51 protein-coding genes (2 of these 51 running past the window's edge) are annotated in these 57671 nt (G+C 69.2%); 24 read left to right on the top strand and 27 right to left on the bottom strand.

Annotated elements, in window-relative coordinates; translation table 11 throughout:
• Positions 1–117, top strand: partial view of a methylmalonyl Co-A mutase-associated GTPase MeaB gene (gene meaB / locus ABD798_RS31010; RefSeq protein ID WP_344882723.1) — the 3' end only. Its footprint begins 843 nt before the window's first position; only the last 117 of its 960 coding nucleotides appear in the window; the start codon falls outside the window, past its left edge; it ends in the stop codon at positions 115–117.
• Positions 118–202: 85 nt separating this feature from the next.
• The gene (locus tag ABD798_RS31005; protein ID WP_344882720.1) at positions 203–1459 is read left to right on the top strand and encodes a DNRLRE domain-containing protein; all 1257 of its coding nucleotides are present in this window, start codon (positions 203–205) and stop codon (positions 1457–1459) included.
• Here the strand turns inward: ABD798_RS31005 and ABD798_RS31000 are convergent.
• From ABD798_RS31000 to ABD798_RS30975, 6 genes are all read right to left on the bottom strand, one after another.
• The gene (locus tag ABD798_RS31000; RefSeq protein ID WP_344883685.1) at positions 1456–2241 is read right to left on the bottom strand and encodes a TRADD-N-associated membrane domain-containing protein; all 786 of its coding nucleotides are present in this window, start codon (positions 2239–2241) and stop codon (positions 1456–1458) included. The genes ABD798_RS31005 and ABD798_RS31000 overlap by 4 nt on opposite strands.
• 980 nt (positions 2242–3221) lie before the next feature.
• On the bottom strand, positions 3222–4217 hold the full coding sequence (locus ABD798_RS30995) for an ABC transporter substrate-binding protein (RefSeq protein ID WP_344882717.1): 996 nt from the start codon (positions 4215–4217) through the stop codon (positions 3222–3224).
• 35 nt (positions 4218–4252) lie between these two features.
• Complete coding sequence (locus ABD798_RS30990) at positions 4253–5290, bottom strand: ABC transporter permease (RefSeq protein WP_344882714.1); 1038 nt, start codon at positions 5288–5290, stop codon at positions 4253–4255.
• Positions 5290–6048: an ATP-binding cassette domain-containing protein gene (locus ABD798_RS30985; RefSeq protein ID WP_344882711.1), complete on the bottom strand. Its 759-nt coding sequence runs from the start codon at positions 6046–6048 to the stop codon at positions 5290–5292. The genes ABD798_RS30990 and ABD798_RS30985 overlap by 1 nt, the downstream gene beginning before the upstream one ends.
• A gap of 2 nt (positions 6049–6050) precedes the next feature.
• Positions 6051–7070, bottom strand: a complete 1020-nt coding sequence (locus ABD798_RS30980; RefSeq protein ID WP_344882708.1) for a class I mannose-6-phosphate isomerase — start codon at positions 7068–7070, stop codon at positions 6051–6053.
• 38 nt (positions 7071–7108) lie between these two features.
• Positions 7109–8092 (bottom strand): LacI family DNA-binding transcriptional regulator, encoded by a 984-nt coding sequence (locus ABD798_RS30975; protein ID WP_344883683.1) that lies wholly within the window; start codon positions 8090–8092, stop codon positions 7109–7111.
• A 353-nt stretch (positions 8093–8445) separates the two neighbouring features.
• Between ABD798_RS30975 and ABD798_RS30970 the strand changes: the two genes are divergently transcribed.
• The 4 genes from ABD798_RS30970 (at position 8446) to ABD798_RS30955 (ending at position 16244) form a co-directional block, all read left to right on the top strand.
• Positions 8446–11751, top strand: a complete 3306-nt coding sequence (locus ABD798_RS30970; protein ID WP_344882705.1) for a GH92 family glycosyl hydrolase — start codon at positions 8446–8448, stop codon at positions 11749–11751.
• Positions 11752–12241: 490 nt separating this feature from the next.
• Positions 12242–12967: an AraC family transcriptional regulator gene (locus ABD798_RS30965; protein WP_344882702.1), complete on the top strand. Its 726-nt coding sequence runs from the start codon at positions 12242–12244 to the stop codon at positions 12965–12967.
• 319 nt (positions 12968–13286) lie between these two features.
• Positions 13287–15731 carry a GH92 family glycosyl hydrolase gene (locus tag ABD798_RS30960; RefSeq protein WP_344882699.1) on the top strand — a complete coding sequence of 815 codons (2445 nt, stop codon included), beginning with the start codon at positions 13287–13289 and terminating at the stop codon, positions 15729–15731.
• A 201-nt stretch (positions 15732–15932) separates the two neighbouring features.
• Positions 15933–16244: a DUF3817 domain-containing protein gene (locus ABD798_RS30955; RefSeq protein WP_344882696.1), complete on the top strand. Its 312-nt coding sequence runs from the start codon at positions 15933–15935 to the stop codon at positions 16242–16244.
• On the opposite strand, the gene ABD798_RS30950 is transcribed toward ABD798_RS30955, so the two are convergent.
• On the bottom strand, positions 16241–16744 hold the full coding sequence (locus ABD798_RS30950) for a MarR family winged helix-turn-helix transcriptional regulator (protein ID WP_344882693.1): 504 nt from the start codon (positions 16742–16744) through the stop codon (positions 16241–16243). The two genes, ABD798_RS30955 and ABD798_RS30950, sit on opposite strands and share 4 nt — an antisense overlap.
• Positions 16745–16810: 66 nt before the next feature.
• Here ABD798_RS30950 and ABD798_RS30945 point away from each other — a divergent pair, with 66 nt between their 5' ends.
• The 4 genes from ABD798_RS30945 to ABD798_RS30930 all read left to right on the top strand — a co-directional run bounded on the left by ABD798_RS30945 (position 16811) and on the right by ABD798_RS30930 (position 19902).
• Positions 16811–17113, top strand: a complete 303-nt coding sequence (locus ABD798_RS30945; protein WP_344882690.1) for an MTH1187 family thiamine-binding protein — start codon at positions 16811–16813, stop codon at positions 17111–17113.
• Between the two features lie 46 nt (positions 17114–17159).
• On the top strand, positions 17160–18044 hold the full coding sequence (locus tag ABD798_RS30940; RefSeq protein WP_344882687.1) for an SCO6745 family protein: 885 nt from the start codon (positions 17160–17162) through the stop codon (positions 18042–18044).
• A 227-nt stretch (positions 18045–18271) separates the two neighbouring features.
• On the top strand, positions 18272–18922 hold the full coding sequence (locus ABD798_RS30935) for an Abi family protein (RefSeq protein WP_344882684.1): 651 nt from the start codon (positions 18272–18274) through the stop codon (positions 18920–18922).
• Complete coding sequence (locus tag ABD798_RS30930; protein ID WP_425549300.1) at positions 18919–19902, top strand: tetratricopeptide repeat protein; 984 nt, start codon at positions 18919–18921, stop codon at positions 19900–19902. The genes ABD798_RS30935 and ABD798_RS30930 overlap by 4 nt, the downstream gene beginning before the upstream one ends.
• A 37-nt stretch (positions 19903–19939) precedes the next feature.
• Here ABD798_RS30930 and ABD798_RS30925 read toward each other — a convergent pair whose 3' ends face one another.
• The 5 genes from ABD798_RS30925 to glgB all read right to left on the bottom strand — a co-directional run bounded on the left by ABD798_RS30925 (position 19940) and on the right by glgB (position 27131).
• A complete protein-coding gene (locus tag ABD798_RS30925) occupies positions 19940–21355 on the bottom strand; it encodes a neutral zinc metallopeptidase (RefSeq protein WP_344882678.1) in 1416 nt (471 codons plus the stop codon).
• A 244-nt stretch (positions 21356–21599) separates the two neighbouring features.
• Entirely contained in the window at positions 21600–21920 is a 321-nt protein-coding gene (locus tag ABD798_RS30920; RefSeq protein ID WP_344882675.1) for a hypothetical protein, read from the bottom strand.
• Between the two features lie 177 nt (positions 21921–22097).
• The gene (locus ABD798_RS30915; RefSeq protein WP_344882672.1) at positions 22098–23450 is read right to left on the bottom strand and encodes a neutral zinc metallopeptidase; all 1353 of its coding nucleotides are present in this window, start codon (positions 23448–23450) and stop codon (positions 22098–22100) included.
• Between the two features lie 55 nt (positions 23451–23505).
• The gene (locus ABD798_RS30910; protein WP_344882669.1) at positions 23506–24801 is read right to left on the bottom strand and encodes a Fic family protein; all 1296 of its coding nucleotides are present in this window, start codon (positions 24799–24801) and stop codon (positions 23506–23508) included.
• Positions 24802–24899: 98 nt separating this feature from the next.
• Positions 24900–27131, bottom strand: a complete 2232-nt coding sequence (glgB, locus tag ABD798_RS30905; RefSeq protein WP_344882666.1) for a 1,4-alpha-glucan branching protein GlgB — start codon at positions 27129–27131, stop codon at positions 24900–24902.
• Positions 27132–27305: 174 nt separating this feature from the next.
• Between glgB and ABD798_RS30900 the strand changes: the two genes are divergently transcribed.
• A complete protein-coding gene (locus ABD798_RS30900) occupies positions 27306–27614 on the top strand; it encodes a hypothetical protein (protein WP_344882663.1) in 309 nt (102 codons plus the stop codon).
• Positions 27615–27667: 53 nt separating this feature from the next.
• On the opposite strand, the gene ABD798_RS30895 is transcribed toward ABD798_RS30900, so the two are convergent.
• From ABD798_RS30895 to ABD798_RS30885, 3 genes are read right to left on the bottom strand one after another with little or no spacing between them, the layout of a single operon-like run.
• Positions 27668–29041 (bottom strand): maltokinase N-terminal cap-like domain-containing protein, encoded by a 1374-nt coding sequence (locus tag ABD798_RS30895; protein ID WP_344882660.1) that lies wholly within the window; start codon positions 29039–29041, stop codon positions 27668–27670.
• Positions 29038–30864, bottom strand: coding sequence for a maltose alpha-D-glucosyltransferase (gene treS, locus ABD798_RS30890; protein WP_344882657.1), 1827 nt, complete (start codon positions 30862–30864; stop codon positions 29038–29040). The genes ABD798_RS30895 and treS overlap by 4 nt, the downstream gene beginning before the upstream one ends.
• Before the next feature lie 14 nt (positions 30865–30878).
• The gene (locus tag ABD798_RS30885; RefSeq protein WP_344882654.1) at positions 30879–32849 is read right to left on the bottom strand and encodes an alpha-1,4-glucan--maltose-1-phosphate maltosyltransferase; all 1971 of its coding nucleotides are present in this window, start codon (positions 32847–32849) and stop codon (positions 30879–30881) included.
• A gap of 655 nt (positions 32850–33504) precedes the next feature.
• Between ABD798_RS30885 and glgP the strand changes: the two genes are divergently transcribed.
• On the top strand, positions 33505–36066 hold the full coding sequence (gene glgP, locus ABD798_RS30880) for an alpha-glucan family phosphorylase (protein WP_344882650.1): 2562 nt from the start codon (positions 33505–33507) through the stop codon (positions 36064–36066).
• A gap of 49 nt (positions 36067–36115) precedes the next feature.
• Here the strand turns inward: glgP and ABD798_RS30875 are convergent, their stop codons facing one another.
• The 6 genes from ABD798_RS30875 to glgX form a co-directional block, all read right to left on the bottom strand.
• Complete coding sequence (locus tag ABD798_RS30875) at positions 36116–38239, bottom strand: alpha-amylase family glycosyl hydrolase (RefSeq protein ID WP_344882647.1); 2124 nt, start codon at positions 38237–38239, stop codon at positions 36116–36118.
• A 49-nt stretch (positions 38240–38288) separates the two neighbouring features.
• Positions 38289–38681 carry a rhodanese-like domain-containing protein gene (locus ABD798_RS30870; RefSeq protein ID WP_344882644.1) on the bottom strand — a complete coding sequence of 131 codons (393 nt, stop codon included), beginning with the start codon at positions 38679–38681 and terminating at the stop codon, positions 38289–38291.
• Positions 38678–39196 (bottom strand): cysteine dioxygenase, encoded by a 519-nt coding sequence (locus ABD798_RS30865; protein ID WP_344882641.1) that lies wholly within the window; start codon positions 39194–39196, stop codon positions 38678–38680. Before ABD798_RS30865 ends, ABD798_RS30870 begins: the two co-directional genes overlap by 4 nt.
• 443 nt (positions 39197–39639) lie before the next feature.
• Positions 39640–39852 (bottom strand): hypothetical protein, encoded by a 213-nt coding sequence (locus ABD798_RS30860; protein ID WP_344882638.1) that lies wholly within the window; start codon positions 39850–39852, stop codon positions 39640–39642.
• A gap of 67 nt (positions 39853–39919) precedes the next feature.
• Positions 39920–40150 (bottom strand): hypothetical protein, encoded by a 231-nt coding sequence (locus ABD798_RS30855; RefSeq protein ID WP_344882635.1) that lies wholly within the window; start codon positions 40148–40150, stop codon positions 39920–39922.
• Positions 40151–40221: 71 nt separating this feature from the next.
• Positions 40222–42336, bottom strand: a complete 2115-nt coding sequence (gene glgX / locus ABD798_RS30850; protein ID WP_344882632.1) for a glycogen debranching protein GlgX — start codon at positions 42334–42336, stop codon at positions 40222–40224.
• A 69-nt stretch (positions 42337–42405) separates the two neighbouring features.
• Here glgX and ABD798_RS30845 point away from each other — a divergent pair, with 69 nt between their 5' ends.
• From ABD798_RS30845 to ABD798_RS30825, 5 genes are all read left to right on the top strand, one after another.
• Positions 42406–43251 (top strand): ABC transporter ATP-binding protein, encoded by an 846-nt coding sequence (locus ABD798_RS30845; RefSeq protein WP_210407862.1) that lies wholly within the window; start codon positions 42406–42408, stop codon positions 43249–43251.
• A gap of 72 nt (positions 43252–43323) precedes the next feature.
• Positions 43324–44103, top strand: coding sequence for an enoyl-CoA hydratase/isomerase family protein (locus tag ABD798_RS30840; RefSeq protein WP_344882627.1), 780 nt, complete (start codon positions 43324–43326; stop codon positions 44101–44103).
• Positions 44093–45052: a class I SAM-dependent methyltransferase gene (locus ABD798_RS30835; protein WP_344882623.1), complete on the top strand. Its 960-nt coding sequence runs from the start codon at positions 44093–44095 to the stop codon at positions 45050–45052. Before ABD798_RS30840 ends, ABD798_RS30835 begins: the two co-directional genes overlap by 11 nt.
• Entirely contained in the window at positions 45052–46230 is a 1179-nt protein-coding gene (locus ABD798_RS30830; protein ID WP_344882620.1) for a THUMP-like domain-containing protein, read from the top strand. Before ABD798_RS30835 ends, ABD798_RS30830 begins: the two co-directional genes overlap by 1 nt.
• 88 nt (positions 46231–46318) lie before the next feature.
• Positions 46319–47068 carry an HAD family acid phosphatase gene (locus ABD798_RS30825; protein WP_344882617.1) on the top strand — a complete coding sequence of 250 codons (750 nt, stop codon included), beginning with the start codon at positions 46319–46321 and terminating at the stop codon, positions 47066–47068.
• Between the two features lie 28 nt (positions 47069–47096).
• Here the strand turns inward: ABD798_RS30825 and ABD798_RS30820 are convergent, their stop codons facing one another.
• On the bottom strand, positions 47097–48053 hold the full coding sequence (locus ABD798_RS30820) for a nucleoside hydrolase (protein ID WP_425549299.1): 957 nt from the start codon (positions 48051–48053) through the stop codon (positions 47097–47099).
• Positions 48054–48111: 58 nt separating this feature from the next.
• Here ABD798_RS30820 and ABD798_RS30815 point away from each other — a divergent pair, with 58 nt between their 5' ends.
• Together ABD798_RS30815 and ABD798_RS30810 are read left to right on the top strand one after the other, a co-directional pair.
• Entirely contained in the window at positions 48112–48861 is a 750-nt protein-coding gene (locus ABD798_RS30815) for an acyltransferase (protein ID WP_344882614.1), read from the top strand.
• Positions 48862–49001: 140 nt separating this feature from the next.
• Positions 49002–49457 carry an excalibur calcium-binding domain-containing protein gene (locus tag ABD798_RS30810; RefSeq protein WP_344882611.1) on the top strand — a complete coding sequence of 152 codons (456 nt, stop codon included), beginning with the start codon at positions 49002–49004 and terminating at the stop codon, positions 49455–49457.
• A 234-nt stretch (positions 49458–49691) separates the two neighbouring features.
• Here the strand turns inward: ABD798_RS30810 and ABD798_RS30805 are convergent, their stop codons facing one another.
• A complete protein-coding gene (locus tag ABD798_RS30805; protein ID WP_344882608.1) occupies positions 49692–50195 on the bottom strand; it encodes a hypothetical protein in 504 nt (167 codons plus the stop codon).
• A 59-nt stretch (positions 50196–50254) separates the two neighbouring features.
• Positions 50255–51511 carry a glycosyltransferase family 4 protein gene (locus ABD798_RS30800; protein ID WP_344882605.1) on the bottom strand — a complete coding sequence of 419 codons (1257 nt, stop codon included), beginning with the start codon at positions 51509–51511 and terminating at the stop codon, positions 50255–50257.
• Positions 51512–51635: 124 nt separating this feature from the next.
• On the opposite strand from ABD798_RS30800, the gene ABD798_RS30795 reads away from it, so the two are divergent.
• On the top strand, positions 51636–51827 hold the full coding sequence (locus ABD798_RS30795) for a hypothetical protein (RefSeq protein ID WP_344882602.1): 192 nt from the start codon (positions 51636–51638) through the stop codon (positions 51825–51827).
• Here the strand turns inward: ABD798_RS30795 and ABD798_RS30790 are convergent.
• The 3 genes from ABD798_RS30790 to ABD798_RS30780 are packed head-to-tail and all read right to left on the bottom strand — an operon-like array spanning position 51824 to position 54934.
• The gene (locus ABD798_RS30790; protein ID WP_344882599.1) at positions 51824–53317 is read right to left on the bottom strand and encodes a 1,4-alpha-glucan branching protein domain-containing protein; all 1494 of its coding nucleotides are present in this window, start codon (positions 53315–53317) and stop codon (positions 51824–51826) included. The two genes, ABD798_RS30795 and ABD798_RS30790, sit on opposite strands and share 4 nt — an antisense overlap.
• The gene (locus ABD798_RS30785; RefSeq protein WP_344882596.1) at positions 53314–54066 is read right to left on the bottom strand and encodes a class I SAM-dependent methyltransferase; all 753 of its coding nucleotides are present in this window, start codon (positions 54064–54066) and stop codon (positions 53314–53316) included. Before ABD798_RS30785 ends, ABD798_RS30790 begins: the two co-directional genes overlap by 4 nt.
• A gap of 25 nt (positions 54067–54091) precedes the next feature.
• Positions 54092–54934 (bottom strand): DegV family protein, encoded by an 843-nt coding sequence (locus ABD798_RS30780; protein WP_344882593.1) that lies wholly within the window; start codon positions 54932–54934, stop codon positions 54092–54094.
• A gap of 72 nt (positions 54935–55006) precedes the next feature.
• Between ABD798_RS30780 and ABD798_RS30775 the strand changes: the two genes are divergently transcribed.
• The 4 genes from ABD798_RS30775 to ABD798_RS30760 form a co-directional block, all read left to right on the top strand.
• A complete protein-coding gene (locus ABD798_RS30775; protein ID WP_344882589.1) occupies positions 55007–55396 on the top strand; it encodes a VOC family protein in 390 nt (129 codons plus the stop codon).
• A gap of 160 nt (positions 55397–55556) precedes the next feature.
• Positions 55557–56339 (top strand): electron transfer flavoprotein subunit beta/FixA family protein, encoded by a 783-nt coding sequence (locus tag ABD798_RS30770; RefSeq protein ID WP_344882586.1) that lies wholly within the window; start codon positions 55557–55559, stop codon positions 56337–56339.
• Positions 56340–56356: 17 nt separating this feature from the next.
• Complete coding sequence (locus ABD798_RS30765) at positions 56357–57310, top strand: electron transfer flavoprotein subunit alpha/FixB family protein (RefSeq protein WP_344882583.1); 954 nt, start codon at positions 56357–56359, stop codon at positions 57308–57310.
• A 138-nt stretch (positions 57311–57448) separates the two neighbouring features.
• Positions 57449–57671 carry the 5' end (the start) of a GNAT family N-acetyltransferase gene (locus ABD798_RS30760; protein WP_344882581.1) on the top strand. The gene runs 548 nt beyond the window's last position, so 223 of the gene's 771 nt are visible here — the first part of the coding sequence; it begins with the start codon at positions 57449–57451; its stop codon lies beyond the right edge, outside the window.

Genomic DNA, 57671 nt, shown 5'->3' with positions numbered 1-57671 from the left:
CGCTCGCGCTTCGGCGACGTGCGCGGCGGGACCGCGTTGGCCCAGCTGGCCAAGCGCGTGGTCGCCGCGGAGATCGACCCGTTCGCCGCCGCCGAGGAACTCCTGGCCTCACTCTGAGTTATGCCACATCGGGTACTAGCCCTTGACGCGCGTCCGTCGTTAGGTTTTGGGAGCTCAGGTTTCCCATTGGGACGGATTCTGCATGATTGTGTTGCGGGGCAAGGGTTTTCTGGCGATCGCGACCCTTGTGGCGGTGTGCGCGACGGCGCCCGCCGCGGTCGCCGACACCAGCGCCGCGGAGCGGACGGCGCTGCTGGAGGCACAGCGGTCGGGGCACCCGGTCGAGCTGACCGAGTCGCTGGAAGCCCACTCCCGCACCGTCGCCGAACCCGGCGGCACCCTCACCACCTCCCGGTCCGTGCACCCCGAGCGCGTGCGCACGCCCGGCGGCTGGGTCCCGGTCGACACCGCGCTGCGCGTGGTGGAGAACCGAGTCGTTCCCGGCGCGACCACGACAGAGGTCCAGCTCTCCGGCGGCGGCGGCCAACCACTGCTGCGGCTGGCCGACTCGGGGCGCAGCGCTGCCGTCCGCTGGCCCGGCCCGCTGCCGAAGCCGGAGCTCGACGGCAACACCGCCCGCTACCGGCAGGCCTCGCCCGGCGTCGACGTGATCGCTCGCGTCAACGCCGACGGCGTCCGGCTGACGGTCGAGGCGGCGTCGGCCGGACCGCTGCGCTTCGCGCTGGACACCGCGGGCGTGACGGTTCGGGACCGGGACGGCGCGTTGGAGTTCGTGGACGGCGCGGGGCAAGCGCTGTTCGCGGCCGCGACGCCGTGGGTGGGGGTGCCCCGGGGCGGCGATGCCGCGCAACGGCCGGGGCGCTTCGCGGTGGTCGCGCCCGGCGCCGTGGAGGTCCGACTCCCGGAGGGCATGTCCGGCCCGGTCGCGGCGGAGCTGTCCTTCACGGGGGCGAAGCCGAACTGGACGATGGTCGACTCTGGCTTCGCGAAGGTCTCGTACTGGAACTCCACCGGCTCGGCCAAGGCGGGCACCTACGACGCGGGCGAGCACCGGCTGAGGTCGTTCTTCGTCTTCGACACCAGGGGCCTCAGCGGGCGGGAGATCACCTCCGCCTCCGTCACCGGCATGGAGAACTGGGCGTGGTCGTGCGCGCCCAGGCCCGTCGAGCTGTGGCGCACCGGCCCGATCAGCAAGGCCACGACCTGGGAGAAGCAGCCGGAGTGGCTGGCCAAGCTGTCGACGTTGTCGGTGGCGAAGGGCTACGGCTCCACGTGCCCGTCGGGCCCCGTGACCTTCGACGTGACGCCGCTGGTCAAGGACGCCGCCGTGCAGGGGCTGGCTTCGGTCACCGTCGGCCTGCGCGCGAGCGATGAGACGGACAACCACCACTGGAAGCGCTTCGAGAACAACCCCGTGCTGAGCGTGGTGCTGCGCTAACCAGCCGGTTCGCGGTCCGACAGCTCCAGCGAGGTTTCCGCCTCCGGCTCGGCAGGGCGCGGCGGCGGGGGAGTCGGCAGCTCGTCGTGGTGCTCGCCGAGGAGACGGATCACCTCGGCGGGCGAGGCGTCCGGGAACACCGTCTGCAAGGCCACCACCGCGTGCACCCGCTCGCGCCGCCACGGATCGGCCAGCTGCGTGCTCAGCCGGAGGGTTTCGCGGATCAGCTCCGTGCGGCGGACGTTCACGCACAGCTTCTCGAACTGGTCGGCCGCTTCGCGCGCGGCGAGCGCGGAGATCACGTACAGCAGCCCCGCGAGGACCGAGGGGACGGCTCCGGCCAACGCCGTCACCATCCCGGAGTTCGGGTCGTCGTCGATCGCCAGGAACAACCCCAGGAACACCAGCACCAGGCCGACCGCGCCCGCCGCGGTCGAGGCCCAGAAGCTGGTGCGAGCCCTGGTCAGCGCGGCGTGCTGGCGCTGGAGGTGCTCGTCCACCTGCTTGGCGGTGACCTCGGCCTTGTCCGCGAGCAGCCCCAGCCAGCCCTGGTCGGTGTTCGGGTCCTCGGCCAGCTCCCGCTGCTTGCGGTTGGCCTTCTGCTTCAGGTCCTGCGCCTGCGCCGTCATCCGCATGCCGTCGAGCAGCGAGCGCTCCCCGTCGTCGAGCGCGGAGCGGCGCACCCGCCACACCGCGTAACCGATGATCGCCACGGCCACGGCTGCCGTCGCCGTACCCAGAATGGCGACTAAGTCACCCGTTGCGTCATCGGCCGCCGCCATCGCGCGCACGTAGGCGAGCGTAGTAAGCCGTTCGGTGCTCGTGATCGCCTTTTCGGTGGAAAGACCATCACTCGTTAGCGACTCGACGCCTGCCGCCCCGTAACCCCCGCCTCCGCGCCCCCGCCCCAGCGGTTGCGTACCCAATGTGGCATTTGTTTCGCGAGACGTACCCGATGCCACATTGGGTTCATCAGTCTGCGCTGAAGAGGTTGAGGGTGATCTCGGGGTGCGGCGCGTGGCGCCGGTGGTGACGTCGGGGTGTGGTGCTGCGGAGAGCGGCGTGTGGGCGCGCGCGGCGTGGGCCTGCGCCTGCGGAGTGCGGAGCGGACAGACGCTTCGAGGCAGTGGCCAAGCGGCGCGGCGAGGTGGACTCGGCAGGCGGCACTCGGTGAGCGAGGCGGCGGGCGGGCCGGGACGGTGGCGGTCGCGGTCGCGGTGGCGCAACGTGCGCGGTGAGCCAGGCGGACGCGGTGGCGCAACGGTGGCGGTGGGCGGGACGGTGGCGCAGCGGGAGCGGTGAGCCGGGCGGAGGCGGTGGCGCAACGGACGCGGTGGCGCAACGTGCGCGGTGGGCGGTGGCGGTGGCGGTGGCGCAGCGGTGGCGGTGAGCGAGGCGGTGGCGGTGGCGCAACGGACGCGGTGGCGCAACGGGAGAGGTGAGCGCAGCGGGGGCGGTGAGCGAGGCGGTGGCGGTGGCGCAACGGGACGCGGTGGGCGGGGCGGGACGGACGCCGTGGGCGGACTCGGCGGGCCCGGGCCGAGTCCGGCAAGCCGTCGGGTTCGCCGGTCTTCAAGACCCCCGAACCCCCGCCCCAGAGGTCTTCAACGACGGCAAACCCTCGGCCGCGCCGACGTAGTACGCGCTTAGCGATGATCAACAGGGGGGTTTGCTGGTCTTGAAGACGCCCCAACCCCCGACGGCGGAAATGCCCCGGCCCCGGGCGGTGGAGACCGTCCGGGGCCGGGAAGAACCCGAGGGCTCAGCAGGACTGCTTGTAGAAGTACTGGGACTTCGACTGCATGTCGTCCTTGGTGAGCGCGACGAGGTCGGTGGCGATGTCGCGGGTGACCGGCTTGCCCTCGATCGCGGCGATGGCCTGCTGGACGCCCTTGGAGCCGATGGACGCCGGGTCCTGCGCGATGAGCGCCTGCACGCCGCCGTTGCGCAGGTCGTCGACCTGCTTGGGGCTGGCGTCGAAGCCGACGAGCTTCACCGCACCCTGCTTGTTCGCGTTGCGCAGCGAGGTCGCCGCGCCCTCACCGGTGTTGAGGTTGGTGGCGAACACGCCGACCAGGTCGGGGTGGGCCGACAGGGTCGCGGAGACCCGCTGCGCCGCGACGGACGGCTCGTTGTCGGTGTACTGCTGACCCACGTACTTCAGGTTCGGGTACTTCTTGATCTCCGCCTCGAAGCCCTTCGCCCTGGCGTCGGTGGTGGAAGTACCGGCCTTGGTGTTGAGCACCAGGACCGAACCCGTGCCGGAGCCGACGAGCTTGGCCAGCGTCTGCGCGGCCAGCTGGCCGCCCTGCTCGTTGTTGGAGGAGATGGAGGACTGCGCGACGGACTTGTCCTCCAGCGCGGTGTCCACCTCGACGACCTTGATGCCCGCGCCGGTGAGCTGCTTCATCGGGGCGGCGAGCGCCTTGGTGTCGGTCGGAGCGATGAGCACGCCCGCGGGCTTGGTGGAGAGCACGCCGGTGACGATCGGCGACTGGAGGCTCGCCTCGAACTTGTCCGGCTCCTGCGTGTTCAGCTCGTAGCCGGACTTCTTGGCCTCGGCCTCGGCGCCGCAGCGCATCGAGATGTAGAAGGGCTCGGCCTTCACGCCGGTGATCAGCGTGAGCTTCTTGTTGTTCGGCGCGGGCTGCGAACCGCCCCCACCGGACTCACCGATCTTGCCCCCGCCGCACGCGGCGAGCACCAGGGTCGCGGCGACGGCGGCGCCGATACGGACCACGTTCTTGTTCAGCGGCATTGAAAGTCCCACCTTCTCGCACTTCGTTGTGCTAGCTACCTGCTGTTGCGCGCTCTTCTGCGCACTTGGTCGAGCCAGACCGCCGCGACGAGCACGATGCTGACCGCGATCGGCTGCCAGTACGGCTGCACGCCGATCACCACGAAGCCCTTCGTCAACACGGCGGGGATGAACACGCCGATCACCGAGCCCAGCACGGTGCCGACCCCGCCGAAGAGGCTGGTCCCGCCGATCACCACGGCGGCGATGGCGTTGAGGTTGTCGGTGGAGTGACCGGAGATCGTGGTCGTGCCGAAGTAGGCCAGCGACATGAACCCGGCGAGCCCGGCGAGCGCTCCGACGTAGGCGTAGGTCGCGACCAGGTGACCGGTCACGTTGATGCCGACGCGCCGCGCGGCCTCCTCGTTGGAGCCGATCGCGTAGTTGTTGCGGCCGAACCTGGTCGTCCGCAGCAGCCACGCGCCGTGCAGCGCGACGATGGCCGCCAGGATCACCATGTGCGGCACCCCGGCGGTCTGGCCGAAGCCCAGCCAGTCGCGCAGCTGCGCGGGCACGGTCCGCACGTCCGAGCCGCCGGTGAGCAGCTGGGCCGCGCCGAGCGCCGCGCCGAAGGAGCCGAGCGTGACGATCAGCGGCGGGATCTTCGCCTTGGCGATGAGCGCCCCGTTGAGCAGCCCCCACAGCGCGCCGGCGACCACGGTGGCCAGCAGCCCGACCGCGATCACGCCACCGCCCGCGTTGGTGGCGTCGCCGTCCGGGCTCATCGCCTCCATGACCTGTGCGCCGACGACTCCCGCGAAGACCAGCACCGAACCGACCGACAGGTCGATCCCGGAGGTGATGATCACGAACGTCATGCCGACGGTGAGCACCAGCAGCACGGCGGCTTCGATGAGCAGCGTCTGGAAGGTGAACACGGTCAGGAAAGCGTCCGGGCGCATGATGCTGAACACCGCGTAGAGCACCAGCAGGACCAGGCCGGTCCACAGGGTGTTCGCGGAGAACAGCCGCTTGCCCAGGCTCTGCTGCTCGGTGTTGACGGTGGACTCGTAGTCCAAAGTGGAGTGTGACATCAGGCCGCCTCCTCCTGCGTCAGGGCGCCGGTCATCGCGCCGACCAGGTTCTCCAGGCTCATGTCGGCACCCGTCAGCCGCGCGACGCGCTTGCCGAGGCGCATCACCTCGACGCGGTCGGCAACGGCCTGCACCTCGGGCATGTTGTGTGTGATCAGCACGACCGCGATCCCGTTGTCCCGCACGCGCTTGATGACTTCGAGCACCCGCTCGCGCTGCACGACGCCCAGCGCCGCGGTCGGCTCGTCCATGAACACGACCTTGCTCGCCCACGCGACCGCGCGGGCCACCGCGACGCTCTGCCGCTGCCCGCCGGAGAGCGAGCCGATGGGCACGTCCAGGCTCTGCAACGTCACGCCGAAGGTGGTGAAGCGCTCGGCGGCCTGCTTGCGCATCTCCGCCTTGTCCAGCATGCCCAGCGCGCCGAGCAGGCCCTTGCGCTTGAGTTCCCTGCCCAGGAACAGGTTCGCCGCCGGGTCGAGGTCCGGGGCGACCGCGAGGTCCTGGAACACGGTCTCGATGCCCATCCGGCGCGCCGTGGTCGGCGTGTCGAAGCTGACCCGCTTGCCGTCGAGCACGATCTCGCCCGAGGTCGGCTGTTCCGCCCCGACGAGGCACTTGACCAGCGTGGACTTCCCGGCGCCGTTGTCGCCGATCAGCGCGACGACCTCGCCGGCGTCGATGGAGAACGACGCGCCGCGCAGCGCCTCCACCGACCCGTAGCTCTTGGTGATGTTGCGTGCTTCCAGCAGTGGCATGGCTAGTTCGCCTCCACGTGTTCCGGGGCGGGCGGGCGGCAGCGCACCACGACGAGCCCACCGTCCACTTGGGACGATCCGGCCGAGTGTGGCACGACGAGGGTGTCCCCGCGCCTCACCGGCACCGTGCCACCGTGCTCGGTGCGCAGGGTTCCGTTGCCCTCCAAGGCAACCAGCACGGAGAAGCCGGGGTCGAGGTCCACGGCGGAGTCAGCGTGGATGCGATCGGCCCTGAAGAACGCCGAGGCCTGCTCGGTGAACAGCGGCACGACGGGGGAGCGCTGGTCGGCCGTGCGCAGCACCAGGTCCTCGACCCTGGTGCCCCAGCCGTCGCGGTCGACGCACGTCAGCGCGGTCTCCCAGCCGATGGCCAGGTGCGCGCTCGGGTCGCCGGGCTCGGCGAAACCCGTCCACTCCAACAGGACCGAGAAGTCGGTGGGCTGCTGGAGCTCGACGATGAACACGCCCTCGCCGATCGCGTGCGGCAGCCCGGCGGGCACGAACACCGTGTCGCCGGGCTTCACCGGGATCGGGTTCAGCGCGGCGAGCATGGCGTCGGAGTCCTGTGTGGACACCCAGTTCTCGACCGTCGCCGCGTCCACGTCGTCGCGGAAACCGGCGTACACGGTGGGATTGGGGCCGCTGGTCCCGACGATCACCCACGCCTCGGTCTTGCCGTGGCGGCAACCGAGGTGGCTGCGGGCGAAGGAGTTCGAGGGGTGCACGTGCACCGGCAGCCGCTGACCCGCGTCGAGCAGCTTCACCAGCAGCGCGGTGTCGCCGCCGAGCACCTTCGCGTGCTCGTCGCCGACCCAGGAGGCGGGATCGGCGCTCACCGCGTCGCGCAGCAGGGTGCCGTCAGGCAGGGAGCTGAGCCCGGCGCGGGGCTGGGCGAAGAGCGTGGTGATCGAGGCGACCCAGTCCTCCGGGCCCCACTCGGCCGCGTCCTCGGCGCCCCGCAGCTCGGCGATCGCGGCGCCGCCCCGGTAGAACCGGTCCGGCTGGTTGGCCGCGAGCGTCACAGGCTTCAGCGCAGACGGTTCAGCCCTGCGAGCAGGCTTCACGGACGTACCTCCCCTGATCCTCTAGCCACCAAGCGCGTCGGCAGGACTACCCGGCGCGGTGGCGAACTGTCCCCTTCGAGCCTGGCGAACAGCAGTTCGGCCGCCGCTCGCCCGAGCATCGACGCGTCGTGCTGCACCACCGAGATCGGCGGGTTCAGCAGGTCGGCCAGCTCGAAGTCGTCGAAGCCGACCAGCGCGGGACGCGCGGGACGGCCGTAGAGCGCGCGCAGCATGTGCACGGTGATGCGGTTGTTGCCGCTGACGACCGCGGTCGCGGGCTCGGGGCCGCCGAGGGCGCGCTCCAGCAGCGCCGCGACCCCGGCCTCGGTGTGCGGGCCCATGAACACCAGTTCCTCGCTGTAGCGCACCCCGGAGCGCGCGCAGCCCTCGCGGAACCCGCGCAGGCGTTCGCTCGCGGTGAAGATGTCCGGGGCGTCACCGAAGAACGCGATCCGCTGATGTCCTTGCGCAGCGAGGTGTTTGACCGCATCAGCCGTGCCGCCGATGTTGTCGACGAGCACTGTGTCCGCGACGACGTCGCCGGCGGGGCGGTCCACGAAGACCACCGGCATCCCGGCCTGCATCTCCGGGACGAGGTAGCCGTGCTGCATGCCCGCGGGGACGACGATCAGCCCGTCCACCCTGCGCGCGCAGAACTCCAGCGCCAACTCGCGCTCGCGGCCGGGGTCCTCGTCGGAGGAACCCGTCAGCACCTGACGGCCCTGCGTGCGCGCCACCTCTTCGACGGCACGCGTGAGCACCGAGTAGAAGGGGTTGCCGACGTCTTCGAGGATCACGCCGAGGGTGCCCGTCGACGAGCCTCGGCGCAGGTTGCGCGCGGACAGGTTGCGCCGGAAACCGAGCCGCTCGATGGCGGCCAGGACGCGCTCGGCGGTCGCCGGGTGCACGCCCGCCTCGTCGTTGACCACGCGCGAGACCGTCTTGATGCTCACGCCCGCCAGCCGCGCGACGTCGCTCATCGTGGCGCGTCGCACGCGGCGGGACCCGGAACCAGACAACGTTGTCATCGGGGCGAATGGAACATGTCGTCTCAGCGGCTTGTCAACACCCTTCGCGGAACTCGTCACGACCGGACAAACGTCCTGACGGCGTCTTGATCGGTGCGGTCGACAACTCGAATGACCTTGCACTGTTACGACATTCGGCCCATTTCCGTGACCGCGCCGAGACAGACCGCCCGGACGGCTCTTGACGCGAACCACACACCGTCCGAAGGGTGTTGACGGCGGAGCCTGCCGGTCGGTGAACAACCGACAAGGTTGTCAGGCCCGCAGCTTCTGGCAACGATGCCGAACCCAGGAGGCGAACGGCCTTGAAGAGGAGTTCCCCCGTCGCTCGGCGCCGCTGGCGCGTCGCGGCGGCCCTGACGACCGCGTTAGCCGTGGTGCTCGCTCCGCTCACGACGACGACAGCGACAGCAGCACCCGTCCAAGATCCGGCTCACGAAGACCTGGCCCGCTGGGTCAACCCCTTCGTCGGCACCAAGCCCGGCGGCCCCGACCACGGCACGGGTGGCGGTGCCGGCAACACCTTCCCCGGCGCCGACGTGCCCTTCGGCATGGTCCAGTGGAGCCCGGACACCGTGAAGCACCAGCACGGCGGCTACTTCTACGAGGACAACCGGCTCAAGGGCTTCAGCCTCACCCACCTCTCCGGCGCGGGCTGCTCGACCTACCAGGACATCCCCTTCATGCCGTTCGTCGGCGAGGTCACCTCCTCGCCCGCAGTGGACCCGGATCGCTACACGGCCGGGTTCTCGCACGCCAACGAGAAGGCCACCCCCGGCTACTACGGCGTCCAGCTGGACTCCGGCGCCAAGGTGGACCTGACGGTGACCCAGCGCAGCGGCGCCGGCCGGTTCACCTTCCCGGCCAACCGCCCGGCGACCCTGCTGGTCAACACGTCCGGCTCGATCATGGGCGCCGACGACGCCGAGATCTCCCTCGGCGCGGACGAGATGAGCGGCTGGGCGACCAGCGGCCGGTTCTGCGGCGCCAAGTCGAACAAGTACCGGGTGTACTTCCACGCCAAGTTCGACCGCCCGTTCGCCTCCGTCGGCACCTGGAAGGACGGGGCGGTCACGCCCGGCCGCACCGTCGAGCGCGGCGGCTCCAAGCCGAAGATCGCCGCCAAGCTCACCGATTCGCCTGTGGCGCAAGAACAACACCGGGGTGAGGACACCACCGTGTCCGGGCCGGGCTCCGGCGGCTTCGTCACCTTCGCCGACGACGGCAAGCCGGTGAACGTCAAGCTCGGCCTGTCGTTCGTGTCGGTGGACGGCGCCAAGGGCAACGTCGCGGCGGAGAACGGCAACCGCTCGCTCGAGCAGGTCTCCGACGCCGCGCGCGCCGCGTGGAACGAGCGGCTGAACACGATCAAGGTGAAGGGAGGGACCGACGCGGAGCGCACGACCTTCTACTCCTCCCTGTACCACGTTTTCGTGCAGCCCAACGTCTTCTCCGACGCGGACGGTCGCTACCCGGGCTTCGACGGGCGCGTTCACCGGGCCGAGCCGGGGCACGCGATCTACACCAACCTCTCCGGCTGGGACATCTACCGCTCGGAGATCCAGCTGCTGGCGATGCTCGCGCCCAAGGAGGCCTCCGACATCACCAGGTCGATGATCGCCTTCGCCGAGCAGGGCGGTTCCTGGGACCGCTGGACGGTCGCCAACAGCTACACCGGCGTGATGAACGGCGACCCGTACCACATCATGGTCGCGAGCGCTTATGCCTTCGGCGCCAAGGACTTCGACGCCCGCAAGGCACTGCTGCTGATGCTGCGCGGAGCCACTCAGCCGACGCAGGGCTACGTGGAGCGGCCGGGGCTTGAGGACTACCAACGGCTCGGTTACATCGCCAACGGGGCCAAGGGCGTGTGGGGGCCGCCCGCGACCACGTTGGAGTACACGAGCGCGGACTTCGCGATCGCCGATCTCGCGCGCAGGCTGGGCGACAGCACGGTCTACACGCAGTTCATGCGACGCGCGCAGTACTGGCAGAACGTCTTCAACCCGGCGTCGAGCTACATCCAGAACCGCAACGCCGACGGGTCCTTCGTGGAGCCGTTCAACCCCGCGAGCCCTGATGGCTGGGTCGAGGGCAACGCCGCGCAGTACACGTGGATGGTGCCGTACAACGCACGCGGCCTCTTCGACGCCATGGGCGGCAACGGCGAGGTGGAGAAGCGGTTGGACTTCTTCTTCAAGAAGCTCAACGCGGGGCCGAAGGAGCCGCACGCGTTCCTCGGCAACGAGCCGATCATGCACTCGCTGTGGTTCTACAACTTCGCTGGCGCGCCTCATAAGACGCAGGAAGTCACCCGGCGCGCGGTCAACGACCTGTTCGGCCCCAAGGAGAACGGGCTGATGGGCAACGACGACCTCGGGCAGATGTCGTCGTGGTACGTGTTCGCCGCGATGGGCATGTACCCGGTCATCCCCGGGCGCGCGGAGCTGGTGCTTAATAGCCCACTGTTCGAGGAGGTCGTGGTTTCGCGGCCCACGGGCCAGAAGCTCGTCATCAAGGCGCCCGGTGCAGGTGCGAAGGTCCCGTACGTCACCGGCGTGAAGTACAACGGCGTCGCGACCGACCAGACGTGGCTCCCTGAGTCCTTTGTGGAGCGTGGCGGCACTGTGGAGTTCGGGCTGTCCGCGACTCCGCAGGGCACGTGGGGCACCGCGGCGGCTTCGGCCCCACCGTCGTTCCGTGACGGTGAGACCGGCCAGCGCGGCTATCTCGACCCCGCGCGCGTTGTTGTCGCTGCGGGCGCCAAGGGGGAGACGCGCATCGGTGCGCAGGACTTCTCCGGCAAGGGCGCGAAGGTGCGCTTCAGCACCGGTTCGCCTCCGGTCGGGCTGAGCGTCAGTCCAGCGTCGAGCGAGCTGACCGTGCCCGCGAGCGGGAAGAGCGATCTGCTCACCACTGTCACGGTCGCCCCTGGCACGGCTGAGGGCACCTACCGCATCCCTGTGACCTTTACGGCGCCGGACGGCACAGTGCTGTCGAACTCGGCGCTCACGGTGCTTGTGGCTCAGCCGGGCAGTCTGCGCGCTGCGTTCAACAACGTGGGCACCTCGCTGGACAGCGCACAGGCCGTGGGCAACCTGGACGGCTTCGGCTACAGCCTCTCCAGGGACGCGCTCGCGGCCGGTGGGATCGAGGGCGGCCGTCCGGTGACAGTCGACGGCGTCACGCACTACTGGCCCGCGACGGCTCCAGGAGAGCTGGACAACGTCTTCGCCACCGGGCAGACGGTGAACCTCGATGCTCCTGCTGGGGCTTCGAAGCTCTCGTTCCTCGGCACTGCCTCCAACGGCAAGGTTGTCGGTGCGGTAACTGTGAACTACACAGATGGCACGTCGGTCACCGGTGAACTCGGTTTCACCGACTGGGCGCGCGGAGGCTCCGGATCGGACCCGCTGGAGTACGGCAACCGCATCGTGCTTCGCATGCCCTACCGCAACAGCACGAGCGGGACCTCGCACCAGATCGGTGTGCACCTGTACGGCACGGCGCCGATCGCACTCGACCCGGCCAAGCGCGTTCGCAGCGTGACGCTGCCGTCAGCGCTGACAGGCAAGGGTGCGCTGCACGTGTTCAGCATCGCGACGGGCTGATCCGGGCTGCCCGAGCGCGGCGGGCCACCACCGCCGCGCTTGGGCCGTTCGGCCTATTGGCTTGCAAATGGTCTAAACCTATACGCTTTTGTCCGGCGTAAGCTCGAAATCGGCGGCGGAATCGATTACAGGCGGCCGCGTCATCTGTGTGATGCTGAGCGACCGGCTTACAACTCGCGATGGGGACTACCGCCGAAGCGGGTTCGTGTACTAGGTTCGCTTTCATGAACAAGCACTTCGTAAATCTGTAAGTGCGAGTTCCCCTCAGGCTCCCGTTGCACGCTGTGCACTGCGGGAACAGGCTGCGGGTCGGGCCGGTCAAGAATGGCGGCGGGATCGGCCCGACCCGCACCTCATTGCCTCCGGCGCCCCGCGTGGGCGCCTTTTTTGTGCGCGTGCAACTTTCACTGTCAATTGGGGAATCCCACTCGCGCGTCCGCGATCTGGTGAATCATTAACGGATGTCGGTCAGGCGCGTTACCGTGGTCACGTGTCGTCGGACTATCGCGAGTGGGCGCCGTCGCCGGAGCTCGCCGAGCACGTCCGGTGCCTGTGGGGCAGCCGGGTCGCCGGCGCGCGCCACAGCCAGCGCGTGATCCCCGACGGGTGCGTCGATCTGCTCTGGGCGGACGGTGGGCTGCGCGTGGTCGGCCCGGACACGCGGTGGCGCGACGTGGACGCCTCCCCCGGCAGTCGGATGGTGGCCGTGCGGCTGCGTCCCGGGGCGGCCCGACTGCTGCTCGGCGACATCGCGCCGCACGAACTCCAGGACACCACGACGGACCTGGCGCAGTTGTGGGGATCGAGCGCTGATCGCCTGCTCGACGAAGCTTCGACCGGTCCCGTCGGTCCGGCCCTGGAGCGGGCGCTGTGCGAGCGGCTGCCGCGCTTCGGCGAGGTCGATCCGCTGGTCCACGCGCTCGTGGCGGAGTTCGACGCGGGGGCGGCCTCGCTGGCGGAGCTTGACCTCGGTATCACCGATCGACAACTGCGGCGGCGCGTGGTCGCGGCGGTGGGCTACGGCCCGAAGGCGCTGCACCGCGTCCTTCGGCTGCAACGGACGCTGCGCATGGAAACTCGGGGTGGGCTGGCCGAACTGGCCGTCGCGGCGGGATTCGCCGACCAGGCCCACCTCTCGCGCGAGGTGCGCAGCCTCACCGGCCGCACACCGAGCGCTTACTTGCCTCTGGAGAACAGGAACGCGAGCGTGGCGTAGAACAGCACGATCACCAGCCCCGTGCCCACCACGCGGTTGCGCCGGTTCGTCCGGCGCCGCTCCTTCACAACCGACATCGGATCTCCCTGTTGAAGCGCGTTGCGAGCACTACCAACAGTAGGGATCGCGTGACCGCGCCGGGCGTGTGGGGCCTCGTGACGCCACGATCGGACCAGCCGGGCGCGTGCGGTAATGCCGAAGTGAAATTGTCCTGTGATCTGTCTTCTTGGCGCTGTTGACCGCTTTGTGGGGCCGACTTAGCGTGAGCGTGAATGTGACAACGTTGTCAGCTCGGTTGTCAGCTCGGGGAGGCTGCCGCATGTCCGCGCTCCGATTCTCTCGTCCAGGGCGAGCACTGGCCGCGTTCGCCGCGGCAGCCGTGCTGACCTCGTCCGTTGTCCCTGTCGCGAGCGCCGCTCCAGCGCCTGCTCTCGTGTCGGATCCGGTCGGTCTGGTGAACACGTTCATCGGTTCCAAGGACGATGGCAACACTTTCCCCGGCGCCTCCATGCCATTCGGCAAGACGCAGATCAGCCCGATCGGTTCGCATTACTCCGGTTGGCGCTACGACGACCCGAAAATCCACGGCTTCGGCCACCTCTTCCTGTCGGGCGCGGGCTGCTGGGAGCAGGGCGGCGTCCTGTCCGTGCTGCCGACCACAGGCTCCGTCGGACCTGGCCCGCAGAACTCCTTCGACACGACCGTGCCCGCGACGTTCGACCATCACCGCTACGGCGCGCAGTACACGCACGCAGGCGAGGTCGGCACCGCTGGCTACTACAAGACCAGGCTCACCAGTTATGGCGGCATCGACGCGGAGACGACCGCGTCCACGCGCACCGGCGCGGAGCGCTACACCTTCACCGATGCCAGCAACGCCAACGTGTTCGTGAACCTGGGCCAGGCCAACGACAAGCACAACGTCACGTCCAGCTCCGTGAAGGTCGTCGGCGACCGCACTCTCGAAGGCTCCATCGAGACGCTGAGCTTCTGCGGCGGCCGGAGGTACACGACGTGGTTCACCACCACCTTCGACCAGCCGTTCTCCGGGTTCGGCACGTGGAGCCCGCAGGGCGGCCAGCCCGGGAGCCGTGAGTCCTCCGGTGGCGCCGGACTCCGTGGTGCGTGGCTCAACTTCGGTGCCCTTAAAGGAAAGTCCGTCACCGCGACCACCGCTGTGTCTCATGTGGACATTGAGGGCGCGCGGAAGAACCTCGCCGCCGAAGGACTTCGTCGCGACGGCAGGCCATTGGGCTTCGATGAGCTTCGTGCGCGCGCGGAGCAGGCGTGGCGGGCCGAGCTGTCTCGCGTGCGCATCGGTGGCGGGAGCCGTGACGACCTCGTGGTCTTCTACACCGCGCTCTACCACGTGCTGTTGCAGCCGTTGACCGGCAACGACCACGACGGTCGCTACCGCGGCTTCGACGACAAGATTCACATGGCGCGTGGTTGGACCTACTACGAGTACTACTCGCTGTGGGACACCTATAGGACGCAGAACCAGCTCGTGGCCATGTTCTGGCCGTCGCGCGCGAAGGACATCGCGCAGTCACTGCTCGCCGTGCACCAACAGGGCGGCTGGCTGCCACGGTGGGCCTACGCGAGCTTCGAGACGAACACCATGACCGGTGACCCCGTGACGCCCTACATGGTCGACCTGTGGCGGTTCGGCGCTTATAAGGGCAAGGAACGCGAGGCGCTGGCCGCGTTGCTGCAGAACGCCAACGGTGTCCCTCCCGCCGCTTCGCAGTTCCAGGGGCGCGCGGGCAATCCGAACTACCTCGCGAACGGCTTCGTCGAGTACGACAAGCAGAAGCCCAAGAAGGGCATGGACATCGACCAGCACCACGGCGGCTCCGCGACCATGGAGTACGCACTGGCCGACTGTTCGCTGTCCATCATGGCCGGTGCGCTCGGAGCGTCCACCGAAGCCACAGCGCTGCGGCAGCGTGGTCAGTCCTGGCGGAACGTTTGGGACGCCACGGTCGCTGATCGCGGCTTCACCGGCTTCCCGCGTCCCAAGGTGCTCGGCGGCGCGTGGCACAGCGATCCTGGCAAGCCCTACACGCCCACTTCCGACCATGGCTTCCACGAGGGCACCGCGTGGCAATACCAATGGCTCGTGCAACAGGACGTCAGCGGCGCGCTTAAAGCCATGGGCGGCAAGGAGGAGACCGGCAAGCGGCTCGACACCTTCTTCGCCTACGACAAGCTCCTAGCCAACCACACCGAGGCCGTGCGCAAGGAGTGGGTCGTCGGGCCCTACGCGTACTACAACCAGTTCCGCTACAACCCCAACAACGAGCCCGACCTGCACGCACCGTGGATGTACACGCTCATCGGCCAGCCGTGGAAGACCTCGACCGTCACGCGCGCCGCGCAGACGCTGTTCACCAACGCGCCCAACGGGGTCACCGGCAACGACGACCTCGGCACCATGTCCGCGTGGTACGTGTTCAGCGCGCTCGGCATGTACCCGGCCGTCAACGGCACCGGTCAGCTCGTGCTGAGCAAGCCCCGGTTCCCCCTCGCCAGCATCCAGCTGGAGAACGGCAGACCGCTGGTGATCGCCGCGCCCGGAGTGGACCCGGCGAAGAACCAGTTCATCGGCTCCGCACGGCTCGGCGCCCGCCCGCACGACAAGGTGTGGGTCGACTGGGACCAGCTCTCGCGCGGCCAGGTCCTGACCTACGCGCTCACCGAGCAGGTGCCGGCATGGGGGACCGGCGCCACCGCCCTCCCCACCTCGCCCTGCGGTTCCTGACCGCGCACCCAATGCCGCGTTCGGTGCGTTGAGCGTCCTGAATGACTCATTCAGGACGCTCAAGTACCTCAATGAGTCATTCAGCGCGTTGGCGTGGCCGGGGGCGGGGTGGTGGGTCCTAGGACCGTCCCGGGCCGTCGGTGATCCGGGGCACGCTCCACACTGGTCTGGTCGATTCGTCCAGATCCCAAGGGAGCGCCCGTGCTGTCCACTCCGGCAGGCAGGTTCCGGCTCATCGCGATCGCGGAGGCGTGCTCGTGGGTGGGGCTGCTCATCGGCATGCTCTTCGAGCACGTGCTCGACGTGACCGACCTCGGCGTGAAGATCTTCGGGCCGGTGCACGGCGGGCTCTTCGTGATCTACGTGCTCGTGGCGTTCCTCGTGCGCAAGCCGCTCGGCTGGGACAACCGCACCCTGGTGTGGGCGCTGATCGCCTCGATCCCGCCCGCCGCGACGGTGTGGTTCGAGCGCTGGGCCGCGCGCACGGGCCGCATGGAGCCGGTCACGGTCTAGGACTCGAAGTCGCCGGTGGCCTTGCGCACCTTGGACAGCAGCTCGGTCAGCTGCTCGGTCTGCCGCGAGGTGAGCCCCGCGAGGCCGAAGTTCGCGTCCGTGACCGCCTCGGTCGCCGCCTTCATCCGGGTCCGGCCGTCGTCGGTGATCGCCACCAGCGTGGTGCGCCGGTCGGTCGGGTGCGGCGCGCGCACCACCAGCCCGTCGGCCTCCAGCCGGTCCACGATGTTGGTCACGCTGGTCGGGTGCAGCTGCAACCGCTCGCCCATGACCCGCATCGGCAGGCTGCCCTGGCGGGAGAAGGTCAGCAGCACCAGCGCCTCGTAGCGGGCGAAGGTCAGCTTGTGCGGGCGCAGCGCTCCGTCCACAGCGGACTGAACGATCTGCTGGACGCGCATCACACTGGTGACCGCGGCCATCGTCTCGGCCGGTCCTACGCGCTCGGCCCAGAGTTCGGCGGCGCGCTCGATGGGATCGAACGGCAAAGATCGGCCTGTCATGGAAAGCCACGCTAGCAGCGCCGTACTGGTCAGTAGCGGATTGTTCGGTCAAAGGAGGAGGTCGACGTGCTCGTGTCCTTCAGCGTGAGCCCGCTCGGTGGGGAGTCCGACGGCGTCAGCGCGGCGGTCGCCGACGCGGTGCGGGTGGTGCGCGAATCGGGTCTGCCCAACGAGACCAGCTCGATGTTCACCACCGTCGAGGGAGAGAACTGGGACGAGGTAATGGATGTCGTGCGCCGCGCCGTCGAGGCGGTGCAGCGGCACGCGCCCAGGGTGAGCCTGGTGCTCAAGGCCGACATCCGACCGGGCTACACCGGGCAGCTCTCCGCGAAGGTGGAGCGCGTTGAGGAGCACCTCCGCGAGATGTGACCGGAGCCACTGCCCGCGTCGTCCCGGTGGGTGGGATGGTCGGGGTGTGCTGAGCATCGGAACCGTTGAGGAGCGCCGTGCGGCGGCGCGCAGGCTGTGGCCGCTGTTCGAGAACTACCACGTGGTCACGTACTTCACCCCGGAGTCGCGCGCGGCGGCGGACGGCCTCGGTTGCAGGGGCGGCTGGATGGGCTACTTCGCCCAGCGCGCGGCGCCCTTCGGCGAGGCGAGCCCGGAGCTGGTGACCGCCACGTTCTACAGCTTCCCGCCGACGATGGTGCACAGGGCGCTTCCCGACGCGTGGGCGCTCGCCGACGCGGAGACCTTCCTGGCCACGCGGCTCGCCGGGGTCGACGGCGCGCTGCGACGCCTGCTCGGCGAAGACGTGCTGTCCGGCTCGGTGATGGCGGAGCTGGCCGAGCTGGGCCGCGCCGCCGCGACCGCCGCCCCGATCACCGGTCGTCCGCTCGCCGCCGCGAACGCGTCACTGCCGTGGCCGGAGCAGCCGCACCTGGCGCTGTGGCACGCGACCACGATCCTGCGCGAGTCCAGGGGAGACGGGCACATCGCCACCCTGGTCGCCGCGGGGCTCGACCCGTGCGAGGCGCTGGTGATCTACGCGGCCGACCACGAGATGACCGGCGAGGCCATGCGTGGTTTCCGGCGCTGGACCGAGCAGCAGTGGCAGGAGGCGGTCGACCGGCTCACCGAGCGCGGCCTTGTCGACGGCGGTGAGCTCACCGCGGCTGGGCGCCAGGTGCGCGCGTGGTGCGAGGAGCGGACCGACGACGGCGCGATCCTGCCGTGGCTGGCGATCGGTGAGGACGCGACGCTGCGCTTCGCCGAGCTGATCACGCCGATCGCCCGCACCCTGTCCGCGGGCAACGAGGCCTTCCGCGACAACCCGATGGCGCTGCACTTGGTGACGTGATTTTCCTTTGCCACCATGGCAAAACGTCACCCAGGAGTGAACGTCAGGGGGTGGCGCTAGCGTGTCGTGTCCACATCGGACACGACACGCGAAGGAGTCTCGATGGCCGAATCAGGAATGACCGACGAAGGCGGAGAAGCGCCCCGAAAAATACTTAACCCCGGCGGCATATCCCGAGGGATAGGGGCGACCGGGGTCTTCGTCGCACACTCTACCGGAGTCGCCCGATGATGACAAACCCCGCGCTGAACACGCTGCTGGAACAGCGGTTGTCGGCGGAGCGGCTCGCTCCCTACCGGGCGGCGTGCGGGGGAGACCTCGATGCGGCACTCGCGCTCTACGAGCAGAACTCCCGGATCGGCGCGGCCTTCTGGCGGACGCTCGGGCACGTCGAGGTGTTGGTGCGCAACACCGTGCACGCCGCACTCCAGGACTGGAGCGGCCGAGCTGACTGGTACGTCCCCCTCGCGGGGTTGTTGACCGAGAAGGCGCGCAAGGACGTCATCACCGCGCGGGAGAGGCTCGTGAGGAACGGGCACGTGGACACTCCTGGCCGCGTGGTCACCGAGCTGTCCTTCGGGTTCTGGCGGTACCTGCTCGCCGCGAGGTACGAGAGGACGCTGTGGCTGCCGTGCCTTCGCGGCGCGTTTCCTCATCTGACCGGCATGCGCAAGGACGTGCACGACAAGCTCGCGGGGCTGCACGAGCTGCGGAACCGGATCGCGCACCACGAGCCCGTGCACAACCGCCCGCTGCGCCGGTTGCGGGCCGACGCGCTGGTGGTCGCGGGGTGGATCTGCCCGTCTTCGCGCGCGTGGGTCGGGGCCGGGTGCTGGGTCCCCGGCACTGTCGGCGGCGTGTCAGGATGGAGGACGTGACAAGGCCAGATCGACGTCAGAACGCCGCCCTCTCCGCCGCGCTCGCCGGCGCCGTGGACCTCTCGGCGGTCAAGGCGCGGGCGGAGGCCACCTCCCGCCAGCAGAGCCGTCCCGCCGCCGCGACAGCCGCGACGCCCGGCTCCGCGCCCGCCGCCTCCGGTGAGTGGGTCGTCGAGGTCAGCGAGGCGACCTTCCAGCAGGACGTGCTCGAGCGTTCCCTGCAGGTGCCGGTCATCGTGGACCTGCGCGCGAGCTGGAGCGAGGAGAGCCAGCAGCTGTCCCCGGTCCTGCAGCGCCTCTCCTCGGAGAGCAACGGGACCTGGATCCTCGCCAGCGTCGACATCGACGCCAACCCGCGCATCGCGCAGGCCTTCGGCGTGCAGTCGGTGCCGATGACCGTGGCCATCGCGGGCGGTCAGGTGCTGGACGGCATCCCCGGTCTGCAGCCGGAGCCGCAGCTGCGCCAGTGGATCGACTCGCTGATCCAAGCCCTGCGCGATCGCCTCCCCGGCATCAAGGCCGCGGAGGAGCGCGCCGCCGCCGGTGGTGCCGCCGAGGCCGAGCAGCCGGAGGACCCCCGCTTCACCGAGGCCGAGGACGCCTTCGAGCGGGGCGACTACGCCGCCGCCGAGGCCGCCTACGAGCAGATCCTCTCCGCCGAGCCCGCGAACGAGGACGCCAAGGCCGCGCTCGCGCAGGTGCGCTTCACCGCGCGCGCCGAGCAGGCCGACTCCGGCGCGGTCGCCAAGGCGGACGCGAACCCCGACGACGTCGACGCCCAGCTCACCGCCGCCGACGCGGAGATCGCCGAGCAGCGGGTCGACGAGGCGTTCGCACGGCTGGTCGAGACCGTGCGCCGCACCGCGGCCGAGGACCGCGACCGCGTTCGCCAGCACCTCGTCGGACTCTTCGAGCTCTTCCCCGCCGACGACCAGCGGGTCATGCTGGCGCGCCGCAACCTGGCCAGCGCGCTGTTCTGACGGTCCTGACAGCGGGGGCCGGTGCGCCCGGCCCCCGCTAGCGGAAGTCCTCGGTGCAGGCGGAGATGCCGTCGAGGAAGCCGACGTGGAAGGCCTCGACCCGCGCGAAGCCGGACGGCACGCCCTTCCCGTTGACGTCGGCCGCCATCCCGGTGTTCTCGGTGAGCAGCTGGGTGACCGCCTCGTCGAGGTCGCCGGGGGAGATCCGCAGCGTTCCGACGGGGTTGCGGCCGCCGATCGGGCGCTGCAACAGGCTGCCCGCCCAGTTGCCGACCATGCACGCGGTGCGCAGCCCGGCCACCTCGCCGGTCAGCTTCATCCCGACGGCCTTCTGCACGGAGAGCACGTAGCGCGAGGCGATCTCGCCGAACGCCGCGAAGTCGCCGATCGCGCGAGCGCGTTCCTGCTTCGCGGGCGCCTTGCCGAGCTGGGCCAGTCGTTCCATGTCGAGCGCGACGGTGTTGCTGCTCTCGCAGTAGGTCGCCGTCGCTCCCGCCGCCGCGCAGGAACCGCCGAAGGTGACCTCGGGCGGAGCGGCTCCGGTGTCCTTGTGGACCGCCTGGAGGTTCTCCACGATCGCCTTCACGGTCTGCTCGTTGACCGGGAGGTTGCCCTTGGTGTCGTCCTGCTTGGCGAAGGTGTACTCGGTGACCCGCGCGTTGATGTCCTTGGCGTCCATGGCCGCGCAGCGCTTGGGGCCCTGGCCGAAGCCGAACTGGAACGCGGTGACCCGGTCGAAGGCGTTGCCGTGCGCGCCGCGCTTGGTGAAGGAGGCGCCGACCTGGTCGCGCAGCGCGAACATGGCGCCGAGCACCTTGCTCAGGCCCTCGCCGGTGGAGACCTCGAAGTGCTCGGCCTTGCCCTCGGCGACGTGCCGGAAGAACGCGCCGGTGAAGCAGTCGGCCTGCTGCTCGGCGATGATCGTCGGCATGCCGGGCTTGGTGACCCCGCTGCGGTGACCGACGGCGTGGCCGACCTCGTGCGCGAGCACGGCGACCACGGCCATCGGGCCGTAGTTGGTGTTCAGCATCGGCAGCAGGCCGCCGCGGTCCCACGCGATGAGGTCCTCGGACGGGCAGAAGAACGCGTTCTCCACGCCGGCGGTGTTGCTCTTGCACAGCACCACGTTCTTGCCGCCGGAGTCCCAGGACGCGAGCCTGCGCAGCGGTTCGTAGGGCTTGCCGAAGGTCAGCGGAAACTGCTCGACCCAGTACCTCTGCACGTCGGTGACGGCATTGCCGGCCAGTCGGTCCATGGTGCCGTCGTCGGCGTTCTCCACGGAGACCTGGGCGTCGGCCACCCCCGAACGGGGGCCGCTCGCGCCCTCGGTGACCTTCAGCCCGGCAGCGCTGCCGGGGTCGACGACCGCGCCGACGCGCTTGGCCTCGCCCCTGATCACCGTTGTGCAGCCGGCTGCCAGCAGCAGTGCCGCCAGCAGTGTCGTGACCCGCACCGCTCTCCGTCGAGCCGCCCCCATCAGCACGTGCGTACTCCTTCGCCCACCCGCGGATTCGGCCGAACGCGGCCGACGCCGCCAAACCGTACCCGCCCGATGGGCGGCGCCGGCCGCGTACTCGCCGACTCGGGGGTGCTCGCTCCTCGCGAAGGGGGAGCGGGGTGGATTCCATGCCGCCCTGCACAGCACGGAATCCACCCCGCCGGGGTCCGGAGTCAGCTCTCCGGAGAATTGTGAGGAACTACTGGAACTCCACGCTGGTGGTCTGCACCTGGAACTTGCACTCGAACCCGTCGCTGCCGGGACCCGTGTGCCAGCCGCCGGTGTAGTCGGTCTGCGTGGAACAGGCCACGTGCAGGCGCCACATCTGGTCAGCGGCGCCCGTGCACTTCGTGCCGCCGTAGGTGTTGAACCATTCGTTGACGCACGTGAGGCCGTTCATGGACTGATCGGTCTTTCCTGACCTCGCCACGTCGTTCTCCGCGAGGGCGCTGGGGGTGGCGCCCACGAGGATCGCGACGGCGGCACCGGCGGCGAACAGCGCTCGCACTGCCTTGCTCATCGTCGTCCCATTTCTTCCGAGAAAGTCAGTGAATCGATTCACGTTGACTTCGTGATGAAAGATTAAATGTCACCAGAATTGTCGTCAATGTGAAGAAGAACTGTTTGATGAGTGTTTTAGGTGTGCGTGAAAAGTCGTGGTGAGAAATGTGAAACTGAAACTGATTCTCCGGCCTTCTCAGCCGATGCCGCACGCCTTGGCCCCGCCGAGTACGCCGGAGCGGAACGCCGAGAGGCGGTCGAAGCCCGCGGCGATCCCCGCGCCCGCGACATCGCGCGAGCCGTAGTCGTAGCCCAGCAGCACCTGTACGGCTTCGTCCAAGTCGCCGGGCGCGAGCGCCGCGCTGCCGTCGGCCCCGCGCGAGGCCGCGTCGGTGTAGGCGCCCGCGAGGCAGAGCGCGTCGCGACCGGCTCCGGCGCCGCCGACTCCGCGACCGAGCGCGGCCATAGCGGCCAGGCCGTACCTCGCCGCCAGCAGGGCGCCGACCGCGTAGTCGCCGATCTGGTCGTGCAGCCGCTGCGGCTCACCCTTGCCGTCGAGCCGGATCGCGTGCTCGGCGACGCAGAAGGACGCGGGCCCCTGGCCACCGCAGCTCGCTCCTGGGCCGGTGTTCGGCTTGCTCCACTGACCGCTGTTTCGCCGAACCAGTCCGCCGAACCACCCGTCCAGGCCGGAGCTGATTGCCTCCACTGACTGCTGATAAGTCCGCGCGGGCCTGCTCACGGCGCTCTCGCTGATCGTGAACCTGCGGTTCTGCACGGTCATGCCCGCGCAGCGCCGTGGTCCCTCCGTGTACCCGTCCTGCAACGCGGACGCGCGGTCGAAGGCGTTGCCGTGCGTCGCTTCGTCGACGTCCACCGTGTCGATCGGATCGCGCAGCACCGTGAGCACGCCCATCGCACTGTCCACATCGGACTGCGTTACGCGCAGTCGCGGCGCCTTGCCATCCACTGCCCAGCGCAGGGTCGCTCCGGCGAAGCAGTCGGCCATAGCCTCTGTGAGGATCGTCGGATAGCGCTCCGGCTGCTTGCGCTGTTCCTCCGCGCCGATGCCCGCGCGGTGGTGCACCGCGTGCCCGATCTCGTGTGCCAGCACCAGTAGTACTGCCGCGCCCGAGTACTTCGCGTTCAGCACGGGGAGCAACGCGGCGCGGTCCCACACCACGGAGTCCACGCTCGCGCAGTACAGCGCGTTGCCTTCGAGCTCGCTGGTGTGCGAGGTGCACGGCGGCGGTTTTCCCACTTGGTCGTTGCTGTCAACGGAGTAGAAGCCGTTGATCGGCTGCCACGGCTTGCCGAACGTGGGCTCGAAGTTCTCTCGCCAGTACTGCTGCACGTCCGTGACCACCGTCGCGGCGAGCTGGTCGATCTCACCGCGATCCGTGCCGTTGACGAAGGCCGGGTCCACGTTCTCCTTGGTGATGCCCGTGCGCGCCACGGGTTCCCCGGGTACCGCGGTGGTGCAGGCGACGAGCACGCAGAACGCGCCGATCCCGCACAGGGCACGGCGGAACGCGCTGTCGTCGAACATGCCTACCCGGTCACCCTTCCGCATCACCGCACGCGCCGCAGCCAAGTCCAGCGCATCAGGTGGTCGGTCTCGCCGGAACGTGCCGCTGTGGCTTCGACTGGCGCGTGTCCCACTTGGTGCTGGCGAGTCTGCGTTCGGCGAAGGTGAGCAGATCGAGCACTTCCCTTGCCTGGTACCCGGTTGTCTGCCTGTCAACGCTCTTGCGATGCAGCACGCCCGCGTCCGCCAGCTCCTCCAAAGCCGTCCGTGCGGCTGGAAAGGACACCCCGAGCGCACGCTCCACCGTCCGTGCCGTCAGCACGGGCACCTCCGGCAGTCGCGCGAGCAGCCGAGCGGTGGCGGAGTCAGCTCGTGGCATTCCACGCACCCCGGTCGTCGCGCGGTGCTTGGCCAGTCTTGCGGTCCACTCGTGCGTGAGTTCGGCGACCTCCGCGGCGAACTGCTTTGCCTGGTCCACGGCGACAGCGGTCGCTTCGAGGAACATTGCCAGCCACTCCGCCGCGGCCTGGTGAGCGGCGGGCAGGTCCGCCGCGCCCTCGTGGCGGTAGCCGGTCAGCCCGGCCAGGTAGTCCTGGGAACGCGTCAGCAGGACGAGGCTGATCGGGAGCAGTGCCGACGTGGTCAGCCCGCGCCGCACCAGCACCGTGTGGATCAGCGCTCGCCCGACTCGGCCGTTACCGTCGGCGTAGGGGTGGATCGTCTCGAACTGCGCGTGCACCAGTGCGGCCTGGACCAGGGGTGCGTGCAGGCCGCCGTTGATGTACTCGCAGAGGTCGTCCATCAGCTCCGTCACCAGAGTCTCCGGCGGTGGCACGAACTGCGCGTTGACCGGGTGCCAATCGCTGCCGCCGATCCAGTTCTGCACGGTCCGCAGGTCGCGGTGTCGCTCGTCCGGAAGCAGGGCCCGGTGCAGCCCGTTGATCCCCTCGATCGTCACGGTCGGAGCGGTGGCCAGTGTCGAGGCGGCCTGTCGCAGCGCGGTGATGTTGTTGGCGACGAGCTGGGCGGTGGCGGTGAAGCCCTTGGTGATCGTCTCATCGCTCTGCGCCAGCTCGGCGAGGGCGATCTGCTGAGATGAGACCTGCAGACCCTCGATCTTCGAAGAGGCGATCGCCTCCGACCTCAGCAAGAACCTGGCCAGGCCTTCGAGGCCGTTGGCCCCCGCCGTGCCCGCGAGATCGCGGACGGCCGCCTCGACGACGAGCGCCCGCCCCGCGAGTTCCGAGGAGAGGATCAGGGGGCGACTGGACAGCCGGTCAGGCAGGTACGCGAGGTACCGGCCGCCCCGCCGGTCAGCCCTGGAGGGCGCGTCGAAGGACGGGTCCCAGTGCCGCTGGACCCACGTGGCCATTGAACTCTCCGCTCTAACCTTGCACAGTCAGCCCGGCCATTAAAGCTTAGGGGTCTAAACTTTAACAGAAGGCCAGCACGTGCAAGGTTGCGGATTATCTACTCGCCGCTCTCCAACAGCTCAGGCGCGGCTTCGAGGTCCGGGGTGTCGGGGACGGCGAGGACGTCGGGGGTCAGCAGGAGCACACCGGACGGCGGGAGCTGGAGCACGGCGGAGTGGGTGCGGCCGTGCCACGGCTTGGCCTCCGCGCGCACGGAGCCGAGGTTGCCGACACCGGAACCGCCGTAGTTCTCGGCGTCGGTGTTGACCGCCTCGCGCCACACACCGCCCTGGGGCAGGCCGACGCGGTAGTTGAGGTGCGGGCCGCCGGAGAAGTTGGCGACGCACACCACGGGCTCGGCGCCGTCGGCGAGCCGGACGAAGCTGAGCACGTTGCCGCCGGAGTCGTTGGCGTCGATCCACGAGAAGCCCTCTGGCGAGGTGTCCTTCGCGTACATCGCGGGCGCGGAGCGGTAGAAGGCGTTGAGGTCGCCCGTGAGCGAGGCGATCCCGCCGTGCAGCCGTTCGCCGAGCAGGTGCCAGTCCAGCGAACGGGACTCGGCCCACTCCTGGACCTGGCCGAACTCCCCGCCCATGAACAGCAGCTTCTTACCGGGGTGGGCCCACATGTAGGCGAGCAGCGCGCGCAGGCTCGCGGCCTTGTTCCAGTCGTCACCCGGCATCCGGCCCCACAGCGAGCCCTTGCCGTGCACCACCTCGTCGTGCGACAGGGGCAGCGTGTAGTTCTCGCTCCACGCGTACATCAGCGAGAAGGTCATCTCGTTGTGGTGGTAGGAGCGGTGGATCGGCTCGCGCGCGAGGTAGTGCAGCGCGTCGTGCATCCAGCCCATGTTCCACTTGAAACCGAAACCGAGGCCGCCGAGGTGCGTCGGCCGCGTGACGCCGGGCCACGCCGTGGACTCCTCGGCGATCATCATCACGCCGGGGTGTCTCTTGTAGACGGTCGCGTTGAGCTCCTGGAGGAACCGCACCGCGTCGAGGTTCTCGCGCCCACCGTGCACGTTGGGCAGCCACTCACCCTCGTTGCGCGAGTAGTCGAGGTAGAGCATCGAGGCGACCGCGTCCACGCGCAGTCCGTCCACGTGGAACTCTTCCAGCCAGTACAGCGCGTTGGCGACGAGGAAGTTGCGGACCTCGCTGCGCCCGAAGTCGAACACGAGCGTGCCCCAGTCCGGCTGCTCGCCGCGGCGCGGGTCGGCGTGCTCGTACAGCGGTGTGCCGTCGAAGCGCGCGAGCGCCCACGAGTCCTTGGGGAAGTGCGCGGGCACCCAGTCCACGATCACGCCGATGCCGCGCGAGTGCAGGTGGTCGACGAAGTAGCGGAAGTCGTCGGGGGAGCCGAAGCGCGCGGTCGGCGCGTAGTAGGAGGTGACCTGGTAGCCCCAGGAACCGCCGAAGGGGTGCTCAGCGACGGGCAGCAGCTCGACGTGGGTGAAGCCGGTCTCGGTGACGTAGTTCGCCAGCTGCTCGGCCAGCTCCCGGTAGCCGAGACCGGGCCGCCACGAGCCGAGGTGCACCTCGTAGACGCTCATCGGCGCGCTCGACCAGTCGGTGACGTCACGCTCGGCGAGCCACTCCGAGTCGCTCCACTCGTGGTTGGACTCCGTGACGACGGAGGCGGTCTGCGGTGGCACTTCGGTGGCGAAGGCCATCGGGTCGGCCTTCTCGTGCCAGTTGCCGTCCTTGCCGAGGATGCGGAACTTGTACCTGGTGCCCGCGAGCACTCCGGGCAGGAAGATCTCCCACACACCGGAGGAGCCGAGCGAGCGCATCGGTGTCGCGACGCCGCTCCACCCGTCGAAGTCGCCGCACACGCGCACGCCCTGCGCGCTCGGCGCCCACACCGCGAAGGACGTTCCGGCGACTGTGCCGCTCGGGGTGTCGTAGCTGTGCGGGCGCGCACCGAGCACTTCCCACAGCCGCTCGTGACGGCCTTCGCCGATCAGGTGCAGGTCGAGTTCGCCCAGCGTCGGCAGCCAGCGGAACGGGTCGTCGGAGATGTCCACGTGCTCGCCGTAGCGCACGTGCAACTGGTAGTCCCCGGGCGGCGCGTCGACGAGACCCGAGAACAGCCCGCCGTGATGCACCCTATTAAGGCGGTGCTTCTCCCCGTCGACGATCACGAAGACCTCGTCGGCGTGCGGACGCAGTACGCGGACCGCGGTGCCCTTGTGGTGCGCGTGTGCGCCGAGCACCGAGTGGGGGTCGTGGTGTGCCCCGCCGAGTAGCCGGTTGATCTCGTCCGCGCTGGGTGCGCTTGCGTCGGGCATGGTCACGTCTACGGGCTTCCCGTTCGCTAGGAGTCGTAATCAGGAGTGCCGTGGGTGCACGGACATCTTAGAGCGGCACCGGTCATCGGCCAGGGCCGAAAAGTCAGCGTTGATCTTGGTGCTCGGGAGAGGGTGGGGCGGTACCGCACCACGCACGAAGAAAGGAACTCGTAGATGACTTCCCTGATGCGGCGCGCCGCTGTCACCGCGGCCGTTGTCGGAGCCGCAGCGGTCGTCCCCGTGCTCACCACCGGGACGGCGCTCGCCGCGAAGGCACCGTCGTGCATCTCCATCACTGCGGAGCCGGTCGGCTGGATCACTCAGACCTACCACCTGCACAGCACCTGCAAGTCGAAGACTTATAAGGCGTTCGCTGTGTTCAGCAGTGCTGTTGGCCCGTGCCTGACGCTGAAGCCCGGAGATGACTCGCGTGGCTTCAAGATTGCCAGGACTGCCGACTACAAGCGCATCGACCTGTGTTGAGCCGGTGATCCCGTGTCGGCCGGGCGCGTGTGGCGCCCGGCCGAGCATCGGTGTCATGAGCCGGTGATGCGCGCGATCGACGACAGCGGCACTGCGAGCCACTCCGGGCGGTTCCCGTGCTCATAAGCGACCTCGTACACCGCCTTGTCCAGCTCCAGCGCCCGTAGCAGCACGGCGTGCTCGCGCGGGTCCGCGGCCTTCTCGGCGTATCCGGCACAGAAGGCGTCGCGGTTGCGCCGAGCCCACTCCAGTGCCCGCTCGGTGAGCTGGTCCTCGGAGCCACCCGGGTACCCCACGAGCAACTGGTGCGCCGCGTAGTCGAACGAGCGCAGCATCCCCGCGACGTCCCGAAGCGGTGAGCGCAGCGAGAGCCGTTCGGCGGCGGGCGCGGCGGGCTCGCCCTCGAAGTCGATCAGCACCCACCCGAGCACGGTCCGCAGGACCTGGCCCAGGTGAAGATCGCCGTGGATGTGTTGCACCGCAATGGGGTCGGTTAGCCCGCGAGCGTCTTCGAAGGCAGCCCGCAGCCCCTGCTCGTGCGCGCCCAGCTCGGGAACGGCCGCGAGGACGGTGTCCAGGCGGCGCTGCATGGCGTCCACCGTGGTCTCCAACAGCTCACGGCCCTCGGAACCGCTGCCGAGCGCGTCCGCGAGGTCGGCGTGCACCTCGGCGACGGCTTGGCCGAGCCTGCGCGCCTCGCCGGCGAAGTCGCCGCCGACCTCCTCCGGGTGCTTCTCGCCCTCGGCCATCAGGTCGCGCACGCTCGCGGTCGCCATCGCCCAGCCGTCCGCGGCGTCGGGCAGGAAGCGTTGCAGCATCCCGAAAGTGACGTCCTCACCGGCGACGGAGCCTTGGATGGCGCCGAGCGGCTCCGCGATGTGTTCGCACTGCTGCGCCCGCAGCGCGCGGTGCAGCGTCAGGTCGGGGTTGGTGCCCGTCACGAGCTTGCGGAAGAGCTTGAGGATGTAGTGGTGCCCGTAGACCAGCGAGGTGTTGGACTGCTCCGCGCCGACCGGCCTGCTCTTGAGCCCGCTCTCCAGCTCCGCGCCCGGCTCGTGCTGGAAGTCCAGGCCCGCGAGGGACTCACCGCGCGCGATGAGGTCGAGCAGTAAGCCGGTCAGCTCGGTGTCCTGCGTGGCGTCGTAGCAGGCGAGCTGCGCACGCGTACCGATCCAGGCGTGCCCGAGGTGGTCCGGCAGCTCGGAGCGCAGTCCGATCAACAGCTGGTAGCGGTCCGAACTGCCGTTCTGGCGCACTTCGATGACGGAGTGCACGAGCGCCGGATCACCGTCCACAAGGGACACGGCTTGCACGGGAGTGACGGACTCGACGGCCCTGTCCTTCCCGGCGAACCAGCGCTGCGTCGGCAGCCACTCCTTCAGCGCGTCGGCGAGTTCGGTGATCACCTCGGTCGGTGAGGAGGTCACGGAGCCTCTCCCTCGTCGGTGGCGGGTGTCAGCTGGAACCAGTAGAAACCGTGGCCCGGCAACGTCAGCAGGTACGGCAGTTCGCCGATCGCGGGGAAGCGCACGCCGCCGGTCAGCTCGACCGGCACGCAGCCCTCGAACTCGCCGAGGTGCAGCTCCACCGGCTGCGGGAACCGCGAGAGGTTGTTGACGCACACGACAACGTCACTGCTGTCGTTGTCGTCCTCGTTCGCGGAGTACGTGCGGATGTAGGCCAGGATGCTCGGGTTCGACGAGCCCAGTTCGGTGAAGTCGCCGAGACCGAACGCCGGGTGCTGCTTGCGCACCTCGATCATCCTGCGCGTCCAGTGCAGCAGCGAGGAGTTGTTGTTCAGGTGCGCCTCGACGTTGACGGCCTGGTAGCCGTACACCGGGTCGGCGTTCACCGGCAGGTAGATCCGGTTCGGGTCGCAGGTGGAGAAACCCGCGTTGCGGTCCGGAGTCCACTGCATCGGCGTGCGCACACCGTCGCGGTCACCGAGCCAGATGTTGTCGCCCATGCCGATCTCGTCGCCGTAGTACAGCACCGGTGAGCCCGGCAGCGACAGCAGCATCGCGTTGAACAGCTCCTGCTGGTTGCGGTCGTTCTCCAGCAGCGGAGCCAGGCGCCTGCGGATGCCGATGTTGGCCTTCATCCGCGGGTCCTTGGCGTACTCCGCGTACATGTAGTCGCGCTCGTCGTCGGTGACCATCTCCAACGTGAGCTCGTCGTGGTTGCGCAGGAAGATGCCCCACTGGCAGCCGTCGGGGATCGCGGGCGTCTGCGCCAGGATCTCCGAGATGGGGAAGCGGTTCTCCCGCCGGACGGCCATGAAGATGCGCGGCATCAACGGGAAGTGGAAGGCCATGTGGCACTCGTCGCCGCCGACCTTCTCGTCGCCGAAGTAGGCGACGACGTCAGAGGGCCACTGGTTCGCCTCGGCCAGCAGCACGCGACCGGGGAACTCGTCGTCGACGACCTTGCGGCACTTCTTGAGGAACTCGTGCGTGCGCGGCAGGTTCTCGCAGTTGGTGCCCTCCTCCTCGAAGAGGTACGGCACCGCGTCCAGCCGGAACCCGTCGATGCCCAGGTCCAGCCAGAACCGGAGCACGTCCAGCATGGCTTCCTGGACCTCGGGGTTCTCGTAGTTGAGGTCCGGCTGGTGGGAGAAGAAGCGGTGCCAGTAGAACTGCCCGCGCACCGGGTCGTAGGTCCAGTTCGACGTCTCGGTGTCCACGAAGATGATGCGCGCGTCCGGGTAGCCCTGGTCGCTGTCGCTCCACACGTAGAAGTCGCCGTACGGGCCATCGGGATCGCTGCGCGAGGCCTGGAACCACGGGTGCGCGTCCGAGGTGTGGTTGAGCACCAGGTCGGTGATGACGCGAATACCGCGCCGGTGCGCTTCGTCGAGCACGTAGACGAAGTCGTCCACCGTGCCGAAGTCCGGCAGCACGGCGCGGAAGTCGCTGATGTCGTACCCACCGTCGCGCAGGGGCGACGCGTAGAACGGCGGCAGCCACAGGCAGTCCACGCCGAGCCACTGCAAGTAGTCCATCCGCGACGCGAGCCCGCGAAGGTCGCCGGTGCCATCGCTGCTGGAGTCCGCGAACGCGCGCACCAGCACCTCGTAGAACACCGCGCGCTTGAACCAGTCCGCGTCCTCCGGCGCTTGGCGCGCGTGGCGGAAGTCCTCCGCCTGCGGCTCTATCAGGTGCCCGTCGGAGGTGACGCCCTCTCCCGTGTGCGGTATGCCTTCGAGCCCCAGTGCCGCGTCGGGCTTGATCTCCCCAGTAGAGCCGTTCATCGCACCACCTAGCGTCAGCGTCGTTCGACCGCCACGATGTGGGCCACCGCGCGGTGAGGCTCCAGCCTCACGAAGTTCGCCTGACCCCAGTCCCATGTCTCCCCGGTGATCTCGTCGCGCGCGGTGAACCGCTCGGTCCAGTCCATACCCAACAGGGGCAGGTCCAACCACAACGTGCCTTCCTGGCCGTTGTTCGGATCGAGGTTCACCACGACCACGACGGTGTCCCCGGTGGCGGGATCGGTCTTGGAGTAGGCGATCAGGGCGTCGTTGTCGACGTGGTGGAAGCGCAGCGTGCGCAGCCTGCTCAGCGCCGGGCGCGCGCGGCGGATCTCGTTCAGCCTGCGCAGCCACGGTTCCAGGGAGCGGCCTTCGCGCAGCGCGGCGTCGAAGTCCCTCGGACGCAGCTCGTACTTCTCTGAGTCCAGGTACTCCTCGCTGCCCTCGCGCACCGCTTGGTGCTCGAAGAGCTCGAAGCCGGAGTACACGCCCCAACTCGGCGACAGTGTCGCTGCGAGCGCCGCGCGCACCGCGAACATGCCGGGGCCGCCGTGCTGCAACGACGCGTGCAGGATGTCCGGGGTGTTGACGAACAGGTTCGGCGTGCCGTCGTCGGCGTGCGCCACCAGCTCGTTGCCGAACTCGATGATCTCCTGCTTGTGCGTGCGCCACGTGAAGTACGTGTAGTACTGCGTGAACCCGCGCTTGGCGAGGCCGAACATCCGCGCGGGGCGGGTGAAGGCCTCGGACAGGAACAGCACGTCCGGATGGGTCTCCTTGACCTTCCAGATCAGCCAGTTCCAGAAGTCCGGTGGCTTGGTGTGCGGGTTGTCGACTCGGAAGATCCGCACGCCCGCCTCGGCCCAGTGCAGCACCACGCGCAGCGTCTCCGCGTAGAGCCCCTCGGCGTCCCGGTCGAAGTTCAGCGGGTAGATGTCCTGGTACTTCTTCGGCGGGTTCTCCGCGTAGGCGATCGTGCCGTCCGGCAGCACCGTGAACCACTCCGGGTGTTCCGCGACCCACGGGTGGTCCGGCGCGCACTGGAGCGCGAAGTCCAGCGCGATCTCCAGTCCGAGTTCGGCGGCGCGCGCGACGAAGTCCTTGAAGTCCTCCATCGTGCCCAGGTCCGGGTGCACGGCGTCGTGGCCGCCCTCGGCCGCGCCGATCGCCCACGGTGAGCCGACGTCGGTCGGTCCCGGAGTGAGGGTGTTGTTGCGCCCCTTGCGGTTCTCCCGGCCGACCGGGTGGATCGGCGGCAGGTACACCACGTCGAAGCCCATCGCGGCGACCCGGTCCAGCGCCTTGGATGCCGTGGCGAAGGTGCCGTGCACGGGGTTGCCCGCCGTGTCCACGCCGCCAGTGGAGCGCGGGAAGAACTCGTACCAGGAACTGAAGCGCGCGCGCTCGCGGTCGACCCACACGCGCTGCGGCTTGCCCTTGGTGACCAGCTCGCGCACGGGGTACTGGTGCATGATCCGGCGCACGGGCTCCGACAGCGCGACGGCGATGCGTTCGGCGACCGGGCGGTCCGTGTCGCGCAACGACTCCGCGGCGATGGTCAGCAGCTCGCGGTCGTTGCGGCGGTCCGGCCTGCGTGACACGCGGTCGACGAGGCGCGCGCCGGTCTCCAGGTCGTTCGCCAGCTCCCCGGCGCCCTGTCCCGCTGCCACCTTGACCTCGATGGCGTGCAGCCACGTCGCCCACGGGTCCGACCACGCGTCCACGCGGAAGGTCCACGCCCCTGGGTGGTCCGGCACGATCGCCGCGCTGTAGTCGTCGAGGCCGCCGCCGAGGTGGGTCATCCGCGTCTGGCGCGCCACCCGGTCGTCCGGCCCGCGCCACGCGACGGTGGCCGCGACCGCGTCGTGGCCCTCCCGCCAGACGGTGGCTTGGATCGGGATGTGTTCCCCCACAACGGCTTTCGCCGGATCACGTCCGCAGGAGATGACTGGGGAGACATCGTCGATACCGAGCCGACCGCTCACCGGCAACGCCCTCTCGCAGTAGTCAGGTCCGATTGTCAGTGCCGTCCTGGCGCAAGTCTGCCTGATTCGATCCAGTTGGCCGACCCCAGGTCCGGGGTGACCCTGTGCCAGGGGGTGCCCGGAGATCGCCGAGTTCACGCACCATGATGCGGGTTACCTAGACGTAGTCCCATCCGGGCGAGCACTTCGACCCGAACGGCGGAGTCCCTTGCTCCACCCCGCCGCCCCCTCCGCCTTCACTTTCCACCCCGTCAACCCACAATCTCCCCCGGCCCACGCCCCCACCCGCCCTCATCACCCGGTGGCGCGACATACCCAATGTGACATTTGTTTCGCCAGACGTAACCAATGCCGCATTGGGTTCACCACCACCTCCGGGTCCGCCCGAGGTTCTGCGCTCTTCAAGACCCCCAAGCCCGATTTTTGGCGGTCGCCAACCGCCACGAACCCCGCGTACCCGGAGGTTCGCAGGCCTTGAAGACCGTCGACCCTGACTCCCGGGGGTCCCTAACCGCGCCAAACTCTCGCGTTCGCGGAGGTTGGGTGGTCTTGAAGACCACTGACCGTCGGCGAACGTGGGATTGCCTGCAATGTTTTGCAGGCTTCGCTGGGAATCTTGCCAACCGGGGCGGGGGGCGAAGTACAGTTCGGTCGCGTGAGAGCACTGCGCCGGTTCACCGTCCGCGCCAGTCTGCCGGAGCCGTTGGCGGCTCTCGGGCGGCTGGCGACCAACCTCCGCTGGGTCTGGCACCAGCCGACCCAGGACCTCTTCGCCTCGGTGGACGCCCAGGCGTGGGAACGCCTCGACGGCGACCCGTTGCGGCTGCTCGCCGAGGTCGCGCCGGAGCGGCTCCATGAGCTCGCCGCCGACGAGGGCTTCCTCGTGCGGACCGCGGCCATCGCCGACGACCTGGACCGCTACCTCGACTCCGGCCGCTGGTACCAGCGCCGCCGCGAGGAGACCGAGGGCATGCCGTCCTCGATCGCCTACTTCTCGATGGAGTTCGGCGTCACCGAGGCGCTGCCCAACTACTCCGGCGGCCTCGGCGTCCTCGCGGGCGACCACCTCAAGGCGGCCTCCGACCTCGGCGTCCCGCTGATCGGCGTCGGCCTGCTCTACCGCTCCGGCTACTTCCGCCAGTCGCTGTCGCACGACGGCTGGCAGATCGAGCACTACCCGGTGCTCGACCCGCGCGCGCTGCCGCTGGAGCCGCTCACCGAGCCCTCCGGCGCGCCGATCCTGGTGCACGTGGCCATGCCGGACGACCGCGTTCTGCGCGCCCGCGTGTGGAAGGCGCAGGTCGGCCGCGTCCCGCTGCTGCTGCTGGACTCCGACGTCGAGGAGAACGACGAGGACCTGCGCGGCGTCACCGACCGGCTCTACGGCGGCGACCAGAACCACCGCATCCGCCAGGAGATCCTGGCCGGTATCGGCGGCGTCCGCGCCGTGCGCGTGTTCTGCGAGCTGACCGGCCACGCGCAGCCGGACATCTTCCACACCAACGAGGGCCACGCGGGCTTCCTCGGCCTCGAACGCATCCGCGAGTACGTGGCCTCGGGCGAGCTCGATTTCGACCAGGCACTCTCCACCGTCCGCGCGGGCACCGTGTTCACCACGCACACCCCCGTCCCCGCGGGCATCGACCGCTTCCCGGTCGACCTCGTGCGTCACTACTTCGGCGCGGGTGGAGACGGTCTGCTTCCGGGCGTTCCGGTCGACCGCGTGATCGCGCTCGGCGCCGAGGAGAACCCGGGCCTGTTCAACATGGCGCACATGGGCCTGCGCCTCGGACAGCGCGCGAACGGCGTCTCGCAGCTGCACGGCCGCGTCAGCCGCGAGATGTTCAGCAGCCTGTGGCAGGACTTCGACGTCACCGAGGTCCCGATCGGCTCGGTCACCAACGGCGTGCACGGCCCGACCTGGGCGGCCACCGAGATCAGCAAGCTGCTCGGCGAGTCCGACCCGGACCTGGTCGACAAGGGCGTCGGCATCCACGGCTTCGAGCCGGTGACCGACGAACGCCTGTGGGAGCTGCGCGGGGAACTGCGCGGCCGCCTCGCCCAGGAGATCCGCCGCAGGCTGCGCGCGTCCTGGGTGCAGCGCGGTGCCTCCAACCTGGAGCTGGGCTGGACCGACTCGGTCTTCGACCCGACCGTGCTGACCATCGGTTTCGCCCGGCGCGTGCCCACGTACAAGCGGCTCACGCTGATGCTGCGCGACCCGGAGCGGCTGCGCGCGCTGCTGCTGGACCCGGAACGCCCGGTGCAGCTCGTGGTCGCGGGCAAGTCGCACCCGGCCGACGACGGCGGCAAGGCGCTGATCCAGCAGATCGTGCGCTTCGCCGACGACCCCGAGGTGCGGCACCGCATCGTCTTCCTGCCGGACTACGGCATGTCGATGGCGAAGTACCTGTACTGGGGCTGCGACGTCTGGCTGAACAACCCGCTGCGGCCGTTGGAGGCGTGCGGCACCTCGGGCATGAAGTCCGCGCTCAACGGCGGTCTCAACCTGTCCATCAAGGACGGCTGGTGGGACGAGTTCTTCGACGGCGACAACGGCTGGGCGATCCCCACCGCTGACGGCGTCGTCGACCCGAACCGCCGGGACGACCTGGAGGCGACGGCGCTCTACGAGCTGATCAGCACCAAGGTCGCGCCGATGTTCTACGACCGGGGCGAGGACGGCGTTCCGGCCCGCTGGATGGGCAAGGTGCGGCACACGCTGGCCTCGCTCGGCCCGCAGGTGCAGGCCTCGCGCATGGTCAAGGAGTACGTCGAGACGCTCTACACCCCGGCTGCCCGTTCGGCGGCCGCGGTCGGGGAGTACGCCTACAACGGCGCGAAGGAGCTGGCCTCCTACCGCGCCCGGCTCGACGCCGCGTGGTCCTCGGTGCGCGTCATGGAGACCACCTTCTCCGTCAACGGGAACAGCGCGGCGCCGCTGCTCGGCTCCAAGGCGTCGGTCACCGCGCGCGTGGAGCTCGGCGGTCTCGACCGCACGGAGATCGAGGTGCAGGCGGTCGTCGGGCGGGTCGACGACTCCAACGAGCTGCGCGACGTGGTCTCGGTGCCGATGGACCTGGTCTCGCCCGGCGAGTACAGCGCCGAGGTGGAGCTGCCGTACGCCGGTCCGACCGGCTACACGGTCCGCGTCCTGCCGAAGCACGAACTGCTCGCGTCACCGGTAGAGCTCGGCAAGGTCGTTCTCGCGACCTGATGCCGTGAAGGCGGTGGGCGGCCCCTGGTGGCGGGGGCCGCCCACTACGTCACTTCGGCGCCTGCGTGAACGTTCCGTCCGTGCCGATCCTGCCTGTGGAGTCCCTCACCACCACACGCAGTTCTACGCGTGCGCCCGCCGTTGCTCCGGGCAGCTTGCCGAGGTCCGCGTAGACCCGGTACGGCCCTGCGTCGTCAGTGCCGAGAATCGTCCAGTTCGTTTGTCCCGCAACGCGTGCTGCGAACGTTGCCTGGGCGCGTGGGACTTCCAAGACTTCGGCGAGCAACCCTGTGCGCCCGTCCTTCGCAGGCGCCAACAGGGAAAGTTTCGGCTTCGGAGCCGCCTGTGCGACGGGAACGGGCTTGTCGCTGCGGAACACTGAGACCGACAACGGGGGCACAGTCACCTTCACAGTGCCGTTGGCTCCGCTGGTCGGACCGGTGCCTGTGGACGGGAAGTCCTGCCGGAAGGCGAAGTCCGCCGCGGACACAGTGACGTCCACCGTGCGTGCTTCGGTCGCAGAGTTCGCAGTAACCAGGTACTCGTGCCCTGTCACCGAATCAATGCGGCTGTAGGCCACTACGTCCGCGTCGGCGTGCCTCATGACCTGATTACCGCGCTTCCACACCGGATTCGCGGCCTTATAAGCACTGAGTGAGCTCAGCTGTTGGTACAGCGGGTGCGTGGTGTCGAAATTGTCCCGCGCCGGAGTGCTGGCCGTGCCGACCTGAGCCTGCCCCAAGTGCTCTGCGACCTTCGTGGGGAACATGTCCTGGCGTGCGTCCGCGTCACCACCGGTGCCTGTGAAGCCCTGCTCGTCGCCGTAGTAAACGATCGGATTTCCGCGCCATAGGTACAAGAGCGCGTTGCCGAGCCGCAGTCGGTCCAGCAGCTCTTGGTCACTGATGCCAGGACGGTCCCGCCGGAGCATCCACGCGAGTCTGCCGGTGTCGTGGTTGCTCAGGAAGGTGTTGAGCGAGTACGCGTTCGAGTCGGCATCGGTGTACAGGTCGTCGGCGTCAAGTGCCTGTGCGAGCAGCGAGGCGCCCTTGCCCGCGACGAACTGCGACGCCGCGCCCTGGAACGGGAAGTCCAGGACGGACTGCATCCGCCCGGCGGTGGTGTAGTGCGAGGTGTGCGTCGGATCGCCGGTCAGGTCCTCACCGAAGATGAAGAAGTCGTGCTTGCCGCGCGCGTTCGCGTGGGCCTTCACCGCGGGCGCGAACGCCTGCCAGAACTCGGTGTTGACGTGCTTGACGGTGTCCACCCGGTATCCGTCGATGTCCATCGAGTCGATCCAGTCGGTGTAGATGCGGCGCATGCCTTCCACGACCCTGGGGTGCTCCGTCATCAAGTCGTCGAGCCCGAAGAAATCGGCGAACAGCAACTGCTCCCCGGCGAAGTCCGACGCGTCGCCGCGGTTGTGGTACAGCGTGCGGTCGTTGAGCCATTCCGGCTTCTTCCGCTGCGCTGAGGCTTCGTCGTGGAACTTCGGCACGTAGGGGAAGGACTTTTCCACGGAGAGTTTCGGGAAGTCCTGTCGTCCCGCCATCGCGGCGATGTCGAAGGGCTTTCCGTCGGCGTCGCGATAGGGCGACTCGGTGAGTGTGCGGTACGGGTGGGCGCCGTCGAAACCGATGACGTCGGCTGTGTAGTGCGCGGTGATGTCGAAGAAGACTTTGATCCCGCGCGCGTGCGCCCTGTCGACCAGTGCGCGCATTTCCTGCTTGGTGCCGAAATGCGGGTCGAAATCGGTGAAATCGGTGATCGCGTAGCCGTGGTAGGCCGCGAAGGCGGTACCCCCGCCCGCGTCGACTACCCAGCGGTTGCGGAACGGCGGGTTGATCCACAGCGCCTTGACGCCCAGCCCGGTCAGGTAGTCGAGCTTGCCGCTGAGCCCCGCGAGGTCGCCACCGTGGAAGAAGTGCTTGTCAGCGGGGTCGAACCCGTGTTGGAGCCGGTCGCCCGCGTCGAGCCCGCCTCGGTCGTTGCCCGCGTTGCCGTTGGCGAAGCGGTCGATCATCGCCATGTAGAACGGGACGCCGGACAGGTCTGCCCGCAGCGAGTCCTGGGCCAGTTCTGCGTCGCCTGTGCGCGTCGCGATCGGTGCCGGAGTCGCGGCGACAAGAGCCGCGACGGCGGCGAGACCGCACAGAATGCGAATGCGGCGCACATTTCCTCCCCTGCGCGAAACATCTGAATGCGCGCAGGGTAAGACACGATCAGGGGATTGCGGGAGTTCCTCCGGGCTTGGTAGGCAACCCAGCCGCCCGCCACGCGCGGAAACCGCCGACGAGATCAGTTGCACTGTTCAACCCGACCCGGCGCAGATCACGTGCGGCGAGGCTGGAGGAATAGCCCTCGTTGCACACCACGACCACCAGGGAATCAGGCCGGACTTCGGAAATGCGGTGCGATCCGGTCGGGTCCAGCCGCCATTCCAGGTGAATGCGCTCGATCGGCAGCGCGCCCGGGATCTCGCCTTCCTCGGCCCGGTAGGAGTGCGGGCGGATGTCGACGATCAGCGCGCCGTCCTTCTGCGCGGCGAGGGCTTGCTCCGGCTCCAGCCGGTCGATCTCCGCGCGGGCCTCGTCAAGGAACTCTTCGATGCTCATGCCTGCGGAGCCTCCGTGTACGCCTCAAGGCTGGTGTACTCGTTCGTCGGCAGCAGCGGCGGCGAGTACGCGTGCACGCTCGCGGCGTTCAGCGCGCCCGTGTTGCGCACCTGGTGCGCCCGTCCCGGACCGAAGCCGACGCCCGTGCCGAGCTTGCGCGTCGCGCCACGGACGGGGCCTGTCGGATAGCGGTAGTCCTCGCGCAGTTCGCCCCGGTACACCGTGAACGAGCCGGACGCGCCGCCGTGGTCGTGCGGTTCGGTGCCCTGGCCCGGCATCCAGGAGAGCAGCCACAGCTCCACCTCGTCGGTCAGCGCCAGGCGCGCCCACCAGCGCTGCTCCGGCACGTACTCCAGGACGCCGGCGAGCTGGTCCTCGAACACGGCAGCCACGTTCTTGGTCAGCCCGAGCAGTTCGCTGGCCGTCCACAGTGGACGGCGCGGGGAGATGAAGTCCCGCAGCAGTGGAAGGTCGAGCGCCGGATGGATCTCCGGCGCGGACAGCGAAACGGCCATGTGTGCGCTCCTGGTTCAGGGAGTTGAGGGAGAACCGGAACGCGGCGCGGCGCGGGAATCAGCGCGCAGTTCGAGGCGCGATCCCGCGAAAGGATCTTCGGGTTGGGTCCGTGATCACATGCCACGCCGCGTGCACGTACACGCACAGCTGGTCAACCGCGCCTGGTCGAGCGGCAGGTTGTTCCACAGCAGCGAGCGGATCACAGCGCGATGCTGCCACAGTGCGGTCCGCGCCGACCAGCGGTTCCGCATGCTGGACAAGGACTCTGATGTGGTTAGCCCGATCCCTCGGTGATCTGGCTCGGTGAGCTGTGCGAGCGGGCCGCTGACGCAGGAGCGCTTCGCGGAGCCGGAGTTGGAGCTGCCGCTCGACCTGGCCGTGACCGCATGAGTTGGGCGGGTCGGAACGGTGGTTCCGACCCGCCCGGTCGCACAAGGGGGCACTAGCCCCAGACGTGCAGTTCGTACATGTTGCGGAAGAGGTCGTAGGTGCACGTGGCGCCGACGTCGCCGCTGCGGATCTTGGCCGCGTCCGCTTCGCAGTCGGCCTCGGTGAAGTACAGGGTGTTGGCCGAGGCCGTACCGGCAGCGCCGGTGAGCAGGATGCCGACAGCGGCAGCGACGGCGGTGAGTCCGCCGATGATCTTGGTGGTCATGCGCACATGATTGCGCTCAACGGGCGATTGACAGGAATCGCTTCGGTTGCGGGTGAAACCGTTGGGATCAGAAGCTTCGGACGTACAGGTCGTACATGTCCCTCATGGAGTTGTAGGGGCACTTGGCATCGCCGTCGCTTCCGCGGAACCGGTCCGCGTCGGACTCGCACTCGGTCCAGGTCCAGTACGAGCCGTAGTACTTCCAGTCGCCCGCGTGAGCGGTTCCCGCGGTGCCGGTGAGCATGATGCCGACAACTGCGGCGGCGGCGGTCAGGGTGCCGACGATCTTGTTGGTCATGCGCGGCAGGGTGCGCGAGCCTCGCCGGTACGTGAAGGCCATTCACTTCAACGTGAAACTGCTTCCGGTTGTCACGTCCTCACTTTGAGCACCAGGAAGGTGCGCGCAGGCACCGTCAGCGTGGTTCCCGAGGTCAGCGGGCTCATGTCCGCCGGAACGCCGTCGGCGGTGCTGGTGTCCAGAACCGGTTCGTAGCAGCGGCCGTACTCGTCGGGGGGCGTGTTGATCCGCGCGGGCTCGGCGCCGGAGTGCAGCACGAGCAGCCACGAGTGGTCCTCCAGCGGTTCTCCGAGGCGGGAACGGCCGCGGCAGTCCTCGCCGTCGATCCACATCATCAGCGTGCGCCGCGAGTCGTCGAACCAGTCGGTCTCGGTCATCTCCCGCCCGTCGGCGTGCAGCCACACGAGGTCGGGCATGCCGCTGGGGGTCTCGCGGCCGTCGAAGAACTCGGCCTGCCGCAACGCGGGGCAGTCGGCGCGCAGGGCGACCACGCGCCTGGCGAAGGTCAGCATCGCCTCGGACGCGTCGGTCGGCGCCCAATCCATCCAGGACGTCTCGTTGTCCTGGCAGTAGGCGTTGTTGTTGCCGCCCTGCGTCCGCCACATCTCGTCGCCCGCGGTGATCATGGGTGTCCCGGTGGACAGCACGAGCGTGGCGAACAGGTTGCGGGCCTGGCGCGCGCGCAGCTCCAGCACCGAGACCTCGTCCGTCGAACCCTCGGCGCCGCAGTTCCACGAGCGGTTGTCGTCGGTGCCGTCGCGGCCGTCCTCGCCGTTGGCCTCGTTGTGCTTGTGGTTGTAGGACACCAGGTCGCGCAGCGTAAAACCGTCGTGCGCGGTGACGAAGTTGATGGACTGCCACGGGCGGCGCCCGCTGAGGTCGTACAGATCGGAGGAGCCGGAGAGCCGGTAGGCCAGCTCGGCCACCCCGGTCGCCGAGCGCCAGAAGTCGCGCACGGTGTCGCGGTAGCGCCCGTTCCACTCCGCCCACTGAACGCCGAAGTCGCCGACGCGGTAGCCCTCGCCGGTGGCGTCCCACGGCTCGGAGATCAGCTTGCGCTGCGACAGCACGGGGTCGGTGGTGATCGCGGTGAGCAGCCCCGCGTTGCGGTCGAAGCCACCGCCTCCGGGCCGTCCGAGCACGCTGGCCAGGTCGAACCGGAACCCGTCCACGCCAAGCTCGCTCGCCCAGTAGCGCAGCGAGTCGGTGACCAGACGCACGACAGTCGGCGAACCCGCGTCCAGGGTGTTGCCGCAGCCGGTCAGGTCGAAGCCGCCACCGTTGGCCGAGTGCAGGTAGTACGCGGGCGCGTCCAGGCCGCGAAAGCTCAGTGTCGGACCGCCTAGTCCGCCTTCGCACGTGTGGTTGAACACGACGTCCAACAGCACCTCGATGCCCGCGGCGTGCAGCGCGGCGACCATGGTGCGGAACTCTTCGACCTCGCGACCGGGCTCGCTGGCGTACGCGGCGTGCGGTGCGAGGAAACCGAGCGTGGAGTAGCCCCAGTAGTTGTTCCGACCCTGTGCGGTCAGTCCGGGCTCGTCGACGAACGAGTGCACGGGCAGCAGCTCGACGGCTGTCACGCCCAGCCGCTGGAGGTGCTCGATGACTGCTGGGTGTGCCATGCCGAGATAGGTGCCGCGTTGGTGCTCCGGTACCTCGGGGTGCGACTTGGTGAAGCCCTTGACGTGGACCTCGTAGATGACTGTCTCTTCCCACGGCACATTGGGCGCAGTCCCCGTGTCAGCGCCACCGGGCGCAGTGACCCGTGAAAGCGGCACGCTGCCGAGCGAGTCGACAGCGGACGGAGTCCAGTCCATGTACTCGCCGACGTAACCGAGCGCCGCGTCGACATCGGTCAGCGTTCCGGAGATACGGCGCGCGTAGGGGTCGACTAGCAGCTTTGCGGGATTGCAGCGAAGACCGCGCGTCGGGTCGTAGGGACCGTGCACGCGGAAGCCGTAAAGCTGCCCATCGGTCACACCGGGCACCAAACCGTGCCAGACGCCGAAAGTGCGCTCTGTCAGCTCCACGCGCCTTTCGACCAGGTTATCGTCGATCAGGCAGACCTCGACGGCGTCGGCGATGGAGGACGCCACGGCGAACCGGACGCCACCACCCTCGGGGTGGGCCCCGAGCGGGAACGGGCGACCGGCCAGGACAGGGTGTTCGTGGTCGGCTGTCACGCACAAGATGATCCACGATCCGGAGCTGATCAAGGGGCGGTGGCAGGCCCGGATCGGGGGATCGCAAGAATGGGTCCCGTGACCGAGCGCGCAGCGATGCAGTCCACCGCGGGCGACGGGGTGGACGTGACCGACCTAGTGGTGCGCATGGACGGCGTCGGCGTCCGAAGGGCCCGCACCTCCCTGCTCCGAAAGGTCGACTGGCGCGTCGAGCTGGACGAACGCTGGGTGGTGCTCGGCCCCAACGGCGCGGGCAAGACCACGCTGCTGAAGCTGGCGGGCGCCGAGATGCACCCCTCCACCGGCCAGGTCAACGTGCTCGGCGAGAAGATCGGCCGCACCGACGTCTTCGAGCTCCGGCCGAGGATCGGGTTCTGCTCGGCCGCGCTCGCCGCGCGTGTCCCCGGCGAGGAGCAGGTGCGCGACCTCGTGGTCAGCGCCGGCTACGCGGTGCTCGGCCGCTGGCGCGAGCAGTACGACTCGATGGACACCGACCGGGCGGACGAGCTGCTCAAGGCCATGGGCATCGCGCATCTCGGCGATCGCACCTTCGGCACGCTGTCCGAGGGCGAGCGCAAGCGCACGCTGATCGCACGCGCGCTGATGACCGACCCCGAGCTGCTGCTGATGGACGAGCCCGCGGCGGGCCTGGACCTTGGCGGGCGCGAGGACCTGGTGATGCGGTTGTCCGCGCTGGCCATGGACCCCGACGCGCCCGCGATGGTGCTCGTGACCCACCACGTTGAGGAGATCCCGCCAGGGTTCACCCACGCCATGCTGTTGCGCGAGGGCGGCGTCGTGGCTCAGGGACTGCTCACCGACGTGCTGACCGAGCACAACCTGGCGCAGACCTTCGGTCAGGACCTGGCGTTGCAGCGCTCGGGTGACCGCTATTTCGCCTGGCGTCGAGCGTGATCCCTACCGTTCGGTAGCCTGCGACGGACGGGCCCGGACACCGGGTCCGCGAGGAGCGAGGAGGTTCTCGGCGTGGGCGAGTTCGTCAGGCTCGAGGTCGACGGCGCGATCGGCACCATCCGGTTGGACCGTCCGCCGATGAACGCCTTGAACCAGCAGCTGCACCTGGAGATCAGGGCCGCCGCGCAGGAGGCTGCCGAGCGCGCCGACATCCGCGCGGTGATCGTCTACGGCGGCGAGAAGGTCTTCGCGGCCGGCGCGGACATCAAGGAGATGGCCGATCTCTCCTACGGCGAGATGCTGGACTGGGGCGGCAGCCTGTCCACCTCGCTGAGCGCGGTCGCGGCCATCCCGAAGCCCACCGTCGCCGCGATCACCGGCTACGCGCTCGGCGGCGGCTACGAGCTGGCGCTGACCTGCGACCGCCGCATCGGTGGCGACAACGCCAAGGTCGGCCAGCCGGAGACACTGCTCGGCGTGATCCCCGGGGCGGGCGGCACGCAGCGCCTCGCCCGGCTGATCGGTCCGGCCAAGGCCAAGGACGTGATCTTCACCGGCCGCTTCGTGAAGGCGGAGGAGGCCCTGCGCATCGGCATGCTGGACGAGGTCGTCGCGCCGGACGAGGTCTACCTGGCCGCGCGCCGCTGGGCCGAGCAGTTCGCGAACGGCCCGGCCCGCGCGCTCGCGGCGGCCAAGGCGGCGGTGGACATCGGCCTGGACGGCGACCTGAACACCGGCCTGCGCCTGGAGACCCAGCTGTTCGCGGCGTTGTTCGCGACGGAGGACCAGAAGGCGGGCATGCGCTCGTTCATCGAGAACGGCCCTGGGAAGGCGACCTTCAGTGGCAAGTAGCGATCCGAAGCCCAACCCGCACGCCACGGCGGAGGAGGTGGAGGCGGCCTGGAAGGACCCGAAGCTGGCCAACGTCCTCTACCACGACTGGGAGGCGGGCACCTACGACGAGAAGTGGTCGATCTCCTACGACGAGCGCTGCATCACCTACGCGACGGGGCGCTTCCGCGCGGTCGCCGGTGAGCGGGACTGGCCGTACGAGCACGCGCTCGAACTGGGCTGCGGCACGGGGTTCTTCCTGCTGAACCTGATGCAGGGCGGTGTGATCAAGCGCGGTTCGGTCACCGACCTCTCGCCGGGCATGGTCGAGGTCGCGGTGCGCAACGCCGAGGCGCTCGGGCTCGACGTGGACGGGCGGGTCGCCGACGCGGAGACGCTGCCCTACGACGACGACACCTTCGACCTCGTCGTCGGGCACGCGGTGCTGCACCACATCCCGGACATCCCCTCGGCCATGAAGGAGATCCTGCGGGTGCTCAAGCCCGGCGGGCGCTTCGTGTTCGCGGGCGAGCCGACCAAGGTGGGCGACTTCTACGCGCGCAAGCTCGGCCAGCTCACCTGGTGGGCCACCACGAACCTGACCAAGCTGCCGCCGCTGAACGGCTGGCGCAGGCCGCAGGAGGAGCTGGACGAGTCCTCGCGCGCCGCCGCCTTGGAGGCCGTGGTGGACCTGCACACCTTCGACCCGGACGAGCTGGAGCGCACCGCTCGGGCGGCCGGGGCGACGGACGTGCGCGCGGTGACCGAGGAGCTGGCGGCGGCGTTGTTCGGCTGGCCGGTGCGGACCTTCGAGGCCGCCGTCCCGCGCGAGAAGCTGGGCTTCGGCTGGGCGACGTTCGCCTACCAGGCGTGGCAGCGGCTGACCTGGCTGGACGAGAACCTGCTGGCGAAGGTCATGCCGCGCAACGTCTTCTACAACGTGCTCATCACCGGGAACAAGCCGGTCTAGTGGGCTACGGGTTCACGGCCGAGGACGTGGAGTTCCTCCGGTCCTCGGCGGGGGGAGAAGCGTTGCGGGCGGCGGCGGAACTGCCGCTCATGCCCGCGTCGCGGCTGAACGACGTGGCGTCGGCGCGGCGGATCGCGGGGGAGCGGTTCGCCGCGGCGGTGCTGGAGACCGCCGTGCTACGGCGACGCACAGCGTCCAAATTGGACGGTGTCGAGTCGTGGTTGCTGACCGAGGACGCCGCGCAGCAGGCAACGGCCTCCGTCGTGGCCCGGCACCGCGCGGGACGCCTTGAGGGACGCGACGTCCACGACGTGACGTGCTCCGTCGGAGCCGACCTCATCGCGGTCGCTGCCGTCGCGGACCGGTGCGTCGGGTCCGATGTGGACGGTGTCCGGCTCGCGATGGCCCAGCACAACTGCGAGGTGTCCGGCGCGTCCGTCGGCCTGCTGCGCGCCGACGCGTTGCGCCCGGTGAGCCGGGGCACCGTCGTGCTCGCGGACCCCGCTCGGCGTGACGGGGCGGGTCGGCGGAAGTGGCGGCCGGAGGACCTGGTGCCGCCGCTCGGTGACCTGATGTCGGCCTATCGCGGCCGGGACATGGCTGTGAAGTGCGCGCCAGGACTGGATTTCGCGGCCGTGCCGTGGGCGGGCGAGGTCGAGGTCGTCTCGCTGGCGGGGCAGGTGCGCGAGGCGTGCGTGTGGGTCGGTGCCCCAGCGACCTTCGGTGTGAGCAGGCGCGCGACGGTGCTCGGGCCGGAAGGTCCACTGTGGACCGTCACGGACGCCGAGTCCGACGCGTGCCCGACGCGCGAGGTCGGCGAGTGGATCATCGACCCGGACGGCGCGGTGGTGCGGGCGGGTCTTGTTCGGCACTACGGCGCGCGGCACGGGCTCGGCCAGCTCGACCCGCGCATCGCCTACCTCACCGGGGACACCCCGCCTCGCGGTGTTCGCGCGTTCCGCGTGCTGGAGCACGGCAAGTACAACGAGAAGACCCTGCGCGCGCTGCTGCGCGAACGCGGTGTCGGGCGGCTGGAGATCCTGGTGCGGGGCTTGGACATCGACCCCGACGCGCTGCGCAGGCAGTTGAAGATCAGCGGCCCTGAGGAGGCGACCGTCGTGCTGACCCGCGTCGGCGACACGCCCACCGCGTACCTGTGCCGCGCCGAGCGGGTGTGAGCTTTTCCTAACCGGACCGTCCGGGAGGAACACGCCAAGCCGGTCGTATCGGGTTGAGCGCTCGCGTGTCGCGGCCTAGCTTTCCCGCATGGCCAGTCGCACCGCCGCCCTCGTGATCGCAGCAGGGCTGATCGTCGGTTCCGTCGCACTCTCCACTTCGGACGGTGCTGACGCCGCGGGCAAACCCAAGGAGCCCGCCAACATCGGCCAGGTGAAGAACGACGTCAAGCAGTACTACGGCGACTACCTCGACTCGGCCGGCAAGCACCACGCCTCCGCGACGAGCGCGTGGGCCAAGCAGACCGCCAATGAGATCAACTCCGCACGCCGCTGGCTGGAGCGCAGGCTCGCCGACGGCGTGAAGAACCCGGCCATCGTGCTCGACATCGACGACACCTCCGAACTGACCTACGGCTTCGAGGCCGAGCGCGATTTCGGCTTCGACCAGGCCGCCTTCGACAAGGCGATCAACGCGGGCGAGTTCCCGGCGATCGAGCCGACGCGCGAGCTGACCCAGTGGGCGAGCAAGCGCGGCGTGCACGTCTACTTCCTCACCGGGCGCAAGGAGAACGTGCGCGAGGGCACGGTGAAGTCGTTGCGCAAGAACGGTTTCCCCGAGCCCAAGGCGCTGTTCCTCAAGCCGTCGGACAAGCCGCTCCCGTGGTTGGCGTGCGGACTGAGCTGCAACACCGTGCAGTACAAGTCCGGAACGCGCGCGCACCTGGAGAGCCAAGGGGAGACCGTGCTGCTCAGCGTCGGTGACCAGTACAGCGATCTTGAGGGCGGGCACGCCGAGCGCACGGTGAAGCTGCCCAACCCCATGTACTACCTGCCGTGACCGCCCGCCCGGCCCACGCGCCGGAGGGTCAGGAGCGGCCGAGAAGGCGGTTGAGGACGGTGGCGCGCACGCCGTCGAAGTCCGCGTCGACCGCCACGTCGATGCGGCGGCCGGGCGCGTTGAGCCTGCGATCGGCGATGGTCGCACCTCGCGCCGGGCCGAGGTCGCACAGCACGTCCACCGGAAGCGAAGTGGTGCGCAGCGTGCCGGGAGCCACCGCTTCGAGCACGGCGACGGAGTCGTGCAGCGCCGCGCTGTCCTCGCCGTAGAACTCGAGGTAGCGATTGCGGTAGTGCTCCATCACCTTGGCCAGCGTCGTGGCCGCGACACCGCCCGTGGCCAGTTCGGCGAGCCACGGCCCGTCCACCGAGCAGCGCAGCGTCACGTCCAGCGGAACGAGGGTGACCGGCACGTCCTCCTCGGCCAGCACCCGGCGCGCCGCCTCGGGGTCGCTCCAGATGTTGAACTCCGAGGTGGCCGTGGTGTTGCCGCCCGCGAACGCGCCGCCCATGACCACCACCCTGGCGATCCTCGGCTTGAGCTCGGGGAAGGACGCCAGCAGCAGCGCGATGTTGGTCAGCGGCCCGATCGCCGCGATCGTCACCGGCCGCTCCGCCGCGCGCAGCACCCTGGCTAGCTGCTCCACCGCGCCCACCGGCTCCACCGACCGCGCGGCCTCGGGGAGCAGACCGGACTGCCCGCCGAGCCCGTCTACGCCGTGCCACTCCTCCGCGCGGTGCAGCATCGCGTGCGCGAGCGGCCGGTCCGCCCCTGCCGCCACCGGCACGTCCTCGCGGCCGACCAGCCGCAGCACGCGCAGCGCGTTGGCCGAGGTGATCTCGGGTCCGACGTTGCCGAACACCGTGGTCACCGCGAGCAGCTCCACCTCGGGGCTGTTCGCGGCCAGCAGCAGCGCGACGGCGTCGTCGATACCCGGGTCGGTGTCGATGACGAGCGGGGTCCGGTCGGCGGGAGGCATGCTCATGCCGCATATCCTGCCCGCTGACAACGCTGAGGAACGAACCTGATTGCGGGGACGGCGGATGACCAGCATGTGGGGCGCACCGTTGCGGGCCAGGTGGGACCTCGGCCGACGGCGGGATCCCCAGCAAGCCAGGTTCCTCACCCTGGCCTCGGTGCGCTGGGTGATCCGCAACAAGGCGTGGACGCCGTGGTACCTCGTCCGCTACTGGCGGCTGCTGCGCTTCAGGATGGCCAACCCGCACATCGTGCTGCGCGGCATGGTCTTCCTCGGCCGCGACGTGGAGATCCACTGCAAGCCCGGCTACGGCCGGATGGAGATCGGCCGGTGGGTGCACATCGGTGACGGCAACGCCATCCGCTGTCACGAGGGCTCGCTGCGCATCGGCGACAAGGCCGTCTTCGGCAGGCAGAACACCGTCAACTGCTACCTGGACATCGAGCTGGGCGCCGCCACCCTGGTCGCCGACTGGGTCTACATCTGCGACTTCGACCACGTCACCGCGGACATCACCAGGCCCATCAAGGACCAGGGCATCGTGAAGTCCCCCGTGCGCATCGGGCCCGACACCTGGCTGGGCACCAAGGTCACGGTCCTGCGCGGCACCCGCGTCGGCCGGGGCTGCGTGCTCGGCGCGCACGCGGTGGTGCGCGGAGACATCCCGGACCACGCCATCGCGGTCGGTGCCCCCGCCAGGGTCGTCCGCAACCGCGTCGCCGACTACGAGGCGGACGCCGAGCGCAGGGCCGCCGTCGCGGACATGTCCCGCAAGGCCGGCGAAGCCGTGCAAAGGGCTCTAGACAACTCCTGAGCTGGGTTTCTCCTCGATCACGCGCGCGTTGCGGACGGGTGCGCGCCCCTCCCTCAATGCTCCACATCGGACATACCGTCGCCTCCTCCGTCATCGGCCGATGGCGGTGCCACGTCGGGGACGAGTCGTCGGAGCACGCCATGCGCACATCCGAAACCGGTGCCATGCGCACCACCTTCCTGTTGCTGCCGCTCGCCCTGGTCCTCGGCGCCTGCGGTGTCGCCCCGAGCGCGGGCCCGGCGCCGACGACCACCACGAGCTCCGCCGCGCTGTTCACGACGGTGCCGAGCACGACGGTCCCCACGACCACGACCACCACGACCACGACGGAGATCACGACGACGGTGCCACCAGCTCCACCAGCTCCACCAGCACCCCCGGCTCCGCCCGCTCCGCCCGCTCCGAAGCAGACGACCACCAAGCCCAAGGTCATCACCACCACCAAGCCGAAGCCCGCTCCGCAGCCGGGCACCGACCCGAGGTTCGGCACGTGCAAGGAGGCCAAGTCCAAGGGCTTCGGCCCCTACCGCAGAGGGATCGACGTCGAGTACGGCTGGTACCGCGACGCCGACTCCGACGGCATCGTCTGCGAGTGAAACGGCACGCCCCCACGTGCAATCGTCCACAGTGGACCAAACTCGCCCGAGCGCCGGAGCGGACGCGTGATCAGGTTGCCTTCGCTGGCCGGCCATGGCGACGCGGTCGGGGTGCGTGGCCGGAATCGCCCGCGCACCTGCGCGCTGCTCAGCGGTTCGATGCGGTCGTGGGTGTGCCGTCGACGTGGTGCGGCGGCGGAATCAGCTGACACCGTGGCGTTGTCCGAGTGCGAGTTAGGTACCGACGCCACTGTCCACAGTGGACATCGCGGGGGTGGAGGACAGGCGGCGGCCCGGAACGTCCGGGTCGCAGCCGACCTTCACGAGGCGGGCGCGGATCGACGAGCGGGAGCGGCCGAAGAGCTCGGACAGCTCGCTGATCACCACCGTGCCCGCGGTCGGGTCCACGCCGTCGGCCAGCCAGTGCTCCCGGAGCTGGACGTCCAGCTCGGCGGCCCACGGGGCGTTGGCGTTCGTCGCCGCCCGCGCGCCGCGTTTTCGGTTCTTGCGCGGGTCGTGCAGTCGGGACAGCGCCTCCATCACCTCGGACAGCAGCTGCCCGCAGGGGACGAGCCCGTGCGCGGGGAGCACCAGCTCGCCCGTGGCGATGGAGTCGCCGTCGAGGTCGGTTCCGGACAGTTCGATCGCGACGTGCTCGCCATCGCCGATCCGAGCGCGGACCGCGAAGGTGCAGTCACCGGCCTGCACATCGCCTTGGTAATCCAATGAAATAGCCATGGCCCGACGGTAGGCACACCGCCGCCGCACTCAGTTCCACCAAGGCCGACCGCCAGACCTCAGTGTCGCCCGAAAGCGTTACCTGAAGCGATTTTCGGCCGACCCAGCACCTTCTCGGGCCCCCGCCGAGCCCCCGCGTACACCGCAGCGGTCCCCAAAGCGATCTTCGCCCAATCGAAATCGCTGCTCAACCGGGCCTTGGCAGCCTTGGCCCGTCGCCGAGCGGCAGCGGGATCATCAAGAACGGCCCGCACCCCGGCGGCCAGAACGTCGATGTCACCGGGCGGGAACGACAATCCAGTCACACCATCGAGTACAACCTCACCCAAACCCCCCGCAGTCGACGCGACGAGCGGAGCCCCGGCAGCGGCGGCCTCCAGCGCGACGATGCCGAAGGGCTCGTACCGGCTGGGCAGCACCACCGCGTCGGCGGCGGCCAGGGACGCGGCGAGGTCCCGGTCGGAGAGGTGGCCGACGAACTCCACCGAGCGCAGCACGCGGTGCTTGCGCGCCTGCTCGACGAGCCAGTCCGCCCCGGTCCCCTTGCCCGCGATCACCGCGCGCGTACCGGGATGACTGCGCCGGATCCTGGGCAGCGCGGCCAGCAGGTCGTGCACGCCCTTCTCCCACTCCAACCGCCCGAAGAACAGCAGGAACGGGGTGCCGTCTGGGGAGAAGCGCCGCTTCGCCGCCTCGATGTCGGAGGGCCGGACGCGCCAGCCGCGCGGCTCGATGCCGTTGTGCAGCACCGTGACCGCGTCCGGATCGATGTCGAACAGCGCCGCGGCCTCGTCGCGCATCGCGGCGGAGCAAGTGATCACCGAATCCGCGCTGTTGGCCAGCCACCACTCCACGGAATGGATCTGCTGGTTCAGCGGCTGGGAGAGCCAGCCGTTGTAGCGGCCCGCCTCGGTGGCGTGCACCGTCGCGATCAGCGGGGCGCCCGCGACCTCGGCCAGCGTCACCGCCGCGTGCGTGACGAGCCAGTCGTGGGCGTGCACCACCTCGGGCCGCCACTCGGCGAAAAGCCGCAGCCCCGCCCTGGTCATCGCGTGCCCGATGCCCAGCGTCCAGGCGACCAGGTCCTGTTCGAAGCTCAGGTGCGGCGGGTCCTCTGCCACCCTCACCAGGCGCACGCCGTCGGCGATCTGGTCGGAGGTGGGGTGGGTCTCCGCATCGGTACCGAAGGGCTGGCGGCACAGCACGACCACCTCGTGCCCCTGTGCGGCGAGCTGCCGCGCCAGCGCGTGGACGTGTCTGCCCAGCCCGCCGACCACCACGGGCGGGTATTCCCAGGACAACATCAGTACGCGCATGTTCAGACATCCTGACAGGTCGGCGCGGTGCTCCCGCGCGGTGGCACATGCGGTTCTCGAATGTGCGTCAGCCCGGTACTCGGGGGTAACGTCCGCGTACCACCAGTCCTTGGAGGCCGCCGCCATGTGGTTCTACGTTCTGCTCGGCATCGTCGTTGTCGGATTGCTCGTCGCAGCTTTTCTCGACCGCAAGGCCAAGAAGACCCGAGGTGAGCTGAGGCCCAGCCCTCTCGACCCTGAAGGCCACCGGGCGAAGATCGAGCCTGGTTTTGTGCGGCCGGAGTCCTCCATGATCGTGCCAACGTCGGACTCCTAGAGCGCTCTGGCGTCGAGATGGCCGAACGGACCGTCCTGCTGTCGTAGGCGCGCAGCCAGTTCTTCGGCCTTCAATGCGTCTCCGTAGCCGATGAGCCGTGCCAGTTCGTCGAAGCGCTCGGTGTGCACGTGCGCGCGATGGCGCGCGTAGTCGGCTGCGGAGTCCTTGGTCACCATGAACGCCCAGTCGCTCGACAACGCGAGCAGTGCTTCACGCACGAGCTGGTCCTGAGCGGCACTGCGGACGCTTCCGGGCGCGACCGTGGCCAGAAGCTTCTTTTGGAGTTCAGCGCCGGACGACACGAGATCGGCGACCTTTTCGCCGTCCCAGACGCGCCAGTCCTTTCCGGAGCCCCATGAAGAGGCTGGCAGATCCACCGGACCACTGACGAGCCCTGCTTCCGTAGCGCCGCGCAGGGTCGTCACGTGCACACCGGCTTCCGGCAGACCCCGTAGAACGGCCTCAAGCCACGCGGGGCCTTCGTGCCACCAGTGACCGTAAAGCTCCGTGTCGTACGCGGCGACAACGTGCGCCGGTCTGCCGTGCTGGTCCCGCAATGACTTCAAGCGCCGCACTACGACATCGATGAAGTCTTCGGCGTGCTTCTGGACCGTTTGTGCCGCCAACTCAGGGTCGTACGGTTTCTTGTCCTCTGGAGATACCTGCTTGCCGGTCACGCGCGACGGCTTTAGACCAGAGGGATGATCGTAGGTGTGGAAATCTTTATAAGCCGCATCGCCGGGATATCCGGCCTTCGGCGACCATACGCGATAAGTGACTTCGAGATCGCGGCCGAAGCACACGACGTCGGAAGAACCCACTGTGCGGCCGAAAGCGGTGTTGCCGTGCAAGGCCGGTCCGTCAACTAGGAACCGCTTTACGCCAGCTGCGGCGTAACCGTCTTCCATGCCTGGCTCGTAGCCGCACTCCGGAGCCCAAATGCCTTCGGGTGTATGGCCGAGTCGGAGCTGAGTGTCTGCCAAGCCGGTGCGTAAGGCGAAGGCGCGGATGCGCGGGTCAAGCAACGGCTGGAACGGATGCGTCGCGGGGCCGCCGATCAGCTCGATCACGCCGTTGTCGACAAGCGGCCTAAGCACGGGAGAGAAGCCGTGGCGCCACCGCGACTCGAACTCCTCGATCGCCTTGGCAGCGCGCTGGTGCTCGTCGGCGGCCAGAGAGCGCAACAAGGGGTCCGCAGTGCGCCACTGGCCTGCGGCGAGCTGTGCGCGCAGTTGCCAGTTTCCGAGCCACAGGTGGAATTCCCGCAAGCAGTACGGGTCGTCCAACTGCGCGGCCAGAACCGGCGTCACGCCGAGCGTCAGGACGTCGCTGCGCCCTTCTTCGCCGAAACGACGCAGCATGTCCACGATCGGCAGGTACGAGTGCGCCCACGCCTGGTGCAGCCACTCCTCGCCAACCGGCCAGGAACCGTGGTGCGCCAACCACGGCAGGTGGCTGTGCAGGACGAAGCTGAACGATCCGAGCTTCACGGGCGCACCGCCACTGCGATGAGGTCAAGGCTCACATCAAGGTCTTCGTCGGTCAGCACGAAGTCCGACGCCGTGATGGAACCGATGTCGCGCAACAGATCCGGTGGCCACACGCCGTCACCGAGCACCACGCGCACCTGGGCGTCGATGATCGAGCCTTCATAAGCCGTCTCCAGCGAACGCAGGCGCGGGCCGTGGTGCAGGCCGAGCAGCCGCTCCGTCACGAAGCCCGCCTCGGTGAGCAGCGAGTCCAGCTCGGACGGCGCGAGTTCCCTGGTGTGAAAGGGATTCAGGGGTGTGTCGCGGCCAGGGGAGAAGGTGATCCGGTTCGGCGTGCTGATCAGCAGTCGCCCGCCGGGACGGAGCACGCGCAGGCACTCGCGCAGGAATCCGGGCTGGTCCCACAGGTGCTCGATGACCTGGAAGTTGACCACGACGTCCACTGTGGACGAAGCGAGCGGCAGGCTGGCCAGGTTGCCGCGCAGCGCGACGACCTCGGGATAGGCCGTCGCCACGTGCGCGGAGGTCAGCTCGTCGTAGTCCAGCGCGATGACGCGGTCGGCGACGTCGGCGATGACGCGTGCGCCGTAGCCCTCGCCGCAGCCCGCCTCCAGCACGCGCGCGCCCGCGCAGTGTTCCAGGAGGGCGAGATACGCGATCTCGTGCCGTCTGAACCAATAATTCTCTTCAAGTACACCTGGAACAGTGCGTTCGCCGGTCAGCGGCAGGGGCTCAAGCTCACGCGTCACGCACGCACACTACCGGCCAGTAGTGTCAGCAGGGAGAGATGCTGACGCCGAGCGCCCCGGGGCCTGTATGCGCCCCGATGATCGCGCTGGTCTCCGCGAGCAGGAACTCGTGTCCTAGGGGGATCTCCTCGCGCAGGCGCTCGATCAGCTCTTCCGCGCGCTCGCGCGATGCGAAGTGCTCAACTGCCACGTCAACTGGCCGACCTGATGTGTGCAGTGCGGCGAGCGCGGCCAAGCGGGAGATCGCGCGCTCGGTACCGCGCACGCGCTCTAAGGGCTCGATTCGGCCTTCGTTGAGCGCGAGCAGGGGCTTGATGGACAGCGCCGAGCCGATGACCGCCTGTGCGGCGCTGATCCGGCCGCCGCGGCGCAGAAACTCCAATGTGTCCACGTAGATGAGCGAGCTGGCGTTGCCAAGCCTGTGGTTGACGATGTCGAGGACCTCGCGCGGGCCCGCGCCCGCCATCGCCGCTTCGGCGGCCGCGATCGCCGCGAAGCCCACGACCATCCCGCACGCTCGCGAGTCGATGACGTGCACCGGTACTCGCGTGTGCCCTGCGGCCTCGCGCGCGGTTGCGCAGGTCTGGGACAGCTCGGTGGACAGGTGGATCGACACCACCGCTTCCACTCCGGCCGCTGCGGCGTTCTGGTAGGTCCAGAAGAACGCGGCGGCCGGTGGCGGGGCGGTCGTGATCTGCTCCCGCGCGCGCATTGCGGAGACCAGCTCTGCCGTGGGCACTCGTGCCTCGTCGGTGGCGGTGTCGCCGACCTGGAGTTGCAGTTGCACCACTGTGATGCCCAGGCGCCGCGCCAGCTCCGGGGGAAGCGAAGCGGTGGAGTCGGTCACCACGGCCACTCGCCGATTCATGAACGTGAGGCTAACTCCGATTTGGCGCGAAATGAGGAGGTGGGCGTCGGAGGGCCGTGCTACTCATCACACATGAGCGAAGAACTGGTGCGGATCAGGCACATCACCGTCGACTGCGCCGACCCGTACGCGCTGGCGAGCTTCTGGAGCAGGGCGACCGGCTGGCCGATGAGCGAGGACGACGAGCCGGGCGATCCCGAGGCGTTGCTGGAGCCGGGCGTGGGACCGGGGCTGCTGTTCATCCGCGTTCCCGAGGGCAAGGCGGTCAAGAACCGGCTGCACCTGGATCTTCAGCCGCAGGGGCGCACGCGGGACGAGCACGTGGAGTGGCTCGTCGGGATCGGTGCGGCGGTCTTCGACGACCAGCGGCGGCCGGATGGCCTGGGCTGGGTCACGATGACCGATCCCGAGGGCAACGAGTTCTGCGTGGAGCGCAGCGCCGCGGAGCGCGCTTCGGGGTGAGAACCGTCACGCGGGGTGTGCGTGGCTCGGACATTACTGACGGGTAACCTGTGCGTAAGCAAGGCCACAAGTGCCGTGCGTGCAACGGCATGGCAGGGTCAGCAGCAATTCCCGTCACAGACGCGCCCGCCGCGAGTTGTCAGGAGGTCGAAGGGGACCTATGAACATCGTCGTCCTGGTCAAGCAGGTGCCAGACACCTGGTCCGAGCGCAAGCTCACCGACGGAGACCACACCCTGGACCGCGAGGCCGCTGACGCGATCCTCGACGAGATCAACGAGCGCGCGCTCACCGAGGCCCTGCGGCTGAAGCAGGAGCTCGGCGGCGAGATCACCGCCGTCTGCATGGGCCCGGAGCGCTCCACCGACGCGATCCGCAAGGCGCTGTCGATGGAGGCCGACAAGGCCGTGCACCTCTCCGACGAGGCGCTGCGCGGGTCCTGCGCGGTGCAGACCGCCAAGGCCCTCGCCAAGGTGATCGGCACGCTCGACTCCGTCGATCTGGTCATCGCGGGCAACGAGGCCACCGACGGCCGCACCGGCGCGATCCCGGCCATGCTCGCGGAGCTGCTCGGCATCGCCCAGCTGACCCACGCCAGTAAGGTCACCGTCGACGGCGGCACCGTCACCATCGAGCGCGAGACCGACGAGGGCAAGGCCACCGTCCAGGCCGCGCTGCCCGCGGTGGTCAGCGTGACCGAGAAGATCTGCGAGCCGAAGTACCCGTCCTTCAAGGGCATCATGGCCGCGAAGAAGAAGCCGATCGCGAAGCTGACGCTGGCCGACGCCGGTATCGACGCCGGCGAGGTCGGCATCGCCAACGCCCTTTCCAAGGTCGTCGAGGCCGCCCCGAAGCCGCCGCGCTCCGGTGGCCAGCGGGTCACCGACGAGGGTGACGGCGGCGTGAAGATCGCCGAGTACCTGATCGCCCAGAAGCTCGTCTGATCGGAATCGAGGAGAACATGTCCGAGGTACTCGTTCTCGTCGACCACGTCGACGGCGAGATCAAGAAGGTCAGCTTCGAGCTGCTCGCGGCCGCGCGCCGCATCGGTGAGCCCTCGGCCGTCGTGGTCGGCGCTCCCGGCACCGCGGCCAAGCTGAAGGAGTCGCTGGCCCAGCACGGCGCGGCCAAGGTCTACGTGGCCGAGTCCGACACCGCGGCCGACGAGCTGGTCACCCCGAAGGTGGGCGTGCTGGCGTTGCTGGTCGCCTCCGCCTCGCCCGCGGCCGTTCTGGTCTCGGCGACGCTGGAGGGCAAGGAGGTCGCCGGGCGGCTCGCCGTGCGGATCGACTCCGGTCTGCTCACCGACGCCGTGGACGTCGCGGCCGACGGCTCTGTCACGCAGTCCATCTTCGGTGGCGCGTTCACGGTGAAGTCGCAGTCCACCACCGGCGTCCCGGTGATCAGCGTGCGCCCCGGCGCCGTTGAGGCCGAGCAGGTCGACGGCGCCGCTGCCGAGGAGACCGTCGAGGTCCCCTCCACCAGCGCTCCCGCCAAGATCGTCAGCCGTGAGCCGGTCGTCGGCGGCGACCGCCCCGAGCTGGCCGAGGCCTCCGTGGTCGTCTCCGGTGGCCGTGGCGTCGGCAGCGCGGAGAGCTTCGAGGTCGTGGAGAAGCTCGCTGACGCGCTCGGCGGTGCTGTCGGCGCCTCGCGCGCCGCGGTCGACTCCGGCTACTACCCGCACCAGTTCCAGGTCGGGCAGACCGGCAAGACCGTCTCGCCGCAGCTGTACATCGCGCTGGGCATCTCCGGCGCCATCCAGCACCGGGCGGGCATGCAGACCTCGAAGACCATCGTCGCGGTGAACAAGGACTCCGAGGCGCCGATCTTCGAGATCTCCGACTTCGGCGTCGTGGGCGACCTGTTCAAGGTCGCGCCGCAGCTGACCGAAGAGGTCGCCAAGCGCAAGGGCTAGGCCCGGCCGTTTCATGGGGAGCCAATTCGTGGGGAGTTCCGGTCCGTCCGGGGCTCCCCACGAGTCGTTCACCGGACTGTCATCCGGGGTCCGTGCGGCCGTATCCGTGGGTCCGGACGCGATCGGTACACCCTGCGTATGGCGCAGCCCAGCGTGCTGCTCAGCACGCAAGAGCACAGGTCCACGTACTCGCTCCTGGTGGCCAGGGACGGTGATGACGTGGTGGCCGCACAGCGGTTGCGGCACCAGGTCTTCGCCGGAGAGATGGGTGCGAATCTGCCCGGTCCCCTCGATAACGAAGACCCGCTTGCGGGGTCGAGCATCGATAGAGACCCCTTCGACGAGATCTGCGACCACCTCC

This window comes from Allokutzneria multivorans (assembly GCF_039537405.1).
In the GTDB taxonomy this organism is placed as follows: Bacteria; Actinomycetota; Actinomycetes; order Mycobacteriales; family Pseudonocardiaceae; genus Allokutzneria; species Allokutzneria multivorans.
The sequence above is the reverse complement of the archived record's forward strand: the minus strand, read 5'-3'. Positions and strand labels throughout refer to the sequence as shown.

Coding starts and splice junctions, on each gene's coding strand:
- ABD798_RS30795 (WP_344882602.1), top strand. CDS start 51,636: ATGTGGTTCTACGTTCTGCTCGGCATCGTCGTTGTCGGATTGCTCGTC.
- ABD798_RS30910 (WP_344882669.1), bottom strand. CDS start 24,801: ATGGCCACGTGGGTCCAGCGGCACTGGGACCCGTCCTTCGACGCGCCC.
- ABD798_RS30815 (WP_344882614.1), top strand. CDS start 48,112: ATGACCAGCATGTGGGGCGCACCGTTGCGGGCCAGGTGGGACCTCGGC.
- ABD798_RS30845 (WP_210407862.1), top strand. CDS start 42,406: ATGGGTCCCGTGACCGAGCGCGCAGCGATGCAGTCCACCGCGGGCGAC.
- ABD798_RS30775 (WP_344882589.1), top strand. CDS start 55,007: ATGAGCGAAGAACTGGTGCGGATCAGGCACATCACCGTCGACTGCGCC.
- ABD798_RS31005 (WP_344882720.1), top strand. CDS start 203: ATGATTGTGTTGCGGGGCAAGGGTTTTCTGGCGATCGCGACCCTTGTG.
- ABD798_RS30770 (WP_344882586.1), top strand. CDS start 55,557: ATGAACATCGTCGTCCTGGTCAAGCAGGTGCCAGACACCTGGTCCGAG.
- ABD798_RS30935 (WP_344882684.1), top strand. CDS start 18,272: ATGATGACAAACCCCGCGCTGAACACGCTGCTGGAACAGCGGTTGTCG.
- ABD798_RS30780 (WP_344882593.1), bottom strand. CDS start 54,934: ATGAATCGGCGAGTGGCCGTGGTGACCGACTCCACCGCTTCGCTTCCC.
- glgB (WP_344882666.1), bottom strand. CDS start 27,131: ATGCCCGACGCAAGCGCACCCAGCGCGGACGAGATCAACCGGCTACTC.
- ABD798_RS30975 (WP_344883683.1), bottom strand. CDS start 8,092: ATGAGCGACGTCGCGCGGCTGGCGGGCGTGAGCATCAAGACGGTCTCG.
- ABD798_RS30915 (WP_344882672.1), bottom strand. CDS start 23,450: ATGTTCGACGACAGCGCGTTCCGCCGTGCCCTGTGCGGGATCGGCGCG.
- ABD798_RS30865 (WP_344882641.1), bottom strand. CDS start 39,196: ATGGCCGTTTCGCTGTCCGCGCCGGAGATCCATCCGGCGCTCGACCTT.
- ABD798_RS30800 (WP_344882605.1), bottom strand. CDS start 51,511: ATGCGCGTACTGATGTTGTCCTGGGAATACCCGCCCGTGGTGGTCGGC.
- ABD798_RS30990 (WP_344882714.1), bottom strand. CDS start 5,290: ATGTCACACTCCACTTTGGACTACGAGTCCACCGTCAACACCGAGCAG.
- ABD798_RS30860 (WP_344882638.1), bottom strand. CDS start 39,852: ATGACCACCAAGATCATCGGCGGACTCACCGCCGTCGCTGCCGCTGTC.
- ABD798_RS30810 (WP_344882611.1), top strand. CDS start 49,002: ATGCGCACATCCGAAACCGGTGCCATGCGCACCACCTTCCTGTTGCTG.
- ABD798_RS30985 (WP_344882711.1), bottom strand. CDS start 6,048: ATGCCACTGCTGGAAGCACGCAACATCACCAAGAGCTACGGGTCGGTG.
- ABD798_RS30825 (WP_344882617.1), top strand. CDS start 46,319: ATGGCCAGTCGCACCGCCGCCCTCGTGATCGCAGCAGGGCTGATCGTC.
- ABD798_RS30950 (WP_344882693.1), bottom strand. CDS start 16,744: ATGACAGGCCGATCTTTGCCGTTCGATCCCATCGAGCGCGCCGCCGAA.
- ABD798_RS30960 (WP_344882699.1), top strand. CDS start 13,287: ATGTCCGCGCTCCGATTCTCTCGTCCAGGGCGAGCACTGGCCGCGTTC.
- ABD798_RS30855 (WP_344882635.1), bottom strand. CDS start 40,150: ATGACCAACAAGATCGTCGGCACCCTGACCGCCGCCGCCGCAGTTGTC.
- ABD798_RS30995 (WP_344882717.1), bottom strand. CDS start 4,217: ATGCCGCTGAACAAGAACGTGGTCCGTATCGGCGCCGCCGTCGCCGCG.
- ABD798_RS30765 (WP_344882583.1), top strand. CDS start 56,357: ATGTCCGAGGTACTCGTTCTCGTCGACCACGTCGACGGCGAGATCAAG.
- ABD798_RS30900 (WP_344882663.1), top strand. CDS start 27,306: ATGACTTCCCTGATGCGGCGCGCCGCTGTCACCGCGGCCGTTGTCGGA.
- treS (WP_344882657.1), bottom strand. CDS start 30,864: ATGAACGGCTCTACTGGGGAGATCAAGCCCGACGCGGCACTGGGGCTC.
- ABD798_RS30820 (WP_425549299.1), bottom strand. CDS start 48,053: ATGAGCATGCCTCCCGCCGACCGGACCCCGCTCGTCATCGACACCGAC.
- ABD798_RS30870 (WP_344882644.1), bottom strand. CDS start 38,681: ATGAGCATCGAAGAGTTCCTTGACGAGGCCCGCGCGGAGATCGACCGG.
- ABD798_RS30805 (WP_344882608.1), bottom strand. CDS start 50,195: ATGGCTATTTCATTGGATTACCAAGGCGATGTGCAGGCCGGTGACTGC.
- ABD798_RS30920 (WP_344882675.1), bottom strand. CDS start 21,920: ATGAGCAAGGCAGTGCGAGCGCTGTTCGCCGCCGGTGCCGCCGTCGCG.
- ABD798_RS31000 (WP_344883685.1), bottom strand. CDS start 2,241: ATGGCGGCGGCCGATGACGCAACGGGTGACTTAGTCGCCATTCTGGGT.